General features: G+C 61.3%; 45 protein-coding genes (2 of these 45 cut by a window edge). 28 read left to right on the top strand and 17 right to left on the bottom strand.

The features are described 5' to 3' along the window. Nucleotides 1–947, bottom strand: the 5' portion of a protein-coding gene (locus Q2M23_RS07475; RefSeq protein ID WP_316395157.1) for a hypothetical protein. Its footprint begins 223 nt before the window's first position; only the first 947 of its 1,170 coding nucleotides appear in the window; its start codon is at nucleotides 945–947; the stop codon falls past the left edge of the window. A 298-nt stretch (nucleotides 948–1,245) separates the two neighbouring features. Between Q2M23_RS07475 and Q2M23_RS07480 the strand changes: the two genes are divergently transcribed. Continuing rightward, on the top strand, nucleotides 1,246–2,604 hold the full coding sequence (locus tag Q2M23_RS07480) for an MFS transporter (protein ID WP_316395159.1): 1,359 nt from the start codon (nucleotides 1,246–1,248) through the stop codon (nucleotides 2,602–2,604). A 47-nt stretch (nucleotides 2,605–2,651) separates the two neighbouring features. On the opposite strand, the gene Q2M23_RS07485 is transcribed toward Q2M23_RS07480, so the two are convergent. After that, complete coding sequence (locus Q2M23_RS07485; RefSeq protein WP_316395161.1) at nucleotides 2,652–3,554, bottom strand: LysR family transcriptional regulator; 903 nt, start codon at nucleotides 3,552–3,554, stop codon at nucleotides 2,652–2,654. Nucleotides 3,555–3,648: 94 nt separating this feature from the next. Between Q2M23_RS07485 and Q2M23_RS07490 the strand changes: the two genes are divergently transcribed. The 7 genes from Q2M23_RS07490 to Q2M23_RS07520 all read left to right on the top strand — a co-directional run bounded on the left by Q2M23_RS07490 (nucleotide 3,649) and on the right by Q2M23_RS07520 (nucleotide 10,701). Beyond that, nucleotides 3,649–4,350: a haloacid dehalogenase type II gene (locus Q2M23_RS07490; protein ID WP_076824592.1), complete on the top strand. Its 702-nt coding sequence runs from the start codon at nucleotides 3,649–3,651 to the stop codon at nucleotides 4,348–4,350. Beyond that, nucleotides 4,337–5,575: a CaiB/BaiF CoA transferase family protein gene (locus tag Q2M23_RS07495; RefSeq protein ID WP_168856598.1), complete on the top strand. Its 1,239-nt coding sequence runs from the start codon at nucleotides 4,337–4,339 to the stop codon at nucleotides 5,573–5,575. Before Q2M23_RS07490 ends, Q2M23_RS07495 begins: the two co-directional genes overlap by 14 nt. Nucleotides 5,576–5,765: 190 nt before the next feature. After that, a complete protein-coding gene (locus Q2M23_RS07500) occupies nucleotides 5,766–7,601 on the top strand; it encodes a DUF1963 domain-containing protein (protein WP_316395163.1) in 1,836 nt (611 codons plus the stop codon). 189 nt (nucleotides 7,602–7,790) lie between these two features. Beyond that, complete coding sequence (locus Q2M23_RS07505; RefSeq protein WP_316395165.1) at nucleotides 7,791–8,348, top strand: hypothetical protein; 558 nt, start codon at nucleotides 7,791–7,793, stop codon at nucleotides 8,346–8,348. 279 nt (nucleotides 8,349–8,627) lie between these two features. Next, the gene (locus Q2M23_RS07510; RefSeq protein WP_316395167.1) at nucleotides 8,628–9,440 is read left to right on the top strand and encodes a pentapeptide repeat-containing protein; all 813 of its coding nucleotides are present in this window, start codon (nucleotides 8,628–8,630) and stop codon (nucleotides 9,438–9,440) included. Nucleotides 9,441–9,560: 120 nt separating this feature from the next. Further along, nucleotides 9,561–10,031 carry an aminoacyl-tRNA deacylase gene (locus Q2M23_RS07515; RefSeq protein WP_176937234.1) on the top strand — a complete coding sequence of 157 codons (471 nt, stop codon included), beginning with the start codon at nucleotides 9,561–9,563 and terminating at the stop codon, nucleotides 10,029–10,031. A 250-nt stretch (nucleotides 10,032–10,281) separates the two neighbouring features. Then, the gene (locus Q2M23_RS07520) at nucleotides 10,282–10,701 is read left to right on the top strand and encodes a CBS domain-containing protein (RefSeq protein ID WP_057015376.1); all 420 of its coding nucleotides are present in this window, start codon (nucleotides 10,282–10,284) and stop codon (nucleotides 10,699–10,701) included. A 191-nt stretch (nucleotides 10,702–10,892) separates the two neighbouring features. Here Q2M23_RS07520 and Q2M23_RS07525 read toward each other — a convergent pair whose 3' ends face one another. Continuing rightward, on the bottom strand, nucleotides 10,893–12,701 hold the full coding sequence (locus tag Q2M23_RS07525) for an NAD(P)/FAD-dependent oxidoreductase (protein ID WP_316395171.1): 1,809 nt from the start codon (nucleotides 12,699–12,701) through the stop codon (nucleotides 10,893–10,895). Nucleotides 12,702–12,985: 284 nt separating this feature from the next. Between Q2M23_RS07525 and Q2M23_RS07530 the strand changes: the two genes are divergently transcribed. The 4 genes from Q2M23_RS07530 (at nucleotide 12,986) to Q2M23_RS07545 (ending at nucleotide 22,110) form a co-directional block, all read left to right on the top strand. Then, nucleotides 12,986–14,929 carry a sigma-54-dependent Fis family transcriptional regulator gene (locus Q2M23_RS07530; RefSeq protein ID WP_316395172.1) on the top strand — a complete coding sequence of 648 codons (1,944 nt, stop codon included), beginning with the start codon at nucleotides 12,986–12,988 and terminating at the stop codon, nucleotides 14,927–14,929. Nucleotides 14,930–15,256: 327 nt separating this feature from the next. Continuing rightward, entirely contained in the window at nucleotides 15,257–20,080 is a 4,824-nt protein-coding gene (locus Q2M23_RS07535; RefSeq protein WP_316395173.1) for an NAD-glutamate dehydrogenase, read from the top strand. Between the two features lie 71 nt (nucleotides 20,081–20,151). After that, a complete protein-coding gene (locus tag Q2M23_RS07540) occupies nucleotides 20,152–20,472 on the top strand; it encodes a hypothetical protein (protein WP_168856591.1) in 321 nt (106 codons plus the stop codon). A gap of 279 nt (nucleotides 20,473–20,751) precedes the next feature. Continuing rightward, on the top strand, nucleotides 20,752–22,110 hold the full coding sequence (locus Q2M23_RS07545; RefSeq protein ID WP_316395174.1) for a tyrosine-type recombinase/integrase: 1,359 nt from the start codon (nucleotides 20,752–20,754) through the stop codon (nucleotides 22,108–22,110). A 106-nt stretch (nucleotides 22,111–22,216) separates the two neighbouring features. On the opposite strand, the gene Q2M23_RS07550 is transcribed toward Q2M23_RS07545, so the two are convergent. The 5 genes from Q2M23_RS07550 to Q2M23_RS07570 all read right to left on the bottom strand — a co-directional run bounded on the left by Q2M23_RS07550 (nucleotide 22,217) and on the right by Q2M23_RS07570 (nucleotide 25,315). Then, nucleotides 22,217–22,534: an antibiotic biosynthesis monooxygenase gene (locus Q2M23_RS07550; protein WP_316395175.1), complete on the bottom strand. Its 318-nt coding sequence runs from the start codon at nucleotides 22,532–22,534 to the stop codon at nucleotides 22,217–22,219. A 245-nt stretch (nucleotides 22,535–22,779) separates the two neighbouring features. Then, nucleotides 22,780–23,286, bottom strand: coding sequence for a DoxX family protein (locus Q2M23_RS07555; protein ID WP_316395177.1), 507 nt, complete (start codon nucleotides 23,284–23,286; stop codon nucleotides 22,780–22,782). Next, on the bottom strand, nucleotides 23,286–24,068 hold the full coding sequence (locus tag Q2M23_RS07560; RefSeq protein WP_316395179.1) for a DNA-binding domain-containing protein: 783 nt from the start codon (nucleotides 24,066–24,068) through the stop codon (nucleotides 23,286–23,288). Before Q2M23_RS07560 ends, Q2M23_RS07555 begins: the two co-directional genes overlap by 1 nt. After that, nucleotides 24,044–24,967: a DUF692 domain-containing protein gene (locus Q2M23_RS07565; protein ID WP_316395181.1), complete on the bottom strand. Its 924-nt coding sequence runs from the start codon at nucleotides 24,965–24,967 to the stop codon at nucleotides 24,044–24,046. Before Q2M23_RS07565 ends, Q2M23_RS07560 begins: the two co-directional genes overlap by 25 nt. Before the next feature lie 48 nt (nucleotides 24,968–25,015). Further along, nucleotides 25,016–25,315: a DUF2282 domain-containing protein gene (locus Q2M23_RS07570; protein ID WP_316395183.1), complete on the bottom strand. Its 300-nt coding sequence runs from the start codon at nucleotides 25,313–25,315 to the stop codon at nucleotides 25,016–25,018. A gap of 337 nt (nucleotides 25,316–25,652) precedes the next feature. Here Q2M23_RS07570 and Q2M23_RS07575 point away from each other — a divergent pair, with 337 nt between their 5' ends. After that, the gene (locus tag Q2M23_RS07575; protein WP_316395185.1) at nucleotides 25,653–27,764 is read left to right on the top strand and encodes an adenylate/guanylate cyclase domain-containing protein; all 2,112 of its coding nucleotides are present in this window, start codon (nucleotides 25,653–25,655) and stop codon (nucleotides 27,762–27,764) included. 280 nt (nucleotides 27,765–28,044) lie between these two features. On the opposite strand, the gene Q2M23_RS07580 is transcribed toward Q2M23_RS07575, so the two are convergent. Next, nucleotides 28,045–29,193 carry a patatin-like phospholipase family protein gene (locus Q2M23_RS07580; protein ID WP_316395186.1) on the bottom strand — a complete coding sequence of 383 codons (1,149 nt, stop codon included), beginning with the start codon at nucleotides 29,191–29,193 and terminating at the stop codon, nucleotides 28,045–28,047. Between the two features lie 72 nt (nucleotides 29,194–29,265). After that, entirely contained in the window at nucleotides 29,266–30,090 is an 825-nt protein-coding gene (locus Q2M23_RS07585) for a 3-hydroxybutyrate dehydrogenase (RefSeq protein WP_316395187.1), read from the bottom strand. A gap of 169 nt (nucleotides 30,091–30,259) precedes the next feature. On the opposite strand from Q2M23_RS07585, the gene Q2M23_RS07590 reads away from it, so the two are divergent. Continuing rightward, nucleotides 30,260–31,159, top strand: coding sequence for a LysR family transcriptional regulator (locus Q2M23_RS07590; protein ID WP_316395189.1), 900 nt, complete (start codon nucleotides 30,260–30,262; stop codon nucleotides 31,157–31,159). Nucleotides 31,160–31,192: 33 nt separating this feature from the next. Here Q2M23_RS07590 and Q2M23_RS07595 read toward each other — a convergent pair whose 3' ends face one another. Next, nucleotides 31,193–31,900: a peroxiredoxin-like family protein gene (locus tag Q2M23_RS07595; protein WP_316395264.1), complete on the bottom strand. Its 708-nt coding sequence runs from the start codon at nucleotides 31,898–31,900 to the stop codon at nucleotides 31,193–31,195. 198 nt (nucleotides 31,901–32,098) lie between these two features. Between Q2M23_RS07595 and Q2M23_RS07600 the strand changes: the two genes are divergently transcribed. The 6 genes from Q2M23_RS07600 (at nucleotide 32,099) to Q2M23_RS07625 (ending at nucleotide 38,042) form a co-directional block, all read left to right on the top strand. Continuing rightward, the gene (locus Q2M23_RS07600) at nucleotides 32,099–32,593 is read left to right on the top strand and encodes a DUF302 domain-containing protein (protein ID WP_316395190.1); all 495 of its coding nucleotides are present in this window, start codon (nucleotides 32,099–32,101) and stop codon (nucleotides 32,591–32,593) included. A 32-nt stretch (nucleotides 32,594–32,625) separates the two neighbouring features. Further along, the gene (locus tag Q2M23_RS07605; RefSeq protein ID WP_316395192.1) at nucleotides 32,626–33,987 is read left to right on the top strand and encodes an NAD(P)/FAD-dependent oxidoreductase; all 1,362 of its coding nucleotides are present in this window, start codon (nucleotides 32,626–32,628) and stop codon (nucleotides 33,985–33,987) included. A 126-nt stretch (nucleotides 33,988–34,113) separates the two neighbouring features. After that, nucleotides 34,114–34,605, top strand: coding sequence for a cupin domain-containing protein (locus Q2M23_RS07610; protein ID WP_316395193.1), 492 nt, complete (start codon nucleotides 34,114–34,116; stop codon nucleotides 34,603–34,605). 113 nt (nucleotides 34,606–34,718) lie between these two features. Next, nucleotides 34,719–35,930 (top strand): MFS transporter, encoded by a 1,212-nt coding sequence (locus tag Q2M23_RS07615; RefSeq protein ID WP_316395195.1) that lies wholly within the window; start codon nucleotides 34,719–34,721, stop codon nucleotides 35,928–35,930. 58 nt (nucleotides 35,931–35,988) lie between these two features. Then, nucleotides 35,989–36,228, top strand: a complete 240-nt coding sequence (locus Q2M23_RS07620) for a DUF2798 domain-containing protein (protein ID WP_316395197.1) — start codon at nucleotides 35,989–35,991, stop codon at nucleotides 36,226–36,228. A gap of 455 nt (nucleotides 36,229–36,683) precedes the next feature. Continuing rightward, nucleotides 36,684–38,042, top strand: a complete 1,359-nt coding sequence (locus tag Q2M23_RS07625; protein ID WP_316395198.1) for a tyrosine-type recombinase/integrase — start codon at nucleotides 36,684–36,686, stop codon at nucleotides 38,040–38,042. Nucleotides 38,043–38,374: 332 nt separating this feature from the next. Here Q2M23_RS07625 and Q2M23_RS07630 read toward each other — a convergent pair whose 3' ends face one another. From Q2M23_RS07630 to Q2M23_RS07650, 5 genes are all read right to left on the bottom strand, one after another. Beyond that, entirely contained in the window at nucleotides 38,375–38,848 is a 474-nt protein-coding gene (locus Q2M23_RS07630) for a dCMP deaminase family protein (protein ID WP_316395200.1), read from the bottom strand. 2 nt (nucleotides 38,849–38,850) lie between these two features. Further along, the gene (locus tag Q2M23_RS07635) at nucleotides 38,851–40,824 is read right to left on the bottom strand and encodes a HEAT repeat domain-containing protein (protein WP_316395201.1); all 1,974 of its coding nucleotides are present in this window, start codon (nucleotides 40,822–40,824) and stop codon (nucleotides 38,851–38,853) included. Beyond that, nucleotides 40,821–41,765 (bottom strand): hypothetical protein, encoded by a 945-nt coding sequence (locus tag Q2M23_RS07640; RefSeq protein ID WP_316395202.1) that lies wholly within the window; start codon nucleotides 41,763–41,765, stop codon nucleotides 40,821–40,823. Before Q2M23_RS07640 ends, Q2M23_RS07635 begins: the two co-directional genes overlap by 4 nt. Nucleotides 41,766–41,913: 148 nt before the next feature. Continuing rightward, nucleotides 41,914–45,465 (bottom strand): ATP-binding protein, encoded by a 3,552-nt coding sequence (locus tag Q2M23_RS07645; protein WP_316395204.1) that lies wholly within the window; start codon nucleotides 45,463–45,465, stop codon nucleotides 41,914–41,916. Between the two features lie 2 nt (nucleotides 45,466–45,467). After that, the gene (locus Q2M23_RS07650) at nucleotides 45,468–46,733 is read right to left on the bottom strand and encodes a DNA repair exonuclease (RefSeq protein ID WP_316395206.1); all 1,266 of its coding nucleotides are present in this window, start codon (nucleotides 46,731–46,733) and stop codon (nucleotides 45,468–45,470) included. 481 nt (nucleotides 46,734–47,214) lie between these two features. Between Q2M23_RS07650 and Q2M23_RS07655 the strand changes: the two genes are divergently transcribed. The 8 genes from Q2M23_RS07655 to Q2M23_RS07690 all read left to right on the top strand — a co-directional run bounded on the left by Q2M23_RS07655 (nucleotide 47,215) and on the right by Q2M23_RS07690 (nucleotide 56,765). Further along, nucleotides 47,215–48,492: a sigma 54-interacting transcriptional regulator gene (locus Q2M23_RS07655; protein ID WP_316395207.1), complete on the top strand. Its 1,278-nt coding sequence runs from the start codon at nucleotides 47,215–47,217 to the stop codon at nucleotides 48,490–48,492. Between the two features lie 460 nt (nucleotides 48,493–48,952). Further along, entirely contained in the window at nucleotides 48,953–50,155 is a 1,203-nt protein-coding gene (locus tag Q2M23_RS07660; protein ID WP_316395209.1) for a hypothetical protein, read from the top strand. Nucleotides 50,156–50,158: 3 nt separating this feature from the next. After that, the gene (locus Q2M23_RS07665; RefSeq protein WP_316395211.1) at nucleotides 50,159–51,544 is read left to right on the top strand and encodes a hypothetical protein; all 1,386 of its coding nucleotides are present in this window, start codon (nucleotides 50,159–50,161) and stop codon (nucleotides 51,542–51,544) included. Further along, a complete protein-coding gene (locus tag Q2M23_RS07670) occupies nucleotides 51,545–52,954 on the top strand; it encodes a hypothetical protein (protein ID WP_316395212.1) in 1,410 nt (469 codons plus the stop codon). Beyond that, a complete protein-coding gene (locus tag Q2M23_RS07675; RefSeq protein ID WP_316395214.1) occupies nucleotides 52,951–53,793 on the top strand; it encodes a hypothetical protein in 843 nt (280 codons plus the stop codon). Before Q2M23_RS07670 ends, Q2M23_RS07675 begins: the two co-directional genes overlap by 4 nt. A gap of 2 nt (nucleotides 53,794–53,795) precedes the next feature. After that, a complete protein-coding gene (locus Q2M23_RS07680; RefSeq protein WP_316395215.1) occupies nucleotides 53,796–55,151 on the top strand; it encodes a BREX system ATP-binding domain-containing protein in 1,356 nt (451 codons plus the stop codon). Then, complete coding sequence (locus Q2M23_RS07685) at nucleotides 55,148–56,239, top strand: BREX system ATP-binding domain-containing protein (RefSeq protein ID WP_316395216.1); 1,092 nt, start codon at nucleotides 55,148–55,150, stop codon at nucleotides 56,237–56,239. The genes Q2M23_RS07680 and Q2M23_RS07685 overlap by 4 nt, the downstream gene beginning before the upstream one ends. A 4-nt stretch (nucleotides 56,240–56,243) precedes the next feature. Continuing rightward, nucleotides 56,244–56,765 (top strand): DNA mismatch endonuclease Vsr, encoded by a 522-nt coding sequence (locus tag Q2M23_RS07690; protein ID WP_316395217.1) that lies wholly within the window; start codon nucleotides 56,244–56,246, stop codon nucleotides 56,763–56,765. Here Q2M23_RS07690 and Q2M23_RS07695 read toward each other — a convergent pair. Next, nucleotides 56,674–57,671 carry the 3' portion of a DNA cytosine methyltransferase gene (locus tag Q2M23_RS07695; protein ID WP_316395219.1) on the bottom strand. The gene runs 157 nt beyond the window's last position, so only the last 998 of its 1,155 coding nucleotides appear in the window; the start codon falls outside the window, past its right edge; the stop codon is at nucleotides 56,674–56,676. The two genes, Q2M23_RS07690 and Q2M23_RS07695, sit on opposite strands and share 92 nt — an antisense overlap.

Raw genomic sequence — 57,671 nt, forward strand, 5'->3', positions numbered from 1 at the left:
CCGGGGAGAGCATGCGCAGTCGGCAAGGCGTGTCCCGGCGGTAAGGCGTGTGCCGGCGGCAAAGCGTTCCCCGTCGGTAGAGCGTGTCCGGCCGGCGAAGCATTTGCTGTCGGCAGGGCATGTCCTGGCGGCGGAGCATTCCCCGTCGGGAGAGCATGTCCCGTTGGCAAGGCGTGTGCGGCCGTGGGTTGCGCATGTCGGGGCGGCGGCGCCGCGATCGGCTTGCCCGGGCGCGCGGCCACCACGCCGGCGCCGCTGAACCGTGCTGCGTGCGCGGTCGCGGCGACCGCCGGATGACCATGGTTGTTGGCGAGCGTCAGCGCCGGATTCTTCATCGCCGCCTCCGCGTGTCGCGTCTGCTCGCCGGTCGCGGCCATGTGGTGCCCGCTCTGGGCCGCGAGCTGCTGCGGCGTCGGCTTCACCGTGGTGCCGCCGGTGCCGCCGTTGTAGCTGACGTTGGTCGTGTTGTTGACGACGGTCTTGTTGTAGACGTTGGTGACCGAGACGTTCGAGATGTTGTTGACGGAGCTGTTGTAGAAGAAGCTGCCGCCGCGCCAGTAGCCGCCCTCATAGCCGACGCCGGTGTAGCCGAAGCCATAAGAGATGCCGCCGTAGAAGCCGACGGTCGCGCCCCAATATCCGGCGTGGAAGGCGTAGGCGCCGTCGCTCCAGCCCCAATAGCCGGGGGTCCACAGCAATTCGGGCGCAGGCGGAAGCACCCATGTGCCGGGCACCCAGTAGTAACCGGTGTCGTCGTTCCATGCCCAATAGCCCGGAGTCCAGATGTAGCCGGGCGCGGGGATCGGCGGCTGGACATAGACCGGCAATGGCGGCGGCGCCGCATTGACGGTGATGCCGATGGCAAGCTGCCCGCGTGCTGGCGCGAGCGGTGAGAGACAGCAGAGGCTGAGAGCCAAGGCGAAAGGCAGTCCGGCGATGCGGCGCATGGCACATACTCCAATCTTCTTCCCCCAGCGTTGGAGTCGAATAGTGGCGGCGAGATGAACCCGTTGTGAATGTTTGTGCTGACACCGTGATTTCGAGGTCGCGCGACGGCGGGATCGTTAACGACGGCGAATGCAAGTCAGCTCGGTGTCAGGATGGAACGCGACGGTGCGGTCGCGTCAGCTTCATCACTGCGCCAAATAGTCGAATTTTCGATTTGAATTGGACGACGACCCCCTGCGCGTCATCAATCGGTGCCCGGAGCATCCGGCTGCCAAAGGCCGGGCAGGGAGGTTTGGCATGGCGCGATCCGCCGACATCGACATCAACGCGGGCGCGCGCCTCGACAGGCTACCGATCTGCGGATTCCACTGGCGCATCCTGGCCCTGATCGGCGCCGGCATGTTCCTCGACGCGTTCGATATCTATCTGGCCGGCGGCGTGCTGGGCGCCGTGCTCAAGGAAGGCTGGTCGACGCTCGAGCTCAACGCCGCATTCGTCTCCGCGACCTTCGTCGGGATGACGATCGGCGCGTGGTGCTCCGGCATCCTCGGCGATCGGTTCGGCCGCCGCTTCTCCTATCAGATGAACCTCGCGATCTTTGGCCTCGCCTCGATCGCCGCGGCCTTCGCGCCGAACATGATGGTCCTGATCGGCCTGCGTTTCATCATCGGCATTGGCCTCGGCGCAGAGATCGTGGTCGGCTACGCGACGTTGACGGAATTCGTGCCGGCTTCGTCGCGTGGGCGGTGGATCGGGCTGCTGGCCGTGATCACCAATTTCTCGCTGTTCGTCTCGTCGATGGTCGGCCTGTGGGTGATCCCGACGCTTGGATGGCGCTACATGTTCGGCCTTGTCGGTTGCCTTGCGATGGTCGTCTGGATTCTGCGCAAGTCGATGCCGGAATCGCCGCGCTGGCTCGCCGCCAACGGACGCGCCGATGAAGCCGAGAAGATCCTGTCGGCGATCGAAGTCGAGGCCGCGCGCAAGGCGACACTGCCTGCCGTCGCTGCCCGCGCGCCGGTGCAGGAGTCTCCCGGCGCGGTCTGGCGTCTGTTCCAGCCGCCGTATCTCGCGCGCACGCTGCTCGGCAGCCTGTTGCACATCGTCGTCGGCTTCAGCCTCTACGGGTTCATCGGCTGGCTGCCGACCTTCATGGTCAAGGGCGGCCACAGCGTGGTTTCCTCGCTGGGCTACACCACGGTGATGGCGCTGGGCGGCCCGGTCGGATCGCTGATCGGGCTCGTGCTGGCGGACCGGCTCGGACGCAGGCTGTCGATCGTCTGTTCGTCGATTGCGGCAGCGGCGCTCGGTATCGCCTATCCATACATGCCGGATGGTGTTGCGCTCGCGGGTGTGGGCTTCCTGCTGATCACGGCGATCTACGTGATGCTGGCGACCGGGTTCGCGATGCACGTCCCCGAACTGTTTCCGACGCGGTATCGGCTTCGCGGCACGGCGATCTGCGCCACATCCGGACGCATCGCGACCGCGCTGGTTCAATACGTCGTGGTTGCGATCTTCGCCTGGCAGGGGCTGACCGGCGTGCTGACGACCCTGGCCGGCATCCTCGTCTTCCAGGCCGTGGTCTTCCTCGTGTTCGGTTTCGAGACCAAGGGGCGCTCTTTAGAGGACGCATCGGCCGTCACGGACGCCTAGGCAGCACGTCAATCGCCCATGGCGCGGAGGCCGGCGGACCTCGGCGCCTAGTTCAGGTCGGAGCACGCCGCCCTGATCCGGTCGCGGAGCCAGCCGTTCGCGTTGCTCTGATCGTATCTGCGGTGCCAGTACAACATCCAGTCAAACGGCGCGGATTCGAACGGCAGTTCCTCCATCCTCAGATCATCGTCCATCAGCACGGTCGCGAGGTGCCTCGGCATCACCGCGAGCAGATCGGTCTTCTTCAAGACATGGGGCACGACCAGCCAATGCGGCACGTTCAGGGCGATGCGTCTTCGATGGCCGCGTTCGGCGAGCACGTCGTCGACGAAGCGAAGATCGGTCGGGCTCATCGAGACCTTCATGTGCTCCCGCGCGATGAAGCGCTCAAAAGTCAGCCGTGCGCGCTTGATCTGGTGTCCGCGTCGCATCAGGCAGACCATGCGGTCGCGGAGCAGCGTCTCGGAACGGATCGATGCGGAATGCTCGAGCCCCATGCTCACCGCGACGTCGATCTCGTCCCGCTCGAGCGCATCGATCGTCAGGGCGGGCGGCAGATGGATCGTGTTGTAGGAGATACGCCCCTCCGGCGGCCGCGCTGCGGCGAGCCGCGGCAGCAGCAGGCACGCGAGAATGTCCGACATCCTGATCGTGAAGGTGCGTTCGGTCCGGTCTGGATCGAAGCCGGCGTCGCTCGCCATCACGCGCTCGACCTGACGCAGAACCTGGCGCAGCGGCTCCGCCAGTTCGGTGGCGCGGGGCGTCGGCTTCATCCCGGTTGTGGTCCGCACTAGGAGTTCGTCCTTGAACATCGCGCGCAGCCGGTTAAGCGCATTGCTCATCGCGGGTTGGCTGAGGCCGACCCGGTCTGCCGCCTTGGTGACGTGACGCTCGGTCAGCAATGCGTCCAGCGCGACGAGCAGATTGAGGTCGATGGATCGAAGGTTCATTCATCATTCATATCGTGAATGACGAGAGACAACAAATCCATTTCATCCATGATGGCGCAGCGCGTATCAATCGATCAGGACCAAGGAGGCACCAATGAGCTTTGAGACGATCAAGCGCGACGTGAAGATCTGCATGTTCGACCAGTACGGCACGGTCGTCGACATGCAGGGCGGCCTGACCAGGATCGCGGCGCCGTTCCTCGAGAAGAAGGGCTGGAAGGGCGATCCGAATTCCTTCGTCACGTGGTGGCGTCGCACGCATTTCGAGAACTCGATGATCGATGCGCTGCTGCATCGCGAGCACACGCCCTATCGCGAGATCGGGCACCGCGCGGTTGCCCACGTCATGGACCGCGCGAAGATCGACTATACGATGGACGATGTGCGCTACCTCGTGGGCGAGATCGAGAAGCTGTTGCCGTTTCCAGAGGTGCCGGACGCACTCGCGCGGCTGCAACGCAAGTACAAGCTCGTCGTGCTCTCGAACGGCGATCCGGACATGCTCGAGACCGCGAAGCAGTACCACAAGGTCCCGTTCGATCGCGTGATCTCGGTGGCCGAAGCCAATTCGTTCAAGCCGCATGTCGCGACCTATACGAAAGCGGCCGAGATCATGGGCGTGAAGCCGGCGCAGGTGCTGTTCGTGGCCAATCATGCCTTCGACTGCATCGGCGCCAAGTCCGCCGGCATGCGGACGGCCTTCATCGATCGGCGCAGCCGCCCGTTCGGCATCACGCCGCATCAGCCCGATATCCTGGTGCCGTCGATGAAGGACCTCGCCGATGCGATCGTCTGATCGCGAGCCGCTGTCGGGCATCAGGGTCCTCGACCTCTGCCGGGTGGTCTCTGGCCCGTTTGCCACGATGCAGCTCGGCGATCTCGGCGCCGACATCGTCAAGATCGAGGATCCGCGACAGGGCGACGAGAGCCGCCGCTACGGGCCGCCGTTCATCGGCGGCGAGAGTGCGTATTTCCTGTCGGTGAACCGCAACAAGCGAAGTTGCGCCATCGATCTGAAGTCGCCGGCCGGGCGCGACGCGGTGCTCGATCTTGCATCCGTCGCCGATGTCGTCATCGAGAACTTCCGCCCCGGTACCCTGGACAAATGGGGGCTCGGCTTCGACGCGCTGCGCGGCCGCAAGGCCGACATCATCCTGTGCAGCATCTCGGGATTCGGTCGCACCGGCGCCGACGCCGCGCGCCCCGGCTACGATCTGATCCTACAGGGCGAATCCGGCGTGATGGACATCACCGGCGATCCGGACGGACCGCCGACCAAGGTCGGCACGTCGATCGCGGACCTCGTCACGGGCCTTTATGCGTCGCATTCGGTGTTGGCCGCGCTGATGCGCAAGAGCCGCACCGGCGAGGGCGGCCGGGTCGACGTCTCCATGCTCGACGCCATGGCATCGCTGCTGACGTTCAACGCCGGCATGTACTTCGCCTCGGGACAAAGCCCGAAGCGCCGCGGCAATGTCCATCCGACCATCAGCCCGTATGAACCGTTCGAGGCGAGTGACGGCTGGATTAATGTCGGGGTCGCGAACGACAAGTTCTGGGCGGCGTTTTGCGGCGTCGTCGGCCGTCCGGAGCTGCGCGAGGACATCCGCTTCGCAACCGCTCCGAAGCGTGCGGCGAGCCGCAACGAGCTCGTCGCGATCCTTTCGCCGATTTTTGCCCGGCGAAGTCGCGCCGACTGGCTGCAGGCGCTCGGCGCGGCGGGCATTCCGTGCGGCGCGATCAAGTCGGTCGGCGAGGTCTGCGAAACGCCGCAGCTCACGCAGCGGGGAATGGTCCAGACCATCAGCCATCCGGCGGCGGGAGATGTTAAGTTCATCGCGAGGCCGACGCGGTTCGGCGACGAACCGCCGCCACCTTCCACGCCGCCGCCGATGCTCGGCGAACACACAGGCGAGGTATTTGCGGAATGGCTCGGCTGGAGCGACGATCGGCTCGAGAGGTCAGCGGTCGATGGCGCGTTCGGCGACTTTGGACGGACGTTCGTGCGATCGTCGATGTGAGCGGCGCCGCTGCGGTCGCGCCGCGCCGCCCAACGTGCGGCGAAATGGCGCGTAGCACAGTCCTGGCCTTTACCTGATCAAGCGCGCCCGTCCGCGGGAATTAAGAACTCGCTTTCCAAGATACAGAATTTGGATGGCGCAATCCTGAATCGACGCCAATATTCTGGCCCAGGTTGAGGAGCGGCGCGCGATGAAGGACTTTATTGCCAAGTTCCTAACGTACAATCTGGAGATGCTTGCCAAGGCCTCGGATGAGGACCCGGCCGCGCATGACCAGAATGCAGTCTGGCTGCGCGCTGCGATTCCGGCTTGTCCGGCGGCAGCCGAGATCGGTTGGATCGGCGGCAATCCAGAACTTCCTGATCCCTTCCAATGGCCCAGCAGGGACGGCCAGCCGTATCAGTTTCTTTGCCAGATCAATTGCGCGTCCTTGCCGCCCAGCCTGTGGGGCGGCGTCGGTCAGAGGACGGGATGGCTGGCATTTTTCGCAGCCGTTTCCGGCCGTATCGACGTGAAGGTCATCCATCAACCGACGCTCGGACCGCAACGTCGCAACGAACGCGCCTGGCAGAAGAGCGCCACGGGTCTGTATTGGGTCGATGACAAGTATGACGGGCTGCTGGCACCGCCGCCCAGATGGCCGCTCGACTTCGTGCATCCCGTCGACGGCGAAAGCTGCGTTCCAAACCGGCTGCGGCGCAATCCTTCTGCCGATGCAGTTTTCGCCATCGCATCGTGGGAGCTTCAGCCGATCGATTGGAGAACGCTCGAACTGCTCGTGCAGGAGGCGCTTGCCCAATCGAGGGCGTGGGCGGCGCGTCTGACCGACGCGGCGCGGCAGCAGGAAGCGCGGCTCAAGCCGCCGCGCAAGGAGCTGGTGACTGCGTTCGAGCAACTCGCTGAAACAGCGGAACGGCTGCGCGAGGCGTTGGCACGTTCCGAAGCGGAGCAGCCATTCTCGTTGCAAAGCTGGCTGTCCCACGCCGAACTGGTCCTGCGCATCAGGGAGCTGCACGACGAGATCACCTTGCAGCGTGGCGGCAGCTTCGTTGCGGCGCTCGACAAGTCGGAAATCGAGCTCGCCAATGGCGAGGGTTTTCTGGCGCCGATCTGGGTGAAATCGAAAGCGCCTCTGTTTCCGCCCGATACCGAGCAAGGGCGCAGATATGCCGGGCTGGTTCGGCTCATTCAGGACCTTGAACGAGATATTCAGGCCGACGTACGGATGCCGTCGCCCGACAGGGGCGTTTCAGCCGATCTCGCCGGCTGGCTGGAATACAGGGAGAAGTTTCCGCAGGACTGGGAAGCCTATGCGGCGCGGGTTCGCGGGATTCGCAAACTGTACTACGCGTTCTGGATCGACAACGCCGCGGCGCTCGAGACGACGATGGCGCATGGTCGCGGGCTGCCGCCGCCCGAAAGCTGGGCAGACGCCCGCGGGCGCGCGGAGAGCGAGCGCGACTGGGCGCATGAGCAATTGCGCAGGTTCGGAACGGCCGAGGCAAGCGAGGGCCAGAGGCCCGCCATCGCACGGAGCAGGCAGCAGAAGGCCGAGGCGCTCGTCGCAGAGCTGGAAGCGGTCATGCGCAGGATCCGCAATCGCCAGAGCGAGGCCGCGTTCGTGCCCGACGAGTGGACCGCGCTCTATCGGCTGCTCGATGAGCGTGCGGCCGATCAGGCGCTGCCGGAGTTTTGGTCGACGGGGTACAGGGTGTTGCGCTCCGAAATCGCCAAGCAGCTTTACGCCGACGATCCCGATGCAGTGATCCCGGCGGCCCGGCATCCGCTTGAGACCGACTGGGCGTTCGACGCCGAGCAAGCCACGCTCCAGATCGGCGGCGCCCCGCGCGGCTGGTGCGCGGACTTTATCGAAAACAAGCCGAACTCGGTCATGCTGCTGCAATTTCAGAGCAACAATCTCACGCATTTCAGATGCGGCGACGTCAGCGACCTCGTCGTCTCGATCTCCCGCTCCGATCTTGAACGGTACGACTTCAGACATGTGCGGGTGGATGTATCGAATTGACAGATCCGCCGCAAAGGCGGTTGCCGGTGGCAGCCGAATGATCAGCGAAGCGAAAGACGGCCAATATCCAATTGCTGGCTGCGCAAAGGTGTCCTTTTGAAACGGCCTGTCATTCTTGCCGTCATGGCCATTGCATTGGCGTGGCTGTTGGTCCGATGCAGTACGCCGTAGGCATCTTTGCGCTACCGGATGACCATCGAGGTCGAAACCCCCGGCGGGTTGAAGTCCGGCTCTTCAGTGATGGAACTGCGCCTTGAGCGGGAATTCCTGATCCCGATGCCGGGCGCCGGTGGTTCCGACTGGGGTGGTGGCTTCACCATGCACGGCGAAGCCCCATTTGTGGATCTTGGCGACGGAAAGGTTCTGTTCGCGACGAACTACGATCGAAATTACAGCTATCTGAGCAGCATGACGCATATCGTCGTCCAGGTTCTCGGTTATCGCGAGCTGGCGCCGCCACTTCCGTCCGGCGACAACGCGAGAACCATGAGCGCGGCTGTCAAAGCCAAGCCATCCGGCGTCCTGCGCCCGAAGGACTATCCGACGCTGGTGACGTTCACCGACACGAGCAAGCCTAAATCCGTTGTCGTGGTCTCGTCCGACAATCTCGCCGCCGCCTTCGGGGCGGGCTACCGGCTCGGCCGAATGACGGTTCAAGTTGTCGAGCAGAATGCGCCGCTCACCGCTACTCTCGCGGCCCGTTTTCCGGCGCTTGTTGACGAGCGCGGCCGGCTGATCCTGCGTTAACTGGCTCGGTGGTGCATCGCGAGGTGTTGGCGGCGTCCCGTCAATCGGGATCAGGCCTCGGGTTGAGCCGGCGGCATGAAGGTACCCGACCATATATATTCCGCGCCTGGCTTGGTCCGCCTCGTCCTGCTCCGGCTGAGACGGTCACTGGCATTGCCAGGATCGATATCCGGTTTCATACTCTGGCACAGGCCGGAGCCGGCCAGCTAACCTGACGGCGCGGCCAACCCGGAGAATACAAGAGACAATACCGGGTTTCTGAGCGGCGGAGAGACGGCGATGTCGTTTCGTCTCGCATTTGCCTTTGTGTCGATAGCGGCGCTGCTGGTTGATTCGACTGACGCCGTGTCGCAGGACATGCTGCGGAGTGTCGACCTCAACAGTCCGGAAATGACGGCGTCGGAGATGACGCGCGCCGAGGTCGATGCGCTCCTCAAGTCGATCCCTCAAGGGGACGGACGCACTGCAGATTTGGATGGAAAGCGACTGTCGCACCTCGATCTCTCGGGCCTCGACTTCTCCGGCGGCAACCTTCATCTCGTAAAGCTCAACCAGACCAATCTGAAAGGCGCCCGCTTCGATCGGGCTATCTTGAACCAGGCCTGGCTGATCGACGCAGACTTGACGGGGGCGTCCCTCGTCAAGGCATCGCTGCTCGGCACGCAGATGCAACGCGCCAAGCTTGGCGGCGCCGACTTGAGCGGCGCTCGGATAACCGCCGATCTTTCCGGTGCCAGCCTGATCGGGGCCAGGCTTGCGGGCGCCGATCTGAGCGCTGATATGCGCAACCAATCGATGGGCCTGATGCGTGGCGTGCTCAAATCCGCCGATCTGCGGAACGCGGATTTAAGCGGCGCCAATCTCTCGCGCGCCGATCTCGAATTTGCGCAACTGCAGAATGCCAATTTCGCGAACTGCAGCCTCCATAGAGCTGACCTTGCGGGAGCCGACCTATCCGACGCCAATGTCGCCGGCGCAGATTTCACCGAGGCCGACCTTGCGTCGGCCCTGTTGCCGAGCGCGGCGGCGCTGGCCGAGGCCCGCAATCTGGACAAGGCCCGGAACTTGAACTTGGCGCGGCGCCCCCGTTAGGGATCGAATTGCAGTGTCCTGCGACAAGACCTATGTTCTGTCTTGAGAACCACGCAGCCGCTCATCGTGCGGCGGGCAGGACCACGGTGGATGGTTGCATGTCGCACCGGAGGTGACGTCATGACCATTTCTCCCAAACTGCACAATTATCTCGCTGCAGAAAACATCGAGTACGACGAAATCCCGCACGTACTGACGATGTCGTCAGCCCTTACCGCCCAGGCTTGTCACGTCTCGGGCGATCGCTTGGCCAAGGCCATTGTGCTGCGCCGCAACGACGGGTACCTGCTCGCCGTGCTGCCGGCATCGCATCACCTCAGGCTGGCGGATCTCAGGGCGAGATTCGGTGACGATATCGCCATGGCCGCTGAAGGCGAGATCGATCGGCTGTTCACGGACTGTGCGCACGGGGCGGTTCCCGCCGCCGGTAGCTGCTACGGGCTCGACGTTATCGTTGATGACAGCATCCGGATGCAGCCCGAGATCTATATCGAAGCCGGCGATCATGAGACGTTGCTTCATCTCGGTCGTGCGCAATTCGCACGCCTGACCGCCGGTTCCCTGCATGGCAGCTTCAGTGCGCACGACTGAGGCGGCGTGACAGCGGGACCATCTATCTGTGCGCCCGGACTGGAGCATGATCCGGAAGGGTGCGAAGCGGCTCTCCCCGAGACAAGGGAGGAACGCGCTTGCGCGGAGATCATGCTCAAGCAAGGGGCTCGAGCGCGATGACGCTTCGACCCGGTTTCATCGTGCCTTAAGGCGCAGCACGCATGCAGTCGCGCCAGCTCTGTTGTATAATTGCGAGCGAGGGGGTGCTGCCTTGGACGGGAGGTCCTCCATGAAAGTCAAGGACGTGATGCACAAGGGCGTCGATTGGGTGAGCCCCGACACGCCAATCACCGAAATCGCGAAATTGATGCAAGGGCACGATATCGGCTGCATTCCGATCGGGCAAGACGATCGTCTGATCGGGATGGTGACGGATCGCGACCTCGTCTGCAAAGGTCTCGCGAGCAAGGACTTCAACTCTGCGCGCACCACAGCGCGGGATGTGATGACCGAAGGCATCCACTGCTGCCGGGAAGACGACGATCTGACGAAAGCTATACATCACATGGAAACGCTGAAGATTCGCAGACTGCCTGTGATCAACAAGAGCAAGCGGATGGTTGGCATGATCAGCCTGGGCGATGTAGGCCACTTTGCCGGTGCCGATCTCTTGTCCCAATGCATGAAGAGCGTGTCGGCTCATCATTGAGGCGAGGCCGGTCTGCGGGAAGCTGGCAGACCGGCCAGTATCGTGGTCAACCGGGAAGGCAACCGGTGCCGGCTGTCTCGCAGGCATCGGCCCGAAGCTGGACGGCGATCGGCACAGTTCGATCTCCATCCGATCTGTCGAGGGGCGGATCGCACGACGATCCGCCCGACACCTCGTTATCGCCCGGTCGATCAACCGAGGTGATGAACCTTTTGCAAGCCGTAGACCGGGGTTGGGATGCCTTCCATCCGCGCCTTCAGTTGCAGCGCCAGATACTGGGAGTAATGCCGCGACTGGTGCAGATTGCCGCCGTGGAACCAAAGTGCCTCCTGCTGGGTCGGCTTCCACATGTTGCGCTGCTCGCCCTCCCACGGGCCGGGGTCCTTGGTGGTATCGGAACCAAGACCCCAGACCTTGCCGACCTTGTCGGCGACGTTCTTCGAGATCAGGTCGGCGGCCCAACCGTTCATCGAGCCATAGCCGGTGGCATAGACGACGAGATCGGCGGTGAGTTCGCTGCCGTCCACGAACCTGACGCCGGTTTCGGTCAGTTCCCGCACCGCAGCGCCCTTGCCGCTCTTGAGCTTGATCGAACCGTCGATCACGAGATCGCAGGCGCCGACGTCGATGTAATAGCCCGAACCGCGGCGCAGGTACTTCATGAACAGGCCGGAGCCGTCGTCGCCCCAATCATGCATGAAGCCGACTTTCTCCAGCGCGGCGTAGAAATCCTTGTCGCGCTCGCGCATCTGCTCGTAGAGCGGGATCTGGAATTCGTGCATGATCTTGTAGGGCAACGAGGCGAAGATCAAATCGGCCTTGCGCGTGGTCATCCCGCTCGCCACCGCCTGCTCCGAATAGAGCGCGCCGAGCCCGATATCCATCAGCGTGTCGGATTTCACGATATGCGTGGACGAGCGCTGCACCATGGTGACGTCGGCGCCACCTTCCCATAGCGCCGCGCAAATATCGTGGGCGGAGTTGTTGGAGCCGATCACCACCACCTTCTTGCCGCGATATTTCTCCGGCCCCGGGTGGGTCGAGGAATGCTGCTGCTCACCCTTGAAGATGTCCTGCCCCTTGTAGGTGGGCCAATTCGCCTTGCCCGACATGCCGGTCGCCAGCACGAGCTGCGTCGGCTTGAGCGTGATCTCCTTGCCGTCGCGCTCGACCACGACGGTCCATTCCCCGGCCTTCTCGTCATACTTGGCCGACTTCGCCGTGGTCGAGCTCCAGTAGTTGAGCTCCATCACCTTCGTGTACATCTCCAGCCAGTCGCCGATCTTGTCCTTCGGCGCGAACACCGGCCAGTTTTTCGGGAAGTCGATATAGGGCAGATGGTCGTACCAGACCGGATCGTGCAGGCAGAGCGACTTGTATCGCTTGCGCCAGGAATCGCCGGCGCGTTCGTTCTTCTCGATGATGATGGTTGGCACGTTCAATTGCCGCAGCCGCGCGCCAAGCGCGATGCCGCCCTGGCCACCGCCGATGATCAGCGCATAGGGTTGTTTTGCATGACCCAGCTCGGTGATTTCCTGGTCACGTTCCTCGCGCCAGCTCTTACGGTCCTTGCCATGGCCGTGCTTGGCGCCGAGCGGACGGGTGGAGCCGGACTTTTCCTCATGTCCCTTGAGCTCGGCCATGGTGGTGAGCAAGGTCCAGATGCGTCCATCCTTCATGCGCAGGTGACCATAGCCGCGCGCGACATCGGTCTCGAATTCGATCCAGCTCTCGATGATGCCGCCGGCCTCGCTCGCGGCTTCGCCATCGGCAATGCGCCATCCCGACGGTTTGCTATCCGCAAGCCGCGCTTGAAGCATGTCGCGGATCTGATCCTTGCCTTCCATGGTTTTGATGTTCCAGGTGAAGGTGACCAGATCGCGCCAGTAGCAATCGGTCTGGAACAGCGCGATCGCGCGTTCGATGTCACCCGACGACAATGCGACGTTGAACTCGTCGAGCAGCGCGGTGATCTTTCCGTCCGGGGCCTTCGTGAGCATGGTTTCATTCTCCCATATGCCGGCGTCGATCGCCTTTGCGTCGTGGGTCCGGCGCGTTTGTTAGCGAGGTCGAATCTTGCCTCGACCACCATGTCAGCAAGCCTCATGCCATTGCGGCGCATCTCGAAAAACGCTCGGCATTTCCTCGCGTTAGCTGTCGGCGCCAGGCCGCCTCACTTGTTGCGTCATGCAACAGGTGTTGCACGCAACAAACTTGATCGGCGGCACAATCCGAGTGACACTCGACGCAACAACGTGCGGGGAAACATCCAGGAGCATCAGCCGTGACGACGGAGCGGGCTGCGCACATCGACGAGCTGGTTCGCGTTGCGGACGGCCAGACCAGCGCGCGTGACGCAATCATCCATCAGTCGTGGGTGCGATGCGTCTCCGAACACAAGCTCGATCCGTTGGTGCTGCGCGACGCTCATATCGTAACGTCCGGGCGGCTGCGCGAGCATCGCGACGCCATGGACGAGTTCCTGCACACGGCGCGCTTCGGCGTCGAGATGCTGTATCGTCAGATCGCCGGACTCGGCTATGTGCTGCTGCTCACCGATGCCAGGGGCATCACGGTGGATTTCATCGGCGACCCGACATTCAACAACACGCTTCGCAGGGCCGGCCTCTATCTCGGCGCCGACTGGAACGAGCCGCATGCCGGCACTTGCGCAGTCGGCACCTGCATCGCGACCGAAGAAGCCCTGACGGTGCATCAGTCCGACCATTTCGACGCCACCCATATTCCGCTGACCTGCACGGCCGCGCCGGTCTTCGATCCCAGCGGCAAGCTCGCTGCGGTCTTAGATATCTCCGCGCTGCGCTCGCCGGAACCGAAGGCCAGCCAGTTCCTGGCGCTGCAACTGGTCAAGTCGTTCGCCCACAAGATCGAGAATGCGAATCTGCTGAACCGTTTCCGGCAGGAATGGATCATCAAGCTGTCCGGCTCCGCGGAATTCGCCGATGTCGATCCGGACTGTGTAATGGCCGTCGATAGCAGCGGCCACATCATCGGTTTCAACAATCGCGCAAGGCAGCTGCTCGCCCGCGAACTGGCCAAGCGTCCGGACCTTCGCCTGCGGGCCGACGGCTTCGGCGTGTCCGACATCTTCGAATGCACCATCGACGATCTGCCGCGCTTCGCCCATTCGCGCCCCACCGGCCAACGCACGCTGCGACTAGCCAACAGCGGCACGACGCTGTTCGCGCAGACCTTGCCGCCCCCGAACAAGCTGGCGGCGCCGGCGTCCTCCCGCAGTGAGTCGGCGCTTCCGGCGCCACTACGGAACCTGTTCCGCGGCGATCCCGCCATGCATCACGTGGTGACGCGCGCCGCCAAGCTCATCAACACCCAGATGGGCTTGCTCATCACCGGCGAAACCGGCACCGGCAAGGAGCACCTGACGAAGGCGCTGCATTCGGTCAGTGCGCGGGCAGGCAGGCCCTTCGTCGCGGTCAACTGCGCCGCGCTGCCGGAAAGCCTGATCGAGAGCGAGCTGTTCGGCCACGAGGCAGGCGCCTTCACCGGAGCGGCGGCCAAGGGCAAGAAGGGTCTCGTGCTCGAAGCCGACGGCGGCACCCTGTTCCTTGACGAGATCGGCGACATGCCGATCTCGTCGCAGACGCGCCTGTTGCGCGTGCTCGCCGAGCGCGAGGTGACACCGGTCGGCCGCACCCGGCCGGTCCCGCTCAATGTCCGCGTCATCGCTGCCACCCATCGCGACCTCGTCACGCTGGTGAAGGCGGGGCAGTTCCGCGAGGATCTCTATTTCCGCCTCAACGGCGCGGTGCTTGCGCTGCCTCCGCTGCGTCAGCGCACCGATATCGAGTGGCTGATCGATCAATCCCTGCATCGGCTTTCGACGGAGCACAAGGCCAACTATGCGCTGACGGCAAGCGCGCGCAGCGCGCTGCTCAAGTACCAATGGCCTGGCAACATCCGCGAGCTGATCAATGCGCTCGATCATGGCTGCGCGCTGTCGAACGACGGCACGATCGATCTTGCCGATCTGCCGGACCGGATCGCTCATCCCCTGGGTCAGGACAGCTCCGGAAAGCCGGCACGTGGCAGAGCGGCGACGTCGTGGCAAGCCGATGCGCTACTTGCGGCGTTGCGCAACAATCGCTGGAACGTCTCGCAGGTGGCGCGCGAACGCGGCGTCGATCGCTCGACCATCCATCGCCAGATTGTCCGCTTCGGCATCACGATGCCGAAAGACCTGACCTGAGTGCGGTCGTTGCCCGCCGTCGCTGACCGCCACCGTCAGATACGACATCCCTGCCGAACAGCGGCGCGAACCCATACATAATTGAAATTGCATGTGATTTTTCCTGCCCCAGGCGTTCGGCCGCCGTCGGCCGACTTCGGCCCACCCGCTGTCGCAAGCGAAATTCAGCACGCCTCACGACAGCGTGCGCCGTTCGCTGCGGGATCGTAGTATTGTCGTCGGCAGCCGTCGAAGCTAGGATTTCGCGTAGCATTCGATCGCAACGCACGAAGAGATGCACTCCAGAATCAAGCGGATGGTCGCGGCTGCGATCGGACGGCACGGCAAATGGAGGACATTATGGCGTGGCGTGACGACAAGGCCCGGGCAGCCCTGATCCGCGATGCAGCGGGCAGCGTGCCAGCGGGCAAGAGCCCCCGGGCCTTTGCCGAGCCCTTGTTCGGCTACACCAATATCGAGGATCTCGCCAATTACGATGCCGCCTCGCTTGCCCTGCTGGCGGAGCAGGCCTGGGAGCACGTGCAGCGGCGCACGGCCGGCAGCGCCGATATCCGCGTCGTCAATCCGACGTTGCCGAACGGACGCGAGATTTCCGTGCTCGAAATTCTCAACGACAACATGCCTTTCCTGTTCGATTCCACCATGGCGGAGCTCGCCGAGCAGGGCCTCGAGGTCACCCTGGTCGCTCACCCGATCATCGCGGTGGAGCGCGACGATGGAGGCAAGCTGCTGCGATTCTACGGGGAAGCACTGCCGGACGGAGCAAAGGGCGCGCGCGAAAGCCTGATTCATCTCCACATCACCCGCCTGGATGCGGATTCCGATCGCCAGAAGCTGATCGACGGCCTGACCAGGACGTTGAACAATGTCCGCGCCTGCGTTGCCGACTGGCGCGTCATGCGTGACAGTGTCGAGGAAGCGATCAAGACGTTCTCTTCCAATCCGCCGCCGCTGCCGATCGACGAACTCGCCGAAGCCAATCAGTTCCTGCAATGGCTCTGCGCGGACAATTTCACTTTCCTCGGCGTGCGCAAATATCGCTTCTCGCCCGACAGCGACGCGTCCGACGACATTACAACCGGCGAAGGCCTCGGCATTCTGCGCGATCCGGACGTGAAGGTCCTGCGTCGCGGCAGCGAAATGGTGGTGATGACACCGGAAATCCGCGAGTTCATGCACGAGCCGACCCTGCTGATCGTCATCAAGGCCAATGTCTCCAGCCGCGTCCATCGCCGCACCCGGATGGATTATGTGGGCATCAAACTCTACTCGCCCGACGGCCGGCTGGAAGGCGAGCTGCGCGTCGTCGGCCTTTTCACCTCGGGCGCCTATACTCGCTCGGTACGGCAGATCCCTTATGTTCGCCACAAGGTTTCGCGGGTGCTGCAGCGCGCGGGCTTCGACCCAAACGGTCATTCCGGCAAGGCGCTGATGCATATTCTCGAAGATTATCCGCGCGACGAGCTGTTCCAGATCGACGTCGACACGCTCTACAACTTCGTCATCGAGATCCTGATCCTCTACGAGCGTCCGCGCGTCCGGGCGCTGCCGCGGGTCGACAAGTTCGATCGCTTTGTCTCCATCCTCACCTTCATTCCGCGCGACAAATACGACACCGACGTCCGCACGCGCGTCGGAGCCTTTTTGGCGCAAGCCTACAAAGGGAAGCTGTCCGCCTCCTACGTGTCATTCCCTGAAGGGGCGCTTGCGCGCGTCCACTTCATCATCGGGCGCTATGAAGGCAAAACGCCCGCAGTCGACCGCGCCCTGCTCGAAGCCGGGATCAGCGCCATTGCCGCGACCTGGGCCGACAAGCTGAAGGCCGCGCTAACCGCGTCGACCGATGGCATGCGGGCGCGCATGCTCACCAACCGATATGCCCAGGCCTTCAGCGGCGGCTATACCGAGGTGTTCGGCGCGGAACAGGCGATCGCCGATATCACGACCGTCGAAAAGCTGACGCCGGCGCGCCCGGTGACGATTTCGGTTTACCGCATCGAAGGCGACGATCCGAGGCGCTTCGGCCTGAAGGTGTTTTCGGACGCCGTACCGCTGTCGTTGTCCTACCGCGTGCCGGTGATCGAAAATCACGGCCTGCGTGTGGTCAACGAACGCACCTATCAGGTCGTGCCCGGTACCAGGCCTGCGCCGGTATGGCTGCACGACATGACGATCGAGACCAGTGACGGCCAGCCCATCGAGATCAACCCGGAATTCAGCCATCGCCTGGAAGCCTCGATCATGGCGGTGGTGACCGATCGCGCCGAATCCGACGGATATAACGGCCTGATCCTGCGCACCGCCCTAAGTTGGCGGGAAGTCTCGACCATTCGGGCGCTGTCGCGCTATTTGCACCAGATCCGCGCTCCGTTCACCCAGGATTATATGTGGGAGACCTTGCGCAAGAACGCCGCGATCACGGCCAACCTGGTCGCGATGTTCCAGACCCGCCTCGATCCGCGCCTCGCCTTGACGGACGCCGAGCGCGCGGCGCGCGAGACGGCTTTGCTTGCCGAGATCGAGGAACAGCTCAAATCCGTCGCCTCGCTCGATGAAGACCGCATCCTGCGCCGCTTCACCAATCTGGTGCAGGCTACCGTCCGCACCAATTTGTGGCAGATCGGAGAGGGTGGACACCCGCGTCCGGTGATCTCCTTCAAGTTCGAGGCGCGCCGGATCGACGACTTGCCCGCTCCACGACCGCTCTACGAGATCTTCGTCTATTCCCCTCGTGTCGAAGGTATCCACCTGCGCTTCGGCAAGGTTGCGCGCGGTGGCTTGCGCTGGTCCGACCGGCCGCAGGATTTCCGCACCGAGATCCTCGGCCTGGTGAAGGCGCAGCAGGTCAAGAACGCCGTGATCGTGCCGGTCGGTGCCAAGGGCGGCTTCGTGCCCAAGCGCCTGCCGCCGCCTTCCAAGCGCGACGCCTGGCTCGCGGAGGGCACCGAAAGCTATCGCATCTTCGTTCGCTCGCTGCTCGAACTCACCGATAATCTCGACGGCGACATCGTCGTGCCGCCCGAATCCACCGTGCGCCACGACGGCGACGACCCCTACCTCGTCGTGGCCGCCGACAAGGGCACCGCCACCTTCTCCGATGTTGCCAACGCGATCTCGGCCGAGAAGAACCATTGGCTCGGCGATGCCTTCGCATCTGGCGGCAGCCAGGGTTACGATCACAAGAAGATGGGGATCACGGCGCGCGGCGCCTGGACGGCGGTCAAGCGCCACTTCCGCGAGCTCGGCACCGACATTCAGACCATGCCGTTCACCGCGGTCGGCGTCGGCGACATGTCGGGCGACGTTTTCGGCAATGGCATGCTGCTCTCGCCGGCGACAAGGCTAGTGGCGGCTTTCGATCATCGCGACATCTTCATCGATCCTTCACCCGATCCATCGACCAGCTTCGCCGAGCGCAAGCGCCTGTTCGATCTGCCGCGATCGAGCTGGCAGGACTACAACAAGTCGCTGATCTCGCAGGGCGGCGGCGTGTTCTCGCGCTCGCTCAAGGCGATCCCGCTTGCGCCGGAAGTGCGCACGTTGCTCGATCTCGACAAGCCGCAAGCCACGCCTTTCGAGGTGATGACGGCGATCCTGAAGGCTCGCGCGGACCTGTTGTGGTTTGGCGGCATCGGCACCTATGTCCGCTCCTCCGGGGAAAGCGACGACCAGGTCGGGGATCGCGCCAACGATCCGATCCGCATCGCGGGCGGCGACGTGCGTGCCCGGGTGATCGGCGAAGGGGCCAACCTCGGCGTTACCCAGCGCGGCCGCATCGAAGCGGCGCAGAAGGGCGTCAAGCTCAACACCGACGCCATCGACAATTCGGCCGGCGTGAACACGTCCGACGTCGAGGTCAACATCAAGATCGCGCTGGCGCGCCCCGAGCGCGAGGGACGCCTCAGTCCCACTGACCGCAACAGCCTGCTTGCCGCGATGACCGACGAGGTCGGCGTGCTGGTGCTGCGCAACAACTATCTGCAGACGCTGGCGCTGTCGCTGGCCGAGCGCAAGGGTGTGGCCGAGACCGGTTTCCTCACTCGCCTGATGCAGTCGCTCGAACAGCGCGGCTTGCTCAGTCGGGCTGTGGAGTTCTTGCCCGACGACGCCGCGCTCACCGAGCGCACACGGCGCGGCCAGTCCCTCGCGCGGCCGGAGCTTGCCGTGCTGCTCGCCTACGCCAAGCTGACCCTCTACGATGACCTGCTCGTCACCAGCGTGCCCGATGACCCCTATCTCGCCCGCGAACTCTCCCAGTATTTTCCGCGCGAGGTTCAGGACAAATTCCCGACCGCCGCCGGATTGCATCGGCTGCGGCGGGAGATCATCGCGACCAGTCTCGCCAATGCGGTGATCAATCGCGGCGGCCCGGCCTGCGTCGTGCGCTTGATCGACGAGACCGACGCCGATATCCCGACCATCGTCATGGCCTATGTGGCGGTCGATGAATGCTACGGCCTGAAGTGGCTCAATGATGCGATCGACGCGCTCGACGCCTGCATCGACGGGCAGCTGCAGCTATCTCTCTACGCTTCAGTGCAGGATCTCCTGCTCTCCCGCATGGTCTGGTACGTGCGCAATGCCGATTTCAAGGACGGGTTGGAGGCCGTCGTCGCGCGCTTCGGCCCGGCGATCCGCCAGATCGTCGCCGGGCTCGACACTGCCTTGCCGCCGGACTTGCAAGCCGCGCGCGTCAAGCGGCGGCAGGAACTCGCCGACGCCGGTGTCCCGGCCGGCCTCGCCGGAGAGCTCGCCGATCTTGACGCTTTGGTCTCGGCTCCCGACATCGTGACGGTTGCCGAGCGCACCACGCGCCCCATCGGCGATGCCGCCGCGACCTTCTACGCCGCCGAGGCGAATTTCCGTCTCGACCGCATCATCGCCGCCGCACGCAGTGTGCCGGCCAACGATTATTTCGAACGCATGGCCATCGATCGCGCCGTCGAGCAGATCGCCGGCGCCGAAAGGAGACTGGCCGCCGATATGCTGGCAACCGGCCAGTCTGGCCAGCAGGCCGTCGAGACCTGGCTCGCGGCTCACCCCGAGGCGACGCGTATCCGCCGCTCGGTGGAGGAGATCGCTGCCAGCGGCCTGACCCTCGCCAAGCTGACGGTGGCGGCGAACCTGCTGGGGGACTTGGTCAAGGCCTGAGGGCGTGCGAGGCAGCGATGTGAGAAGCGCGATGCTGGTGCAGGTAGCTAGCCGGTAAACGGAGGAATCCAATGATCCACGCCACTTGTCATACCGCCGACAATGTTCGCTGCATCGAGTTCGATGCCACACCGTGGTTCAGCGAGGCTGACGCTCCGAGCATTATCGATTTGGCTCAACGAGGATGGACCAGCACTGCGATTGCAGATTCCCTCGAGCACAGACGAGGATACGAACGCCTCCACGACCTCATTGAGTATGCGGCGAAGCGACTGCAATTGGAGTCTTTGGAAGACCCAACCTGGGAAACCTTCGAGTGTGTCGTCGATGGACCCGAGGCCGTCGCCTGGCTCGAGAAAAACCGGCCCAACGTTGTGGAAAGAATCCCCTAAGCTGGGGGAATCGCAGCAAAGGCTACAATTGAACGGCGGCGAACGAAGCGGAAATGGCGCACCCGACACGATTCGAACGTGTGACCTTTGCCTTCGGAGCAAGATAACGTGCCCATCCGAAAAATACGATAGGGCACGCAATTCTACGCTATCCACCTGAAGCGGCTGGATATTCTCAGAAACAACAGCGACGTTCCTATCCGAAAACCCGCGCCGATTTTCTCCCGCCTGCTTACGTCCTGCTTACGCGAGGGATCGTGTCCGGAATGAAGGAACGTCATGGTCAAGATCACGAAGAGGGTTGTCGAGGCGGCGGAAGCCCAAGAAAAGGACTACCTGATCTGGGACGATGAGTTGCCGGGCTTCGGACTCCGGGTCTTTAGCTCAGGCAAGCGCAGCTACGTCATCCAGTATCGAATAGGTGGTCGCTCACGTCGATACACAATTGGGCTTCACGGAGCCTGGGCGCCAGAGACGGCACGCCGGGAGGCAAAGGTGCAATTGGGGCGCGTCGCTGGGGGCGATGATCCCGTCGAGGATCGACAGCTCGATCACAAGGCGATCACTGTGAAAGAGTTGTGCGCCCGATATTTCGCTGATCTCCAGGCCGGGCTGATCCTTGGAAAGGGAGGACGACCGAAGAAGGCCTCAACGATCGTCACCGACACCGGCCGTATCGAGCGTCACATCGTTCCGCTCGTAGGGACCCGTCGGGTCAAGGACCTCACCAAAACCGACATCAACAAGGTCCTCAAGGACATTATGGCTGGAAAGACGCGGGCTTCGGTGAAGACCAAGAAGCTGCGCGGAAAAGCCATCGTTCGCGGCGGCGCTGGAACGGCCACCCGCACCGTTGGCCTTCTCGGGGGGATCCTCACCTACGCCGTCGAAGTGGGCATTATCGAAAGCAACCCGGCCCATGGCATCCGCAAGCCAAAGGACAACGTGCGAAAGCGCCGGTTATCGGAGGCGGAGTATAGGATACTCGGTCGGATGCTTCGCGATGCTGCCAAGCAGGAAAAGTGCGGCACGATCGTGGACATCGTTCGCCAGCTTGCGCTGACCGGCTGCCGCCGCAGCGAGATGATCGGCTTGAAGTGGACGGAAGCTGACACCGAGTCGAGTTGCTTGCGTTTGGAGGAGAGTAAGGAGGGTGAATCCATCCGTCCCATCGGGTTGCCTGTCGTCGAATATCTCGAGCGGCGGCGCTCTGACAACGCCGGGACATACGTCTTCCCAGGACAAGGCGAAGACAACGCGTTTGGTAGTTTCCCGAACCAGTGGAAGCATCTCTTTGATGACTCCCCGCTATCCGATATTACTCCTCACGTCTTGCGCCACAGCTTCGCGAGCATCGCCAACGATCTCGGCTTTACCGAGGTGACCATCGCCGCGCTCGTGGGTCACGCAAAGGGTTCGGTGACAAGCAAGTACATCCATACGCTCGACACAGCGCTCATCATGGCTGCGGACACGATCTCGGGCTACATTCAAGGGCTCCTTGACGGCGTGGAGTTCAGGCAAACCGCCTACGCGTTGGACCGCGATTCGCGAAAAGCTGCCCTGGCCCGCTTCCTGAAGCGGGCTTCCGCCGATGGCCCGGAGGAAATCGAGGAACACAACCGGCTTGCTGCTTAGCGTCTTCTTGTAAGCAAACGCCATCTAACATTACGCCGATTTGATACTTCCGACCGTGGGTGAGGAAAACAGCCGACACACCGTACACGAGACGAATTGACCACTATCAGGAGTGCTCAAAGGGACCGACCTCCCGAATCACCTTGCAAATTTGCAAGAAGCCACTGGCGTAGAATTCAGCATGTCCTCGCTTCATGGTCTCCACATGTTCGGGGTGAGTGCGCCAGGCTTCGAGCGCTTCCTCCGAAGCAAAGCGAAACACGGTCAACTCCTCGCCATCGGTCGCCTTGAACGACTTGACCGACAGAAATCCTGGAAGACGGCTGACAATATTGTACATTCGTTCAGCTAGGCGATCATACTCATTGAGAGGGGCATCATCCCTTCGCTTTAGATCGCCAATCACAATTACGTCGCCAATCATGTTCCTATCCATTCGTTGAGCGAATTCCCGATGGCCCGAGAGCAAGCGGGCCCGAACGATATTACGATTTGACGCAGGTTTTTTGTTACATCTGCATCCGATGTCATAGACGTCTGGGCGAGCTCATCGCCTTACCGTAGTTGTAACTCGGCGGCCCTGCCGCGAACGGAGTCCGAGGCAGCTCGCCGCGCAATCGCCATGTCGAGCGCGGCTTCAAGAGCGCGTCGACTACATCTTCGAAGTCCTCATCTCTCGGGGAGCAGGATTCCGTGCGCCAGATGGTCCACCGAGATGCGCCCCGGACCCCAAGCCATGATCCCGAGCGCCATGGCCGCCCAAGTGAGATGAATTGGCCAGCCGTCGGGAACGGTCAGTTCGACGATAGCGGTCATGAACAACAGACCGAGGGCCGCAAAGCGGGTGCCGAGGCCAAGGACCAGCAGAACCGGGAAAAGGATCTCTCCCGTTCCGGACAAGAACGCCATCACGCTCGGCGCAGGAAAATGGTAGGGACCCCCGGGAAGGTGCAGCATAAACTCGTCGGTGAAGAGGGTAACCGCCGTATCATTGAGCCTCGCAAAGCCGGCCCATTTGAGGATGCCGGACTTCCAGAATGGCACGGCCAGTGCCAGGCGCATGACGAGTTGAACCAGCGACGGCTGCGCTATGGTCTGGACTATGTGGGTGGCCTTGCCGATGATGACGCCGAGCCGAAGTTGCTCACTCGCGCCGTAGTGTTGATCAATGACCATCATGCTGCTCCTGCGCTCACGGTCGTGAAGGCGCCGGCCTCAAGCATTCCGGCGATGTTGGTGGCGATGTCGAAAGACGGCGATGCTTCCAGCGCGAAAGCCGTGGCCTCGCCGAGCGATTGTCCGGACATCAGCCCTTGCAGAAACACTGCGCCACCCTTGGGCAGATGCCGGACAATGACATCAGCATTGGGGCGCGTGATCAGGGCATCTTCAGGTGTTTCCGCATCGATTGGATCGACAGCAGCCTCGCTGCGATTGGAAGCAAAGATGGTGACCGCCGAAAATGCCGATCGCACGATCCGCGTCGCCGGATGTGCGGTGAACACCGCATCTACCAGCCGTTCGGGCGGAAATGACGCCAGCGCATCGGCGGACAGCGGCTCGGCGTCGGCCGCGTGGTAGGCATCGAGCCAGGCTCGCTCGATCCTTGCGACGTCCGCAAGCCAAGGCAAGCCTCGCGCGTATTCATACGTCTCGATGAACGCAGGAAAGTCGCGGCCGTATTCGAATAGCAGCGGTGAGCTCGGTGGCGTGGCGCGAACGTGGAAGCGCGCCATGGCGCGAAAGAATTCGGCCCCGGTGATGCGTTGGACTGCCGGATAGACGGCAGCGAGCGCGTTGATGAGACTGACCGTAACGTTGTTGCGATAGACATTATAGCGTTTGATGCCGCCCTTGCCCGCGGGACCGGTTACGACCGCAGGCGCCGTGCCCGCCGGATCCAGCAGCGCCCAGGCAAATGTTGCGTATGATGCTAATTCCGGCTCATGCGGCAGCATGGCGCACGCCCTCTCTGGCAACGATCCAGGATCGCTTGCGCGGCTACCGCCTCGGCCTTCAGGACAGACCAGTCGGGAATGTTGCTGTCCCATTCGATCAGCGTCGGGACAGGTCCGCACCGTCCGATAATGATCTCGTACAGCTTCCACACGGCATCAGCGACCGGCCTATCATGGCTGTCGATCAGGAGCAGGTCACCTTCGTCATCAGTTTGCTCGGCGTGGCCTGCAAGATGGATCTCTCCAACGCGCGCGAGCGGAAAGTCGGCGAGATATTTAAGCGCCGAGAATCCATGATTGGTCGCGGAGACGAACACGTTGTTGATGTCTAGCAACAGGCCGCATCCGGTGCGTTCCGCGACGCGTCGCATGAACTCCGCTTCTCCCATCGTCGATTCGCTGAATGCCAAATAGGTAGATGGGTTCTCAAGCAGAAGTGGCCGCCAGATCGCGTCTTGTACCTGGTCGATATGGTTGCAGACACGACTGAGCGTCGCCTCGTTGTAGGGCAGCGGCAGCAGATCGTTGAAGTATGTGGATTGGTGGGTCGACCAGGCCAAATGCTCTGATACCAGTGCAGGCTCATAACGCTCGACCAAAGTGCGGAAGCGCGCAAGATGCGCCTTATCGAGCGGCTCCGAGCCTCCGATCGACATACAGACACCGTGCAGCGATATCGGATGATCGCGGCGCAGGGCCTCAAGCGCGCGATGCGGCGGTCCACCGGCTCCCATGTAATTCTCGGCGTGGACCTCGAAGAAACCGCGCTGCCCTCCTTCGTCGAGGATCGCCGCGAAGTGCTCGTGCTTGAAGCTGCTTCCGGCCAGGCCGCCTACGCGAAACCCAGGAAAGCGGGGAGGCTCGCTTGCAAGCAATCCGGATAAGACCGCTGCATTCATGTCGTCTCTCCGCTTTCCCGCTGTCGTGGTGGTCCTTCGCCCAGCCGATCAAACCGGCTTGAGCGAACCGGTCTTGCCGTTCGGAAGCTGGATGCTCGTGCACGTGCCACCCTGCACGAACTTCCAAGCGTTGCCCTGGAAGTCGGTGGTCGAAGTACCCTGGCAGGTCGTGCCGGGACCGGCGGCGCAATCGTTCTGCCCCTTCAGGGCGACGCCAAAGCACTTCTCCTTGTGCGCGGCGACCGCGGCATCGGCTTCCGCCTTGGTAAGAGGACCGGCGGCGGCAACGGTCGCGAGCGCGGTCGTCACAGCGCCGGCAAGGACGAGCGAACTGACAATAGTCTTCATTGATTTCTCCACTTCGGTTTGCATCGCCTCCTCGGCGAAAGGGGGCGCATCATCTCGTTCGTTCCGCTCACAGCCGTCATTACGGATTTGGCCGCTCACGAATCCGTGAGACCGCTTCAGGTTTCGCGCTGATCGCCCCGGCGGGGCCGCGCGGGGTCCAGATAGGCGAAGATGTGTGTCGCCCTCCAATGCCTTGTCGCTATCGAAACCGAACCTGACGAGCATTGGTGAGGGCTCATATCCGCGGGCAGGATCGAGACAAGCCGGCGCCATGTAACAACCTGCCATGGCCCGACGTATCGCCCTCAACGTCCTGCGAAGATCGGCGGAAGCCAGCATGAACGCCGTTCCACCACCAAGCGCATTCGAACGCCTGCGGCTTTCCTCCGCCAAAACGCTGACCGTCAGCATTCGGCTGGCGGTTTCCGCGCTGGTGTTGACGGCGATCCTGCTTACCGCAGCCGCCTCGAGCCTGTTGTGGTGGCGTACCGCCGAATCGATCAGCCGGCAGCTCGCCTCGACGATCAACGAGCAGATCGTCGCCGCCGTCCGCAAGGAGGTCTCGGCGATCGTCGACGAAGCCCGCGCCGCCCATACCGCGATCCGGACGCTCTTCCTGCAGAACGTGCTCGATACCCGCGAGGCCGACAAGCGCGAATTCGTCTTCCTGTCACAACTGCAGTCGCAAGCGACGATCTCCTGGGTCGCTTTCGGTTGGCCCGACGGTTCCTTTTTCGCCGCCCACAAGCTCGGCGACGGTCACCTCGAGATGATGGAAATTTCAAAGACCGATCGTCCCGGCCAACGTCGAATCGACGAATATCAGGTGATCCCCGGCGACATCGAGTTCGAGACCCGCCGCTTCGAGCCGACCGATTTCCGCGTCACCGACCAGAGCTGGTTCAAGACCAGCATGGCCGCCGACGGTCCGCAATGGTCTCGCGTGCTCGACCATCCGATCGGGCCGCGTCCGTCGATCGCGTTTGCGGGGCCAATTGATGTGTACCAGGAGCGGCAGGGCGTCCTTGCAGTCATCATCGAATACACGCGGCTGTCCCGCTTCCTCTCACAGCTCGAGGTCGGACGCACGGGCACGGCATTCATCCTCGATGGCACCGGCGAGTTGATCGCGGCACCCGACAAGGATGCCGATGAGTTGCATCCCGCCCACAGCCGTATCGATATGCTGCCGCTGGCGCGCATGGCAATGAATGAAGCAGGCGACGAAGGTCGCTATGCGGCGTCGCGGCACAGGCTCTCTCTCGACAACGCGGCCTATGAGGTCGCGCTAGCGCCGTTGCCGTTTCCTGGCTGGTCGCTTGTGACCGTCATCCCCGAGGCCGAATTCCTCGGAGCCGTCGAGACCACCTTGCGGCGGCTCATCATCGGGCTGGCCGTCGGCGCATTGCTCGCTGCCCTGTTGTCGGCGATGCTGGCGCGGTCGGTGATTGCAGCTCCACTCGCCCGCGTTGTCGGCGAAATCCGACATGTGGAAAGCTTTGCGCTTGATCAGGTCCGCCGCCATCCGTCGCGGCTTGCCGAGATCGCGAGCCTTTCGGGCGCGATTGCCGAAATGGCGGCTGGCCTATCCGCCTTTCGCAAATTCATCCCGGCCGATCTGGTCCGCTCGCTGCTGCGCCAGGGCGTCGAGGCAAAGCCCGGCGGCTCGATCCAGGAGCTGACGGTGATGTTCATCGATGTCGCCGGTTTCACCGGGCTTTCCGAGCGCATGGGCGATCGCGTCGTGCCGTTGTTGTCGCGGTATCTCGACGTCGCCTCCGAGGTCATCGTCGCCCACGGCGGCACCATCGACAAATTCATCGGCGACGCCGTGATGGCGTTCTGGGGCGCACCGACCGCGCAGCCCCAGCATGCCGTCCTCTGCTGCCGAGCGGCGCTCGCCTGCCGCCAGGCCATCGAGGCCGCCGGCGTCAGCGACGACCACGGCCATCCCCTGCAGATCCGTATCGGCGTAAATTCTGGCCGAATGCTGGTCGGCAATATCGGCTCGGAGCTGCGGCTGAACTACACCGTCATCGGCGATGCGGTGAACGTCGCAAGCCGATTGGAAGGCGCCAACAAGCACTATGAGACACAGATCCTGATCGGAGCTGAAACCAAGCGTCTCATCGAGGGGGCAATGGTTACACGCGAGATCGATCGGATAGCCGTCTACGGCAAGACTGAGGGCCTTGCCGTGTACGAATTGATCGGTTCAGCTCAGGACATAACCGGCGGATCTAGCCCGGCATGGATCGTCGACTACGAAGAGGGTTTGCAGGAATATCGCGCGCGCAACTTCCGGGGCGCTATTTGCTGCTTCGAGGCTGTCTTGCGCCAACGTCCTCACGACAAGCCGACGGAGCTGATGCTTGATCGGTGCAGGCTCCTCGATCAATCCGGTGTTGACGACGGCTGGTCGCCCGTCGTGGCCCTCCAGTCGAAATAATAGCTCCGAAATTCGACGGTAAAGCGCATGCAAGATGCACCAGGTCCGGCATTTTCTTGCGGGTATGCGAGCATTTGAACTTCACCCAAGCCGCACGAGGTGTCACGTTACGCAACCGTGACCGGGCCACCCAGCTTTTGAAAAAAGGGAGTCGAAGGGCGGCTCTTTCATCGCGAGCGATCGCGAATTCATCTCAGCGAGCTCGGCCTGATCCTGAGGCCTTCTCTGACGGATCCTGGGAAACACGGGGGTCCCTAGGCAGCAGGCCTAGGGGCGCTTCTCACTCCGCCGCCAAGGGCATGAGCTCCATTTGCTCGTGCAGGATCACGCCTGAGAGCGGATCGAACTCGCCGACCCACGGCGCGTGTTCGAGGGCCGCCTTGGTGTGAGAGTAACCCGCGTCCCAGCGCTGCATGATGCCGCGCGGGCTGAAGTCGATGTCCTTTGTATGGGTTTCGCGATCGAGCTGTGGCGCCAGCAGACGCACGACGTGCATGCGTGTTTGGCAGCCGTAGCCGGCCATTTCGCGCACCTCCGGACTGTTGCGTTCACTCTCCGGCAGCCGTCTGGCGAGCTCGTTGATGATGTGGCGCAACCGATGCGCCTGTTGCTGACGTGCGATGTGACTCATGATCCGACTGGAATATTGCACGTCCTTGTGTCGGTTCAGCACTTCGGCCATCGTTGTCGGCTCGAGGCCCGCCGGATTCCACAAATGGATGGCGAAGATCAGCGAGTTTTTGCGCGGATTATCGTCGAACACGACTTCGGTCGGCGTGTTGGAGAGAATGCCGCCATCCCAATAGAGCTCGCCGTCGATGCGAACGGCGGGAAAGGCCGGCGGCAGCGCACCGGACGCCATAATGTGCCTGATGGTGAGCTCGCCATCCCGGCTATCGAAATAGCGCATCTGGCTGGTGCGCACATGAGCGGCGCCAACCGTCAGGCGTGGCGTACAGCTATTGAGCAAGTCGACATCAACGAGTTCGGACAGCGTTTGCTCGAGTGGAGCGGTCAGGTAATAGCCGGCCCTTTCGGCGCCAAGCGGATAGGTGTCACCGGCATGTGCCAAGGCGTTTGGTCGGAAAAAGCCAGCTATTCCGTGCGTAATGGTTGCCCAATATGACAGTCGGTCATTGAAGCCCGGAAAAGCCGTGCGAATACTCCAGACCGGATCTTGCTCCATCCGTTTCCAGAACTCCTTGAGGCGCGACAGCCTGTTCTCGACGCGATTCCCGGCAATGATGCTTGCATTGATGGCACCGATCGATGTGCCGATGATCCAGTCAGGCTCGATCCCTGCCTCGTGCAGTGCCTGATAGACGCCGGCCTGGTACGAGCCAAGCGCGCCGCCGCCCTGAAGCACAAGCACCACCTGGCCGGGGAGATCTTTTGCCCGCGATTTCAGCGATGACGTCTTGTCGTGCATGTCATGCTCCCACTCGTTCCCGCCTGTGCTTAAGGTTCGCAATGCGTTTGGCCTTGTTACACGGGCTCTGTTTCAATGTGCCGTCCAGCCTCCATCGACCGACAAGGCAATTCCGGTGATCGACGCTGCGGCCTCGCTCGCCAGGAACACTGCCAGCGCGCCGACCTCCTCAACTGTCGCGAATCGCTTGTTCGGCTGCTGGGCCAGCAGCACGTCACGAATCACCTGGTCGCGGGAGATCCCGTGGGCTTTCGCCTGGCCATCAATCTGGGCTTCGACAAGGGGCGTATAGACATAGCCCGGACAGATGGCGTTGCACGTAATCCCTTCTTCGGCGGTCTCGAGCGCGGCCACCTTCGTCAGCCCGACGAGGCCGTGCTTGGCGGCGACATAGGCCGCCTTAAAGGGCGAAGCGACCAAGGCGTGCGCGGAAGCGACGTTGATGATGCGACCGATCTTCTGCTTGCGCATCGCGGGCAGTGCAAGCCGCGTGGTGTGGAATGCGGCTGACAGATTGATTGCCAGAATCTGGTCCCACTTTGTGACAGGAAACTGCTCGAGCGGTGCAACATGCTGAATGCCGGCATTGTTGACGAGGACGTCGAGCCGGCCGAGGTCTCGCAGGGTTGCAGCGATCATCTCGGCAATCGCGTCGGACGAGGTCATATCGGCCGCTGAATAAATGACCTTGACGCCGTAGTCGGTCTCGGTCGCGTCCCTTGTCCTGGCGATTTCGTCCGCGGCTCCAAAGCCGTTCAGAACCACACTCGCGCCTGCTCCGGCAAGTGCGCGGGCGATGCCGAGACCAATGCCGCTGGTTGAGCCGGTCACCAGCGCCACCTTGTCGGCGAGAGAGGCTGTGTCGCCAGCGGCATGCGATTTGATCTGGATATTCATTTTCCGAACCCTCTTGGCTGTAGCCGACGGCCCGGAATCTGCGTCACCAGTTGGATTGACGGAAATACCCTTTGGCTTCCAAAACCATAGGTGCGCGCTATGGCGGTCCTGATATGATCCAGCTCCCGATCGGCTGGATTGTCAGCCGGATCAGGGGGAGAGTTCGATCATGGAAATGCATCAGGTCAGGTATTTCCTCGCGGTTGCACGGACGCTCAACTTCACGCGCGCTGCTGACGAATGCAATGTGACGCAGCCCTCACTGACACGGGCGATCAAGCAATTGGAGGCTGAGCTGGGTGGGGACCTCTTCAGACGGGAGCGGCCGGCCGGGCTTACCGAGCTCGGACAGCGCATGCACCCCCTCCTGAAGCAATGCTACGAGGCCGCGGTCGGCGCTCGCTCCTTGGCCTCCTCCTTCAAGAGCGGCGAAATCGGCGCGCTGAGGATTGCGCTCACCCACTCGATCGATCTATCGCTGCTGATCCCCTTCCTCGACCAGATCAAGCGGCAGTTCAATCGGCTGGAGTTTCGCTTTCTCCGCGGCAACAGCCGCGAAGTCGGCGAAATGCTCAAAAGTGGCGAGGCTGAACTTGGGATTGCGGCGGAGCTGGACCCGAACTGGGAGCGGCTCGACACCTGGCCGCTGTTTACGGAAGACTTTCAACTCGTCGTCAACGCCCACCACAGGCTCGCCGGACATCATGGCATTGAAGTCGATGATCTGCGCACGGAACAGCTATTGTCTCGCGGCTATTGCGAAGGCGCTTCGCGGCTAAGCGCAGCCTTGCGCGAACACGGCATGGACGTGGATCATTGCCACGAGATCTCGAGCGAGCGCGATCTGATTGAGCTGCTGGAGGCCGATCTCGGTGTCGCCGTCATTCCGGACACCTCGCGGATCCCACAGACGCTCAAACGCGCCTCGGTCGAGGGACTCGATGCACGACGCACGGTTAATCTCTACGGCGTTGCTGGCCGTGAACGCACCGCAGTCGCATCTGCCGTGATGCGCATGCTCCGCGGTGCCGATTGGCATCAATTCCTGGAGAAAAGCCGGGCGGCGTGAGGGCTCGGAGAAGCACAGAGGTTCAGGCGCAGCCTATCTCGCGTCCTTCAGCGCAGCGAGCAGATCCTCGATCGCCATGCGGTGCCGGAAGTCGGGATCGACGAAACGCGCTTTGACCATGCCATCGCGACCTACGACGAAAGTCGCGGGAATCGGCAATATCCAACCGTCGTTGCCGTGAAAGCTCGCCATGTCGAGGTAGGACAGCAACCGCTCAATTTCCACGCCAAGCCAGATCGCGAGATTAAGTGACAGCGCATACCCGTTGTCGAGGTCAGTCAGCACTGGAAACGGTGCGTCAGCCTCGGTCTTAAATCGTGCCGCATATTCCTGCGTCTCAGGCATGATGGCGACGACGTCTGCGCCCAAAGCCTTGATGCGGTCATACGCCTTGATCACAGCCCTGACATTGAGCCCGCAGTAGGGGCACCAGTGGCCGCGGAAAAACATAACCGCTACCGGACCCCGCTCAACCAGAGCCGGCAGCGCGACCAGCCGGCCGCTCTCGTCGGGTAGTACGAAAGGCGGCATCGGTTCGCCGGGACGTGGGGCGTTCTCACCGTCGCCATTTTCGTTGATCCTGACAACGAGGCGGTCGACGGCTTCGCCATAGGCCGGAAAGATCTCACGGCCCGCTGCCGCATAGGCTTTGAGCTGCTCGCTCAGCGTGCCGTCCATCTCCCGGCAGCGCTGGAAGGCGAGCTTGAGCCGCTCGGCGTCAGCGGGCGAAAGCGATGTCATCCGTTGCTCCGGCATTTTAGGCCTTCAGATTGTAGTTCCCTGCGTGGGCTGCCCACAAGAGGCGTCTTGTCTCGGCCAGGAGCATTGCACGGAACATGATAGCATGGGGCTATCGATATCAGAGCAAGCCCGCATTTCATTTTGGAAGCTCGGGCGGCGATTCTGTCGCGGAAAACTGGTCACCGACAGGAGCTTTCGATGTCCCGCTACAACGTACCGCGACTTGGCAAATGTGCGACGCTTCTCATCCTCGTGCTTCTATGGGCGTCAGCGGCGCCGATCGATGCCAGGATCGACCGCGACAACGGCATTGTCCGAGTCAAGAGCGCCGTTCCGATGTCCGAGGCAATCAGCCGTATCAAAGCCGATATTGCTGCAAAGGGCATCAAATTCTTCGATGAGATCGATCAATCGAAGCTTGCGGCGGGCGCCGGTATCAAGCTGCGGCCGTCTACCCTGCTCGTGTTCGGCAATCCGCCGCTCGGCACGCAATTTATCACGTCGAACCCCAATGCGGGGTTGGATTGGCCAGTCCGCCTGCTGCTGACGCAGGACGACAACGGCGATGTCTGGGCAGTGTGGACGGACTTCGATTGGATCGCACGGCGTCATAACATCCATGATCGCAATGCGCAATTCAGCATGGCCACGACGGTCGTCAAATCGATCACCTCGACCATCACCACCAAATGATCGTCCGCGATCGCTGACTGGAGGTTAGCCCGATGGCCGCAGAGAAATTCGACGTTGTGATCATCGGCGGTGGCAATGCCGGTATCGGCGTGACCGGTCCGGTCAGGCGCGCCGGCCTATCGGTCGCGATGATCGAAGCGCGCGATCTCGGCGGCACGTGTCCTAACCGCGGCTGCACCCCAAAGAAGGTGCTGGTCGCTGCCGGACAGGCGCTTCACGACATCAATCTGGCTGCGCAGCACCAGGTTGACGTCGGCAAGGCAAAACTGGATTGGGCTGCGCTGATCGCCCGCGAAAAGGACATGATCAAGAACATCCCGGAAAACCTCGCGCGCGCCATGGCACGCCGCAAGGTCGAGGTCATCAAGGGACACGGCGCTTTTGCGGGGCCAGACACGGTTCGGGTGGGTGATCGTACGCTTCACGCCGGCCATGTCGTGATCGCCGCAGGATCAAAGCCGCGGCCGCTGCCCATCCCTGGTGCCGAGCACATGGTCACCTCGGACGACATGCTGAGCGAAAGCAGGCGACCAGAATCCGTGATCTTTATCGGAGGGGGCGTGATCTCGCTAGAGTTCGGCTATGTCTACGCGCGCGCCGGCAGTTCGGTCACAATTTTAGAGGCGCTGCCGCAGCTGTTGCCCGCGATGGACACCGATGCGGTCGTAGCGCTGCAGGCCGAGAGCGAGCGGATCGGGCTACAGATCAGGACAGGTGTAAAGATCGAGCGAATCGAGACAGCCGGCGGACGGTTCCGCGTTGTCTTTACTCACGAGGGTATCGAAAAGGCGACCGAAGCGGACTGGGTGGTCAATGGCGCCGGTCGGATCGCCGATGTCAATGCACTTGGCCTCGCCGTCGGCCAAGTGGATCACGACAATGGCCGAATCGCCGCCGACAGCTATTTGCGCTCGACCTCCAATTCGCGCGTCTATATCTGCGGTGATGCCGTTCCAACGTCGCCCCAGCTCTCGCCTATTGCGACTTATGAAGGTGATCTCGTCGGCCGCAATATCGTCGATGGAGCGAAGCACAGTCCCGACTATGCCAGTATCGCAACCGCGGTCTATACCGTTCCCGCTCTTGCCGCTGTCGGCCTGACCGAGGCCGCCGCGAAAGCGAAGGGCCTCTCGATAGCCACACATGTCAACGACATGCGCGACTGGTTTTCGGCGCGGACCTACGCCGAAACGGTCGCCTGGTCGAAGGTCATTGTCGATCGTGATAGCGATCGCATTCTCGGCGCCCACTTTGTTGGCCATGCCGGTCACGAACTTGTAAATATCTTCAGCTTGGCAATGAAGTTCAGCATCCGCGCGAGCGAGCTTCGCGAGCACATCTACGCCTATCCGACGTTCGCTTCCGACATCAAGCACATGCTCGGACATTCCTGAGTTCACATAGCCCGCCGCTATCGACTCAACAGCCAACCGGCATTTCCCGAGGCCAAGAGTTTGCGCGATGCTGATGACACAGCCGGCCAGTTTCCGGGCCGCGACATCCAACAAGGAGACAACGACATGTTCAATGACATCGGAACCTCGCGCAAGATCTGGCAAGCTCTTGGAGTGGTCAGCGCGATTGCCATCTCGCTCGCAACAGCATCTGCCGCTTTCGCCGGCGAATGTCCCGCGGACAAGATGAAATCCAATGCCCGCCAGATGGTGGACTACAAGCCGGTCGGCGTCACCGACGTCACGCTCGGCTCGATCGATCTCGGCAAGCAGCCCGCGCATATCGAGGGCCGCGAGCTTCGCTTCCGCAAGCTGACCATCGAGCCCGGCGGCATCGTGCCCTGGCACAGCCACGATGATAGGCCGGCGCTGATTTTTGTTCAGCAGGGCGAGATCGTGGAATACGCCAGCAACTGCGTCGATCCGATCGTGCACAAGGCGGGAGATCTGCGACCAGAGATCTATGGCACCTCGCATTGGTGGAAGAATCTCGGCAAGGAGACCGTCATTCTCTATGTCGGCGACGTCCGCAAGGATCCAACCGACCACAACATGTAACGAGCGCTCCCCCAAATGCCTCGTTACCGGATGTGACGACCTGGGAGTCCCGTGTCTAGCCCCGCACGCCCGGGTGTCACATCCCCCCTTTTGCGATCATAGGACTTGCGGTCATGACCGATATGCCGGCGGAAGCTGCGATGGAAGCCATACAAACGCACGGTCATTCGCCCGGCGTGGTGCTGCGATCAGTGGTGATCGGCCTCACCGCATTCCTGACTGTCGTCGATCTCTTCGCAACTCAAGCCATCCTGCCATCCTTGGCGCGGCACTATGGCGTGGCGCCGGGAGCGATGGGCTTTGCGGTCAACGCCAGCACGATCGGCATGGCCGTGGCAGGACTGGTGGTCGGATCCTTCAGCCCGCACATCGACCGCAGGATGGGCATTCTGGCAAGCCTCCTTCTGCTCGCTATACCGACAAGCCTGCTTGCGATCGCGCCCAACCTCACCGTCTTCACGATTCTTCGCATCATCCAGGGCCTCTGCATGGCTTCAGCCTTTACGCTCACACTCGCCTATCTGGGTGAGCAGTGCAGCGCGATGGATGCCGGAGGTGCCTTCGCCGCCTACATCACAGGGAATGTCGCCAGCAACCTGATCGGGCGTCTCATCTCGGCGACCGTAGCCGACAATCTCGGTCTGGCGACGAATTTCTATTTCTTTGCCTTGCTCAATGTCGCAGGGGCCTTGCTGGTCTATTTCACCATCAAGCGTGTCCAGCCCATGCATTCAACCGACCCGGCGCAATCACCGCTTTCGGCCATGATAGAACATTGGCGCGATCCACCTCTGCGAGCCGCTTTTGGCGTCGGCTTCTGTATCCTCTTTGCTTTCATCGGCACCTTCACCTACGTGAACTTCGTTCTCGTCCGTGCACCGCTGTCGCTCGGTATGATGGGGGTGGGCTTTGTCTATTTCGTATTCCTTCCCTCGATCGTCACCACGCTGCTGGCCGGCAAGGTCGTCGACATGTTGGGGATGCGACTGTCGCTTTGGGGCGGGCTTGCGATCGCGCTATTGGGGCTGCCGCTGATGCTCTCATCGCATCTTGCGGGCGTCCTCGCCGGGATGGTGCTGGTCGGGATAGGCACCTTCTTTGCACAAGCCTGCGCCACCGGCTTCGTCGGGCAGGCGGCGCGAACAAACCGCGGGATTGCAAGCGGCACCTACCTTGCTTGTTACTTCTTTGGTGGCCTCGTCGGCAGCGCTGTGCTTGGCCAATTGTTCGACCATTTCGGATGGCTCGCCTGCGTTGTGGGGGTCGGCGCGGCTCTGGCTCTCGCGTCGGCCCTTGTTGTGAGGCTGCGGCTCGCCATCGATTGAGCCCCTCTCGTCTGCTCTCAGGCATGGCCTTTGCATGTATTCCGGTGGAGGTCATGTCATGCTCGGCATTCCGCGGCGCTTCAGCCATTTCGTTTTTGCGTTCATCCAGTCCGGGCTGACATGCTTGATCGCTGCCGGTATCGCGAGCCTTCCGTCTCTCGCGACCGGCAATTTCTTCTGGAATTGGCTGACGTCCTGGGTGATTGCTTGGGTCACGATGTTGCCGATCGTCCTGCTGGCCGCTCCGGCGATAAGCTCGTTTGCCATCGCTCTAACGTGCGATGAACGGACCAACTAGAGTGCGGCAGCCGTGCGCCTTGTGGGCGGCTAACCGATTGACCTCCTCAGTCTGTACGCGCGTGCATTAGCGTTGGGCGAACGATCTTGGCTTGCGAAGTTCGCACCGAGACCGTTATGCGAGCCGATCTGAGATCGACGGTGATTTGTTCGGATTGCTTACTCGTTCGAAATGAGCCAGAGCGGAATATCAGCTCGAACGCGCACATCGTGCTGAAAATAAAGGAAATCTGGCGCACCCGACACGATTCGAACGTGTGACCTTTGCCTTCGGAGCAAGATAACGTGCCCATCCGAAAAATGCGATAGGGCGCGCTATTCTACGCTATCCACCTGAAGCGGCTGGATATTCTCAACGACAGAAGCGACGTTCCTATCCGAAAACCCGCACCGATTTTCTCCCGCCTGCTTACGTCCTGCTTACGCGAGAGATCGAGCTCGGAACGAAGGAACGTCATGGTCAAGATCACGAAGAGGGTCGTCGAGGCGGCGGAAGCCCAAGAGAAGGACTACCTGATCTGGGACGACGAACTGCCGGGCTTCGGTCTGAGGGTCTTTAGTTCCGGCAAGCGCAGCTATGTCATCCAGTATCGAATAGGTGGACGCTCACGTCGATACACAATTGGGCTTCACGGAGCCTGGGCGCCTGAGACGGCCCGCCGAGAGGCAAAGGTGCAGCTCGGTCGGGTCGCCGGGGGTGATGATCCGGTGGAAGGTCGTCAACTCGATCACAAGGCGATCACCGTGAAGGAGCTCTGCGCTCGCTATTTCGCTGATCTCCAGGCCGGGCTCATCCTGGGGAAGGGTGGACGACCGAAAAAGGCCTCAACGATCGTCACCGACACTGGCCGTATCGAGCGTCACATCGTTCCGCTCATAGGTCCCCGGCGGGTCAAGGACCTCACCAAGGCCGACATCAACAAGGTCCTCAAAGACATCATGGCCGGAAAGACGCGGGCTTCGCTGAAGACCAAGAAGCTGCGCGGAAAGGCTATCGTTCGCGGCGGCGCTGGAACGGCCACTCGTACCGTTGGTCTTCTCGGCGGTATCCTCACCTATGCGGTCGAAGCGGGCATCATTGAGCGCAACCCGGCCCATGGCGTCCGCAAGCCCAAGGACAACGTGCGAAAGCGTCGGCTGTCCGAGGCGGAGTACCGAATACTCGGTCGGATACTTCGCGACGCTGCCAAACAGGAGAGGTACGCTACGATTGTGGACATCGTTCGCCAGCTTGCCCTGACCGGCTGCCGGCGTAGCGAGATGATCGGCTTGAAATGGACGGAAGCGGACACGGAATCGAGCTGCCTGCGGTTGGAGGACAGCAAGGAGGGTGAATCGATCCGTCCCATTGGGTTGCCGGTCGTCGAATATTTCGAGCGACGCCGAACCCACGATATCGGGACATACGTCTTCCCAGGGCAGGGCGAGGACAACGCGTTCGGCAGCTTCCCGAACCATTGGAAGCATCTCTTCGAGGACTCCCCGATATCCGACATCACTCCCCATGTGCTGCGCCACAGCTTCGCAAGCATCGCCAACGACCTCGGTTTTACCGAGGTAACCATCGCGGCGCTCGTGGGCCATGCCAAAGGTTCGGTGACCAGCAAATATATCCATACGCTCGACACGGCGCTCATCATGGCCGCGGACACGATCTCCGGCTACATTCAAGGGCTCCTTGACGGGATTGAGTTCAAGCAAACCGCCTACGCGTTGGACCGTGACTCACGAAGAGCCGCCTTGGCTCGCTTTCTGAGAAGAGCTTCGTGTGGTGACCTCGATGAGGCAGACGAGAGACCCCGTCTAGCAGCGTAGGTCCGAGCAACGCCGCGGGGCCTCAATAGTGAGGAGAAACACCTGAAGGCTATTACGACTTGGCGATCCAGATGGGCTTTCTGGGCGTCAATCGGCTACGCGCCATCGCGTTATTCGTCGAGTTGCCAGCACGTCCCAACAGCCTGCGGCGTCCGCTCATCTTGAGCTGGCGTGCTACCCAGGCGGCAGGCAGACTAACATCGCAGGTTGGAAGATTGTCCATATGCCGAATACCTCACCGCCATTAGCGACCCCGGCCATCCCGAGCACGAACACATGCGCCTCGCTATGGGCGTCGGGCGCAGCTGGTCCTCTCGAAGTTCAACAACCAGCTAGCTCTTGGCGCTTGGGGGAATCAGACCTTGAAGGTCGAACCAACGTATCCCCACGTTCGCCTCATTCAAGAGTTCGAGAGCAGCAGTAAATGCTTCTCCCCACTGCGGATCTCCTTCGTCGGGACGAACGGCGATCAATTGTTTGATCCCGACCTGGACGATTGCTCGCGCACAATCCATGCACGGAAACCAGGGAACATAGATCCGGCATCCCTCGAGTGGCGTTCCAGATCGAGCGGCGTTGTAAATCGCATTGCGCTCCGCGTGTTCAGTCCAGAGATATTTCTGAGGGCGCGCTTGCCTTTCGATTTTGTCATCGTCCGCTCCGCGCGGAAAGCCGTTATAGCCAGTGGCTCGGACTTCATTGTGAGGTCCTACGATCACGCAGCCGACCTTGCGGCTTGAATCCTTGCTCCAGCCTCCAACATGAACGGCGAGTTCCATGAACCGCTTGTCCCAATCTGCCGTCATTCTTACTCGCCAAAGTTCGTTCTATCTTGATCGTAGAGCATTTCTGCTCCGCTTGAAACGGAGCGCCAGACATCTCGGTTTGCAGGATCTTCTGTCGATTGAAACATCGCGCGTGATATCGTCTTCACTATCCGCAGCCAGTCTTTCGGTGCCCTTTTGAGATCGATTAGTAGAGCGCGGGACAACTCGGTGGCGACTCTGATATCGGCTGAAATTTTGGCTGCTCTTCTTTCGATCTCTGTCGCAATTGCACTCCTCAACTCACGGTCACTGTAGCTCGCCATTTCAACAAGGGACCGAATCGCTCCGTAGCGCACATCCCCTTCCGAGTCCTGATCAAGAGCGCGGATCAGAGCGTCAAAATTTGAATGAACGGGGAAGCTGCCGAGAGCGTGAGCAACCCTCCAGCGAACGACCGTCTCACCCTGAGTGAGCAAGCCGCGAAGCCTTGACTGTTGGTCAGAAGATAGATGCGTGCGTTTTGCAACATTTGCGATGGTCCAGCCCCTGACGGAGTCGGTGTCCAATATCAGGTCCAGCGACTCGTCATCCAAGGGGGATCCCAGCGGCTTTAGAAAGAGTCCACGCCACTCGTTGAACCAATCCTCTGTTGAATCGACCATTCCGATTGCGTCAAATACTCGCTGCAAATCGGTTGCCGCCTTGTACGGAATCGCATCAGGCGATTGATAGATCAGCAAGGCGTCGTTGGCCCGCTGTCTCGTCGCCATCACCACGTCGAACCGTTTCTCCGCCAGCATAGCGAAAATCAAGGCGCGCATTTCTTTGGCCGGGCCATCTCCTTGCGCGTCTGCCTCCGTCATTGCGTAGCCCGCTGCGTAGAGATCCCAGTCGTAGAGAGTTCGCAAGAAAAGACTCGCTTGCTGTCCCTTCAGTAGTCCCAGAACGAGAGCGGTCACGTCGAACGAGCTTCGATCAAAGCTGACCGCATTCAGCGTATCCCGAGTCCAAGCGGTAGCTGCCTGTCCCGCTAGATGTCTGGCGACCAAGTAGTCGTGAACCAGGTGATGAGAGAAATAGGCCAGCCCGTCATCCAGTTTCTCGACTATTCTGGCCGCCAGGATCTTGTTGGCAATCTCCGGCCCCGTTGATTGCAGCAGCTGATCAAACGTGAATGTGCGCGCCTTGTTTATCAGGTAGGCGTCAAGCGCGAATTTCGCAAGCTGATCGAGTTGATCCTCTGTTAGTCCGGAATGCTTTCGTAAGAAGGCACCGCTGGTGGTTGCCCGGCCGCCGGATACCAAGTCTCCTTTGATCGCAGCGTTGAGGAAGAACGGAATCTCCAACATGCGAGAGTCGCTCGGGATCCGGACCTTTCCTGCGGAATAGGACCTGATCTGCTCTTCGGAGAGAGGCAGAATGGTGGATAGAGCCCAGCTTCTTTCCGACGGCAGTTGCCGCCGAACCAAGCGATCGGCCACGATCACGTATGTCTGAACCTGATCAGTGGAAATTTCGTTCAGGGCATGGAGAATCTGTTGACCGACGTTCGCGGACAGCTCGTTCAAGCCGTCCACGACAAGCAGCTTCTTTGCCGTGGGCGGAATCCAGTCCAGCTCGAGAGACGATACCTTTGGGCTGCTAAAACGTTCTATCAAGAAGCTGGCGCCCTCGGTCCAATCCTTCCACCGTTCATAGTCGGCCCCAGACCATTTCTTCAAATCAATGAAAATAGGAATGAGGTCGATGGCGGCTGCGCGCTTCATCGTTCTATACAGCAGGTGCGTTTTGCCTCCACCGCCGCGGCCGGCAATTAGGACCTTTCCCTTCTGCAATAGCTTGTTCAGCAGTCCGTTCTCATCGGTCTCCGAATGGGCGCCGGCGAACAAATCGTCATAGTTGTGAGACCATCCCAGGCGGAGCGCGAACGTCGGCTTTTCGTCGGGAAGATCGGCCAGCTCGAGACGCGCGGCTTTGGACAGAAACTGCAGCTGCTGCTCTGGAGACATCTTCATAGATCTGCTCCAGGAGCGGGATCTCGCGGCAGCCGACGAACGAATTCATGGGCGACGATTGCCGCGGCGTGAGCTGCGAAGGGCTTCCACGCTGCGCGAACTTCGGCGTTCTCCGGTGGCCCTACCAAATCCGATATCCCACGAATTACGGCGTAACGTGGATTATACCAAAACGAACTTCTCCTCTCGCACACTTGGCGCGCAATCCCGATTGATTCCATGTCAACTGCAAGCGAATTGTCGAACGGCTTCAAGAGATTGATCTGTACCGGATCGTGAATGTCCCCCATGACCTTCTCGCCCGACACGATAGGTCCAATATGTATGCGAGGGACAATCTGTCTCGGCGGCGTGACCTTGTCGGGCTGCTGAAGCTTCAGCGCCCCCCTCAGATCAAACTCCTTTGAAAGCGGTAGCGCGACGCTGCGCCTCAAGGGTAGCGAAGGGTGGTCGATTGCGTAGTGACGATGGAAGGTTCCTTTGTCTGTAATCTTCAGGAACTCGACGTACCCGACATACTCCGCGATCAGCACGTGGCCCAAGTCGATACCATCGCGTCCCTTGCCATTGTCGTCGCAGAGACCGCCGGCGACGCCCAGCAAAATCAAGACTTGGGGACGGAGATCTTGAACCATGGCAGCGATATCACCGCTGAGCGGAACGTTTGTTCGATCGGTGGCCTGTGTGAGAACCGTGTCCCAATCTCCTGGCGTCGAATTGGTCTGGACGAAATACGGAGTCTCCGGAATGTTCCGACGCAAATCAAACACTTCCTGAGCCGCCGCAAACTCCTCCGGGATTACGGTTATCACGCCGACGCGCGCTCGACCCTTCAAGCCCATCGGCGCTGCGTAAAAGGTCTTGTTTGTACTAAGAGCGGAGCTGACAGCTGCTGCCACAGCCCGGTAAGCCGAGCCAATGAATGAAAAATTGTTCTGCACGTTCTACTAAACTCATGGTCGCGACCGCGTCATCTAGACAACTACCACATGCCGGGCATAGGTCATTCTTTCAGCTGTACACAGGAGTAAAGTCTATACCTTGAGATTTGGAACAAATCAAGAACATTCGATGCCGGATCCGGACGAGTCATGCGGCCTGCGAACGCTGCGGCGGGCTCACCGCCTCCGTCAACGTAGCTCCGGTAATCGCGGCGCCCAAAACTGTTCGGGCCACCTCGAGAAGGTGCTCGTGGTGCGTGAAGAACAGGACCTGCGTCTTTTTGGCGAGCTCGCCCAAGACGCGGAAGCCTGCAGCCGCGCGTTTGTCGTCGAAGTTGATGAACAGATCGTCCGCGATGAACGGCATGGGCTCGGCATGGTCGAGATAGTCCTCGATCGCAGCGATCCGGAGCGCGAGGTAGAGCTGGTCCGCAGTGCCGGTGCTCATCCCGCCGACCGACACGCGCCGGCCGTCCTGGCGGATGCCGGCGAGCTGCGCTTTGTCGTGCTCGTCGAATTCGAGCTGCAGCGTTTGGAAGGATCCGCAGGTGAGCATCGCGAACAGCTCGCCCGCGCGCTTTAGCATGGGTGCCTGCTTCTCTCGCCGGTAGCGGTCGATCGCCCATTGAAGCAATACGATCGAGGAGCGAAGACGCACATACTGCTCGGCGATCTCGGTCATCTCGGCAAGCGCCGATTGCCGATCCGCAGCGTCCCTCGCCGCCCGGTCGTCACCACCGATGGCCTCGAAGGCTCGGCGGACGGTGTTGCGGGCCTCACGTGCTTCCATCAGGCGATCGTGCAATTCCTGCACTTCTTCGGTAATCGTCTGATCCTTCGCCGTGATGGCGTCCAAGTCGATGCCCGAGCACTCGACGTTCAGTTCCGTTACTGAAAGACCATCGCCGTCCTGCATCAGCACATCCGTGAGCCGGTCAAGCTCGGCGCTGAGCTTCCGCATCTCGTCGGCGCGTTGAATTGCGATCCGCAATTCGTCGATCGATGCGACCTCTGCCTTCTGCTGAAGCTGTGCGATGGTGCCGCGCGCTTCGCGGCTCGACTCGCGCCACTGATCAATCTTCTCTTGCAACCTGGCGACATCGGTATCTTTCGCGGCCTTGAGGTCCCGCACGCGCGCTGCGTCTGCGGCGTGGCGGTCGAGCTCCAAGACGGCTTCTTCTGGATCGGTGCCAATCAGGCGCGGCGCGATGGCTTGCACCAAGGCCGCGATATCGGCCTCGAACGCTTTAACGTCGCGTTCGATCTTTTCGATCCGTTCATGCCGCAGATCGTTGATGCGGACTGCCGCCTCGCGCATGTCGTCGAGGGCGTTGATCTGCGCCTCGATCGTCTCGGGCGCCGCCGTGACGGCGAGTTGCAGCACCGTCAGGGCGGCTTGCCATGCGCCCGTCCACTCCGCCCAGTCCGCCTCCGCCTTTTCCAGATCCTTGCGCTTGCGTGCAACCACGCCCTTCGCCTTGCGGTGGGCTTCGTTGAGATCGTGCGCCGTCTTGGCGGCGGTTTCGTGCCAGCGCTCCTGTGCCGCCCCCGCCTCGATGACGAGGCGGAGCGGCTGGGTAGCAAGAGAGGCAGTGGGCACTCCCAGCGCATCAAGTTCGGCCATGAGGAGATATTTGCCCTCATCCTCACGCTGCTGCGATGCGCTCGTATGCCGCTCAGCCGCCGAAAGCCGCGCCTTCAGATCGAGGATCTCGGATCGTGTTCGCAGCCACTCGATCATTACGTCCGGATCGTGCGGTGTGACGGAGCTGTCCAACCACAGCACGACCCAGGCGGCATCCAGCGTTGCGCGCTCTTGCGCCAACGCCTGTTCTTCCAGGCCCAAGGATTCCAGCAGGTCGTCCTGCTCGCGGATCTGGCGGCCAATGACAGCAAGCTGCGCAGCAGCGTCGGCGTGCACGAAGCGCCGATCCGCAGCCGCGTCCGCGCCGAGCATTGCGGCCTCGAACTCCCGCGCCAGCGCGTCGGGCGGACCGAAGGCCGCCATCTCGCCTTCGGGAACCGCAACACCCTCTACATGGCGGCGCCGGATGATCGACCAGCCGGTGTCACGCCGGCGGCGCAAGCGTTCAAGCTCGTCGGCCGTAACGACCTGCTCGCCGGCGAGGACGCGTTCATAGGCTTTCTGGCGCCGGCCGCGCTCCTGCTCGGCGTTGCGGATCTGTTCGCAGCAGATCCGCCGTCGCTGCTCTAGATTTCGGCAAGCGTCTCGGTGCCCCTCGACCGAAGCCAGCGGGGGAACCGGCACCGATTCCAGGACGGCAGCATCGACGGCTGCTGGCCGCAGGGCTTTCAGCAAGCGTGCAATTGCGGCCCGGGTCTCCTGCTCCTCGCGTGTCGAATTGGCGATCTGGCCGGCGATGTCGCCGCGTTCGCGGAGGGCCTTGAGGACCACTGCGAGCCTTGAGACATCAGTCACCGGCCCCTGCGCTTCGATTGCCACTGCGATCTCGGCGAGCTCTTCCTCGGCTTCGGCCACGGCGCCTTTCGCATTTTCTACCGTGCCGAATTGCGCGCCGCGACGGTTGAGCAAACCGCGAAGGACCGCAACCTTCGCCTTTGCGGGAATGCGAGCGATCAATTGATCGGTGTCTCCGCTCCATTCAAGCTCGGCCGCAAGGCGATCGAGGGTGGTTTTCGCGGCAACCAATTCCGCTTGCCGCTTGGGGAGATCAGCTTTCCCGGCGCGAACCTGAATGCGGCGATCACGGAGCTGCGCGATGTCTTCGGCACGTGCCAGCAAGGCTTCGTCGAAGATCAAGGCCGCGCGTTCCAACTCGAGCGCGGCGATCTGCTCGCTCAGGGTCGCGATGCGCGCCGTAGCGGCCGCTTCGTCCTTCGCGGCCTTCTCCAGAACCTCGGAAGCGTCGGCATCAAACGGGACAGCCTCTCGTAACGCGGTGATGGCGCTTTGGGTCTCCGCGCGCTTGCGCACGTCGCGGCAGACCCGGCGGATGCGGCCGAGCTTGCGCAACTCTGCCGATTTCAGCTCGATTTTGCTCTCAATGACACCGTAAGCATCGTTGGCCGCCTCGAACGCGCTCTTGAGGGCCTGCCACTTGGCCGTCGTCACGACGTCGTCGCGCATCGAGGCTTCGGCAGACTTCAAACGTTCTTCTGCCTGGAAATACCTTCGATGTGCCGCGCGGCGTGAGGCCCAAAGCGCGTCGGCTTCGGACTCCATCGCCTTGAGCGTTTCGCGCAGGCCTGTGATCCCGGCGCTCGCCGAAAAGAGCATCTGGCCGACATCGTCTTGCGCCTGCAGGATATCCTTGCCGCCTTGGCGCAGGCGCTCGTGATCGAGACTGAACATGCGCGTGTAGAACCGGCGATCGGCGCCGGCAAGAAACGGGGCGAGGGCTCCCTCGCCTGAAGGGATGGGCGTCTCGTCGTCGCTCAGCAACGTATCCTTGTTGCCCTTGCGCCGGCGTATTTTGAGCCTATCGCTCCCCTTTTCCAGCAGGGCTCCCACGCGCATTGCGTTGTAGTCGTGCAGGAAGTTGCGGGGCGAGTTGGCCGGAATACCGAAGAGCAGATCTTCGACACCATTCATCGCCGTGGACTTGCCAGCTTCATTCTCGCCAACCAGCATCTCAAGGTCCGGCTTGCCGGCCGGCAGGGCGATGATGGTGTCCGTGAAATGACCGTATCGAAGCAAGTCGAGCTGCCGGATGCGCATGATTACACCTTCTCCGCTGCAAGGCGCGCGCTGAGATACGCACCGCCGTGGGCGATCAAATTTGCGATGTTGCCGTCGACGGCCGCTTTGAGCACGGCATCGTCCGTATCCGTGCGGATGTCGTGAGGAAGCTTGCGGACGAGATCGCCAAGCTCGCTCGCGAGCCGCGCCTGCAGCTCGGCATCGCTGCCTGCGCTCTCGATGATGCGCTGAAGATCGCCCAACGCGTCCTTGGATGAGGTTGCGGTCTCGGAGCTGGTGGTCGCAACGACGAGACGCTCGATCCAAGCGGCCTCCTCCCCCAGGCCGAGAGCCGCGGCCTTTGCCTCCGCAAGGAGGTGATCCGCCGACACGAGCAATTCGCCGTGCAATCCGGTCTGCCCTGTCAGCTCGATTCTGCACGCGAGCAGGCGCCCCTGCGCGTCGCGCTCGATGGCCCCTTCGAGAGCCTGCCGAACGCGATCGACGGCATCAGCAACAGCGCTGCACTGTTCCACCGGAACAAGCAGACGAATCCAGCGCACGCAATCGACATGGAGCGGCGAAATCTCCGCGACCTGGCCGTCCTCGACAGTAACCAGCGTAGCGCTCTTCGCGCCGCTTTCCCGGATGTGGCGGGCCTGCAGATTGCCGCAGAATACGACATGCGGCCGCTCGTGGAGGACGGCGGCTTGATGCACATGCGCGAGCGCCCAATAGTCGTAGCCCTTGTTGGTCAGGTCTTCGATGGCGCATGGCGCATAGTTCGCGTGTCCTGACATGCCGCCCAAGCAGGTATGCAAGACGCCGATGTTGAAGCAACCGGCAACGGGCGGCGGATAGGCGGGAACCAGATTGTCTGTGATGTCGCGCCGACCGAAGCTGTGGCCGTGCAGGGCGACATCGAGATGCTGCAGGCGGAAGGTCTCCGCCTTGCGCGCTGAGAATACGGTGACATTGGCGGGCAGCGTGAGCTTGCGGGTGATCTGGCTTTCGGCGTCGTGGTTGCCATGAAGGAGAAAGACGGGGATCTTGGCCTGCGCCAACCGGCCCATCTGCTTCACGAAGAAGAGCCCGGTCTGGTAATCGCGCCAATCGCCGTCGTAGAGGTCACCGGCGATGACGACGAAGTCGATCTCGTGCTCGATCGCCTGACCGATCAGGTTCTCGAACGCGGTGCGCGTCGCGGTGCGAATTCGTTCGGCTGCCGCGCCTTGCTGTCGGCAAAGTCCTTTCAAAGGGCTGTCGAGATGGATGTCGCCGGTGTGAATGAAACGGAACGACTTCAAGGATAGGGCTCCTCCAAATCAATGCGAACAGTGACACCGGCCGGCGGAATTCGATCCGCTTGTTCAGCTCGGGGTGATCGGAAATCAGGGGCACCTGGAAAGCAGAACATGACAACGTAACATTCGCAGAACATAATAAGAACTTTGTTGTGGTGGCAAAGGGCGATATTCACAACATCCAGTGGGTCATCACCCGTCGCAGCCAACAACGCTTGGCCTTCAGCAAGGACCGGGCCAGTCGATCTTCCCGTCGTGTGGTGGCGCTGGAATGATTAGTAAAGTCAACGGCTTATCGCGATAGCGCTGCCGAAAGTGATTTTTGTTGAAGTCGGTGCGCGCTGATGGCAATTGGCACAGAAATGGCGTCAAATGGCTCGAATTCGCTTTACCTGTAGAAAAAATATCACGTAATTTCAATTACTTATTTCTTGGCACGCCGATTGCTGAGTAGCCAATGTCCCAATCGTGAGCGCAAATACTCGTGTCCAATCCACCCGAACTCGTCCATCTTTCGACGTTGCCATCGCTTCCCGCAATGAGCGCGTTCCTCGACCGGGCGCTCCCGGGACAGAGTGCAAGCGCCCGGCGGGTGCGCCGGCAGATATTGGAGTTCGCGGCCAACCCGACGGCCAAGGCGGTACTGCTTCGCGGTCCCATCGGAGCCGGAAAATCCACGGTCGCCCGTCTGATCGCTCTCCTGAAGCGTGTCGCCCCGCTTTCCCTCGATGGTGCGAGGGCCATTCTCGATCTCGCTCCCTTCAATGGGCCGAACCAGGTCGACTTGCGTTACATCAGCAGTTGGTACGTCGAGCTCGCCCTGACCGGATTGGTCGATACCCTGGCCGAAAGCCAACTGTTCGGAAGTGTCAAAGGTGCCTACAGCGACGCACTGGACCGGCCCGGTGTGTTCGAGGCCGCATCCCGAGGTCACGTTGCAAAAGGAAGGGAAGAACCGGTTGGCGCGCGAGTAACCAAGGGCGTCGTCTTTCTGGATGAGATCGGTGATCTCCCCGCAAGACTTCAAGCCAAGCTGCTGCCGGTCTTGTCCGGAGGCGCGTTCTATCGGGTGGGCGCCGAAGGCAAGGAGAATGCTGAACTGGAGTTTCGTGGTGTCACAATCACGGCATCATGGAAAGAGCTCGGGGGTGGCAGGCTGCGACCGGACCTTCTTTCGCGGATCGCTCCGTACGCAATCGACGTTCCCGGCGTCGAGGATAGAATCGACGACTTCAACACCCTCTTGGATGCCGTCCAGGACGCGGTCATTCGAATGATGCGAAGCGCGATCGAGGAGTTGTCGACTACAGACACGGAGATCGATCGCGGCTACTGGCGTGGCCGCATGGAGACGCTGGAGCCGATGAAACCGGCGTATCGCGAAGCGCTGCGACGCGTTGCGTGGAGCTCCCATGCCAATCTCCGCGGCCTGACTGCCGCAGTCGAGCAGATCCTCGGAACGGGCTCCGATCCGGAAACGGTCGTCGCCAATCTACCCAGGTACCTGTCTCCGGAGGCCGAATCGAATGAGCAAGACGATCTCTTGGCTCGTCTCCTCTCTCGCAGTTCGACGGGCGAGCGCTTGGGTGTGCATGTCAAGGCAATCGAACGGGAGAACCGTCGCCTCCTTCGTGCGAAACTGCAGCTAGATCGAAGTGCTTTGATCCACTTATCGGACGCGCTCGGCATAGAGCCCGAGAAGCTGCGATTGCAACTGAAGGATATCGATAGAGATCGCCGTAACGTCGAGGATGACCGATGATCGAGTGCGCAAGTGCTTCTGATGTCGCTCGCCTCCTGAGTCGTGTGCGCTCTCGCGCGGACATGTATTCGGATCTGTTGCTGTGCTCGCCGTTCATGGATGACGAGACGATCTCTCTTGTGGGACTAGTGGCCGAGGCGGCATCCGGCGCACGATGCCGGTTGGAAATCATAACGGCGCAGCAAGCGGTCGACCGCGTGAAGGTTCTTCTCGCTCCGCTCGCGGATCAGCAACTCCGACTCATCGGCTGTCCTCGACTTCATGCCAAATTCTACGTGGCCGTCGGGCGTAGTCGGGAGCACACGGAAGCGATCATAACCTCGGCGAACCTTACCGTCGCTGGTCTTACGAGCAACATCGAGTTGGGCGTCCGGATCGCGGCAACGACTCCCCACGGACGTGCCATGCTGCATCATTTGGACCGTTTCGCGCGCCGGCTGGCGCATAACAGGAGATCTACATGGAGAAATCACTAGCATCGTGGTTCTTTCTGAGACCGACGATCACGACCTTTCAGCTCGAGCCCGAGCAGCATCCCGAGTTCATCTTCGGGACTCGCGAGCGCGCACAACGCGATCATCTGCTCGGAGAGATCGAAGGGGCGAGCTACGGCGATGCCGGCTTCAAGGCGGTCGTGTTCGGTGATTACGGTCGTGGAAAGACGCGCATGTGTCAGAACCTGCGATTCGAGATTCAGCGCCATCAGCTTCGGATCTTTCCGATCTACGTCAAATGCTCTTCATTCACGTCCAAGGCGCCGTTCCATTCTCTGTTCAGGGAAATGATCATGCGGCATTCCACGGCCGACATGACGCGCATCGCGACGGAGTACGGCAGATTGGTCGCGGCTGGGACCGCGCGGCCACTTATCGAGATCGTCCAGTCGGAGGATATTGCTCTGGTTATGGGGCAAGGCCTTGCGCTGCTGAATGCCGAGATGGTGCGCAGGTGTATGCGGTGGCTGAGTGGTGAGGGCAAGGTGCCGATGGAAGGTATTGGGCCGGCCATCAAGCCGCAGCTGTCCGATAGCAGTGAATTCGGGGCTGTGATGAGGGGGTTGAGCCACATGATCGCGGCGGTGGACCGCAAAGTCGTCGTCTACTTCATCGATGAAGCCGAGCGTTTCAACAACATCACGAATGCCGACGCCTTCACGGTCTGGCTGGTGAGCCTGCGCGAGTTGACGGAGATTGCCGGCATCGGTCTCATCTTCTTCGTGGGCGCCATAAGCCGGAACGAGCTGCCCGTCCTCCTCTTGCAGGAGGAAATCATGCGACGCATCGGAGTTGTGAACTACATCGAGTTCTTGAATCCGAGCCGCGACGAGTTGCGTGCTTTCGTCAAAGAGCTCTTTTCGACCTGCATTCGAAAGGGTGAGGTACCAGAGCCTCATAAATTGATCGCCCCGCAGGAGGTTCTCGATCCGAACATTCCAGACGAGCTCGCAACCATCACGCAAAACGACGAGGCTCGTCTCGACGCGTTTCCATTCGAACCGGACGCACTCGACGAGTTCATCGAGGACGTTGCCGCTGGAGGTTCAGCCAACAAGCCAAGCGAAGTATTGAAGCGCCTGCTCAAAGCGACGCAGCGCGCCATCCGCAAGGATCGGCGAACGATCGACCGGAGCATAGTCGCGGAAATCAATGCGGAAGGGATGTGATCGATGAAGACGTTCGACGTGGAGCCGCGGGTTGTCGGCGCAGTTCATCTGGGCGGGACCAAGCGTCAATCGGTCATCCTGGCCGGGCGAATGGCAGAGAAAGGCAATATGGAATCCATACAGTTCGATGGATCCGACAATTTCGTCGTGTTCGAGGTGGGAAAGCGCGGATCCGGCAAGTCCTACGGGATGGGGTCGTTGCTTGAAGGATTTGCAACGGCGGCCGCGTCACGGATCGGCCGGCACCAGGAAAGAAGAGCTGTTGTTCTGCTCGATCCTCTCGATATCCATTGGCCGGCCGTAACGCCGCTGCGTGCCGATGGGCCTGAAGGTATTCGCAGGCAGTATCAAGCTCTCGCCGGCTGGGAAGGTCTGGAGGTGGAACCCATCAGCGTGCGTGTCTTCGTGCCGGCCGGTCATGCATGGCCGATCGATCCGCCCGAGTTCCGCGAGTTTCGGCTCCCAGTCAGCTTCCTCAATGCTGGCGATTGGGCGCTGCTGCTCAATGCAGACCTGATCACCGAGCCGCGAGGACGCCTCATCGACGAAGCATACCGCAAAGTTACCGAGACGGGCTGGACCTGGGATGATCCTTCATCGCCTCAGGCGGCCAAACCCGATTATGCAATCGCCGACCTCGTGAATTGCATCGAACATGATCCGGACATCGCAGGATTCTACGCAGCCGAAACCGTTCGGAGTGTGATCCAGCCCCTTCGGTCGATGGGCCGCATGCCGCTGTTCGACTCGGCCCAAGGAACCCCGTTGACGGAGCTGGCAGAAGCCGGCGTATTGTCGATCTTGTGCTTGGCGCGCCTCACCGATGACCTTCGGACGGTTCTGACTACGGTACTCGTCCGGAAGCTCAAAGCCGACAGAATGTTCGCCAGTCAGATCAGGCGCCGGCTGGCGCTTCACACGGAGAACGAGAACGATCGCCGCGAGCTGGAAGCTGAGTTGCAGCGCCATATTCCGAGAACCGTCCTTGCTCTTGACGAAGCGCAGATACTCATGCCCGCTCGCGGAAGCAGCTTGGCACGACAAGCTCTGGATTCATTCGTCCTCGAGGGTAGAAATTTCGGCTTATCATTGTGGCTGGCGACGCAGCGGCCGAAAGGCGCAATATCTGAAGCGGCCGCAAGCCAGATCGACACGTTCATCGTTCATCGTTTGAGCGTGGCGGATGATATAAACGCCGTTTGCGGACTGCTCCAGAATGCTCGTCCAAAGATCATTCGTCACGCCGGCCGGGAGCTCGATCTACCTGACCTCATCCGAGCTCTCGATGTCGGACAAGCGATATTTTCAAGCGCGACCAGCGATGCCTCTCGCTTCGTCATCGGCAACGTCCGGCCCCGCAACGTGGCGCATGGAGGAGAAGCATTCTAGATGAAGCGAGTTGCATGGACGAAGTTTCAGGATTTCTATCTTCGGCCCGGCTTTCTGAAGGCTCTCTCCGTCGTCTTGAGCGCCGAGCGCCGCAGCGTGGCCAATGAAGCCGTAGTCCAGCGTCTACGCAGTCCGCTGTTCGATCTCGCTGCAAACCATCCAAGTCTCTGGACGAACGTCGAGCATCTGATGCCCGAGTCGAAATCCGGAAGAAAAGCCACGCTTTCGAGAAAGCAGGAAGGACCGAGTGTCGCTGAAGCGCTTCTTCTCGATGGCGAGTGCCCATCCGTTCTCTTCGCGATAACGGGCCCGACGGCCTACAAGATCCTCGATTGGGGCCGAGACGTGGAACTGATCGGTCGTGGCAATCAAATCACGGAGCGAGGGCTTATCCTCCGCTATCTGCTGGACGAGCGTGCAACCAGTGCGTTCATCTCCGGCGACGTCATGGCGTGGAATCCCTTCGTGCTCACGTTGAAGGAGAAACTCTTCTTTCTATACCATCTTGCCGAGATCGACGGAGTGATCGTCGAGTTGCTCAGCCAACTGGGTGAACTCGACCTCCCTCCGGGGACCGTACTGGAGTCGAGCGATGCCGCCCGCATGACCTGCACAGCCTTGCTGAAGGTCTTGAAAGGCACGCAGGGGAAAGTACCGCCCAGCGAGGTCCTGAGATTCCGTACTGCCTGCGCTCTCGCTGCAACCATCGCGGACGAGCTCGATATGGCGGACGAAGCCGTCGATCTCGTCGGGTCCGCACGCCGGAAAGTGCCAAAGATCATCAAGCCGAAAGCCCGCCGGGCTGCGGCCGCCGGTGGCCGGGCTCGACCGAGAAAGACGACCAAGAATGCGGATCATCAGACCATCCCTCGGTTCGAACAGCTTGTGGACCTTGGATTTCTGGCGAAGCCCGTGGCTGATGGTAGCGAGGCCGACAAGTTCGGTGCGCGAAGGCGCTGGCAATACGTTCCAACCGAGAAATGCCGCCGTTGGGCTTCTGCCGTTAGAGGAAAGCGGCACGAAGGTGTGCCGTTCTTGTGGCACTCCTTTGCGGCCGCCTGCATCGACGCGTATCAGATATCTTCCACCGTCGAACCCGAGCCGGCAAGAAACAAGCTTATCGCAAGCTACATATGGAAGGCTTACGAACACATTCACAGGCGCGTTGGGGCCAATCCTCTCGACAGCGTAGCCCTGTTCGCAACGCTCAGCGCTGCGTCGGATGGCGTGGCGATCGAGATGTCCGAGATCCATCGATTGATGTTGTCCATCAAGCAACACAATCTGCTCCCCCGGCACGCGTTCTTCGCGTCAGGCAACGATCTCGACCAGATGTTCATTCAACTGAAGCACGGATTCGTCGAGGAGGTCGCCTCGCAGCCGTCATTGAAGCAAGCAGGAATTCAATGAAGGGATCTCGTCCGGACATTTCTGATGGAGGTCGATCACAGCCACCCTCGGAAGAGCGAGAGCTGTTTGTCGGCTGCGTTCAGCGAGCCGCGGCGGTCAGCGCTGCGGCGAAGAAGATCATTGTGGAAATCGACAAACGCGCGAGTGCCGCGAGACTCGAGAAGCGGCTGGTCTCTCTGCGCCAGGAACTTCAAGCGTTGACCTCTCTTGCAGGGGAGTTGGAAGCCATGGAGACATCCTGGTCGAACCGGGTGGAGCGCGAATTCCTCGAGATCGAAGCCTCGATGCGCGACGCTCTGACTTCCATGGGCTGGCATGTCGATGGGCAATGGCCGAGATTTTACGTGGCCAGAGGTGTTGCCGTGGAGTTCGACGGCCAAAGCCGCTCTTTCAGGGTCGCGGGACGAAAGATATCCGATGCGAGCATCTCGGATGTCATCCGGGCGCTCGAGCCCTTGGTAGCGGATCTGATTCCATCCGATTTTTCCGAGCCGAAGTTCATTCAATTGCTCGCCGACGCCTACGACGACGTGGCTGCGGAGTCGTCGCAAGTGCCGATCCTGGACGTGTATCGGCAGTTCGTCCTTCGTCAGCAGAAACAGACCTTCTGGAGGGACGCGCGATCCGGCGCGTTCGTCGAATTGACTATGGACCAATTTCGGGCCCGCCTGTCCAAAGCTCTGGAGAAGGGGGTGATCACGGACGTTCGAGGACGTGAGATCCGGCTACTGCCACCGATCGATCCCAAGAATGCGATTTTCATCTATCAGCCCGCAGAGCGTCGTTTCGGATTCGTGGGCCGCATCGAATTCATTTCGAGTCAGCAATTGGATCCCTGATTATGGTTGGCATCGCAGCTGTCGATACCGATACCGGACTTACCCCTTCATTGGCGAGAGCCTTGATTCGCGGCTTGGTCCGCGGGACGGCGATTTCCTCGGGCGTACGGTACATTCACGTGGGCCACACGAACTGGCTTGCAGCCCAACGAGAACTGCTCGACGAAATTGCCGCGGATGGCCACGCCGACACCAAGTTTGTTCGTGGGACCTACGGTGCCGGAAAGAGCCACTTTCTGTCGATGGTCCAGGACTTGGCAGGGGTTCGAAACTGGGCAACGTCCCACATCGAATGCAAGGTCGACGGGGTTCAGATCGATCGATTCGAGACGTTGTATCCGCAGATCGTCGGCAAGTTGAGGCTGGCTGATATGCCGAGCGGCGAGCCGGATGCGCCCAACGATCCCATACGCTGGATGCTGGAGAAATGGGCCCGTGAGGAGCTCAGGCGAGCCGGCGTGCGGGAGGATGCTCTCACTCGACCCTTCGACGCGGAGTTGCGCCTCTACGGTCAATTGGAGAAGAGGCTGCTCCGCAGTAGCCTACCCCAAGACTTCATTAGAGCGGCTGCCGGGTTCGCGCGAGCCAGTCTCGCTCGCGATGCGGAAACCATGGCGGCCGTTTGTGGCTGGATCAGTGGCACGAAGGAGTGGATCAGCATCCCCGGCCGGTATCTCCGGCAGCCGTCCGCGATCGAGCCCGCCGGCAAGCCCATCAATCTCAGGCCTATCGGCAAGGGCTCGGCCAGGGACGCGATGCGCGGAGTGCTTTGGCTGGTACGCTCGGCCGGATATGCCGGACTTGTCCTCTGCATCGACGAGATCGAGGAGCTTGCGAAGCTTGGATCTAAAAAGCGCCAGGACCAGGCACTGCAGACCCTTCGCGAGTACGTGGATCATGCTGGAGGAGAGGGGGGCTTCAGGAACCTCTGCATGTATCTGGCGGCAACACCCGAGATGTTCGAGAGCGAGGAATATTTCCCGCGCTACGATGCGCTTGCCACGCGCATCCAGGCGGTGAGCACGGAGGTGAATTGGCGCGGACCCGTGATCGACCTGGATCGAACGCCTCTCGATGGATCGCTCATGCGTGAAATGGCCGCCCGGATCTGCAAGGTTTACGCGGTGGCTTATGGGGCGCAGATCGCTCAACAAGCTCTCTCGAAGGAGACAATCTCCCAGTTGGTCGACCGTGTGAACGAAGCACGTTTCCGGATAGCCAAACCGAGATTGCTTGCAAGAGTCGTGGTCGACTCGCTGGAGCGAATTCGCCAAGGCAAGTCGGCAAAGCAGACGCCTGATGCCCGCGAACTCGTGACAGCGGCAGCCTCGATCATCGCGAAGGAATTGGGCGCATGAGCGAGCTGGCCCGCGCCGCGATTCGAAAGTTGCGGACCGGCGTGGTTCCTACGTGGGAGTTGGCGCGGCTGTCCGTGGGATATGATCGGATACGGCTCGATTTGGAGCGGTCACTAGACGAGCTTGGAGAGCAGGAGCACTGCGGGCCGATGTTCGTTCGAGGCGAGTGGGGCACCGGCAAGACCCACTTTCTCGCGTATGTCCGGACAGCGGCCGCTCGGCATTGGCATGCGAGCGCTCGAATCGATCTCAATGCTCGGGGCATGTCTCTAAGTCACCCGCAGCGCTTCCTATCGCTCATTGCCGACAGTGTTCAGGCAGGCGATCAGGTCGGTATCCAAGATGTCCTTCATAGGCTCATAACGATAACGGAGGTGCGGCAGCGCGTACACGAATTCTCTGAAACGATCCAAGCAGGCGACCTCGGACCCGCTATGCGTGCTCTGTGCAGCGAGTTCGAAAGTTGCGGCGCGCTCGGTCTGGCCAATCACGCCGCTTGGTCGGTGATTCGAGGTGCCGACCTCAGTTGGTCCGATGATCCATCGAAACGAGCCAAGGCGCTATCGCGCATTGCCGCGCTTGCCGGCCTGTGCCGCGCGATCGGCCTCAAGGGGCTCATCCTCATACTGGATGAAGCGGAGACCATTGATCAGCTGTGGAACGTACGCTCCCGATTGGCCGCGTACGCGGTCTTGGGACAATTGTTCGAAATGAAGTCGTTGTGGTGCGTTCTCGGTTCAACACTTCGCTTCGACCGCACGGTTCAATCGGATCTGTCGGGGGGCATTCTTGCGGATGCCTCCGTGAGTGCGGATGCGCGCCGCTTTCTGCACGGATGGAAGGAGCGAAGCTACCGGGTTGTGGAGCCGCCGATGATCGATCGGGGAAGCGCCGGAGAATTGGCCAAAGCGGTATCTTCGTTGTACCAGCTCGCATATGCCCTGCTGCCTGGAGATGTCGAGGCCGTAAGTGCGCGCTGCGTGGAAGACTGGATGCGAAATCCAGTCCGGAATCCGCGCAGACTTGTTCGACTCTTGGTCCATCGGCTCGATGCGATGCGCAAGCTGGACCCGTATGAGGCCACTTGAACGGATGATCGATATTTTGAGCAAAGCCGAACGCAGTGCCCTTATGGGACGTATCCGCGGAGCGGACACGACGCCCGAGCGGATCGTCCGTCGTTTCCTGCACAGAAGTGGCTTTCGATATCGCCTTCATCCACGCGATCTTCCTGGACGGCCCGACATCGTACTTCCGAAACTGCGAACGGTGATCTTCGTGCATGGATGCTTCTGGCATCGGCATCGAGGTTGCAGGAAAGCCACTACTCCTTCGACCCGGAGAGCGTTCTGGCAAGCGAAGTTCAAAACCAATGTTGAGCGCGATCTGCGCAAGGCCAATGAGCTCGAGGCTCAAGGCTGGAGGACGATTACCGTCTGGGAGTGCGAGGTGACTGACGCAAACCTCGCGCGCCTGGTCGCGAAACTCAGAAAGCGCGCGAAGATGAACGCAAAGTCCTCTTCTAGGCGGCAATCCGGGGCACGAGATCTCGCCTCCCCGAATATCGGCCGAGGTCCATCAGGAAAGCCTGCTCGACGGACAACGGGCTCTTGACTACCCTTGAAAGAAATCCCGAAGCTGCTCTTGTGGATAGCGGAGCCGCGTCTAGGAAGCGGAATTCGGCGAGTGATGCGCGCTTGGGCTTGGCGGGGCCTTCGCGATCAAGCAATGCGTACACTGCTTTCTGATTGGGCCCGCCCCACGCCATGTTGTGCCGCTTCGAACTCTCCTGTTTCGGAAGCCCGATCCCACGAAGAGTTCCCTCGTTCATTGCAAGCATGCGTTTACCCACCCATGCTGCGATCGGTACGCTCACCGCGTTACCAATCAAGCGCCAGCGAACACGATCACCAAACTCCTCCGCAACCGGTGCTGTCCAGCCGGATTTGAAGCCTTGGAGCCGCTCAGCATCGAGAATGCCAGGCGAAAAGAATTCGTGCGTTTGGCGATCCCATATGGCTGGCGGTGACGGGATCGATAACCCGGAACCCCCCTTGAGAGGAGGGATGCTATCGCGTGTCCATCCGATTCCTCTGTTGCCTTCGGTCCAATAGAAACCGGTATGCCTCGACGCCTCTTCCTCAAGGTCTGCGCTGGCGCCGTCGTATAGGATTGCCGCAGGATCGCAGTCGAGCGCAGCGACGATGAATATTCTCCGCCGCCGCTGGGCGAGACCGAACTCGCGTGTGTTCAGTATCCTGTAAGCCCATCGATAGCCCAAGGCCTCCAGCTCCTGCACCACCATTCGGATGGCTTTGCCGCCCTGTAGGTGCAAGGCGAATGCAACATTCTCCAACAAGACAAACTGCGGCTTTCGGCGTGTAGCTGTCAGTGCCGCGAAGACGTGCTTGATGAGGTTGGATCGCGATCCTGTGATACCCGCCGTCATCCCAGCCTGGCTGAGATCTTGGCACGGCCACCCGGCAGTGAGCACCTCGCAAATCGGCAGCGAGCCCAGCC

The sequence above is a fragment of the Bradyrhizobium sp. 33ap4 genome (assembly GCF_032654765.1).
GTDB lineage: Bacteria > Pseudomonadota > Alphaproteobacteria > Rhizobiales > Xanthobacteraceae > Bradyrhizobium > Bradyrhizobium australafricanum.

What these genes read in the sequence shown, in the direction of transcription:
- Q2M23_RS07480 (WP_316395159.1), top strand. Translation starts at nt 1,246, where the DNA reads ATGGCGCGATCCGCCGACATCGACATCAACGCGGGCGCGCGCCTCGAC.
- Q2M23_RS07485 (WP_316395161.1), bottom strand. Translation starts at nt 3,554, where the DNA reads ATGAACCTTCGATCCATCGACCTCAATCTGCTCGTCGCGCTGGACGCA.
- Q2M23_RS07490 (WP_076824592.1), top strand. Translation starts at nt 3,649, where the DNA reads ATGAGCTTTGAGACGATCAAGCGCGACGTGAAGATCTGCATGTTCGAC.
- Q2M23_RS07495 (WP_168856598.1), top strand. Translation starts at nt 4,337, where the DNA reads ATGCGATCGTCTGATCGCGAGCCGCTGTCGGGCATCAGGGTCCTCGAC.
- Q2M23_RS07500 (WP_316395163.1), top strand. Translation starts at nt 5,766, where the DNA reads ATGAAGGACTTTATTGCCAAGTTCCTAACGTACAATCTGGAGATGCTT.
- Q2M23_RS07505 (WP_316395165.1), top strand. Translation starts at nt 7,791, where the DNA reads ATGACCATCGAGGTCGAAACCCCCGGCGGGTTGAAGTCCGGCTCTTCA.
- Q2M23_RS07510 (WP_316395167.1), top strand. Translation starts at nt 8,628, where the DNA reads ATGTCGTTTCGTCTCGCATTTGCCTTTGTGTCGATAGCGGCGCTGCTG.
- Q2M23_RS07515 (WP_176937234.1), top strand. Translation starts at nt 9,561, where the DNA reads ATGACCATTTCTCCCAAACTGCACAATTATCTCGCTGCAGAAAACATC.
- Q2M23_RS07520 (WP_057015376.1), top strand. Translation starts at nt 10,282, where the DNA reads ATGAAAGTCAAGGACGTGATGCACAAGGGCGTCGATTGGGTGAGCCCC.
- Q2M23_RS07525 (WP_316395171.1), bottom strand. Translation starts at nt 12,701, where the DNA reads ATGCTCACGAAGGCCCCGGACGGAAAGATCACCGCGCTGCTCGACGAG.
- Q2M23_RS07535 (WP_316395173.1), top strand. Translation starts at nt 15,257, where the DNA reads ATGGAGGACATTATGGCGTGGCGTGACGACAAGGCCCGGGCAGCCCTG.
- Q2M23_RS07540 (WP_168856591.1), top strand. Translation starts at nt 20,152, where the DNA reads ATGATCCACGCCACTTGTCATACCGCCGACAATGTTCGCTGCATCGAG.
- Q2M23_RS07545 (WP_316395174.1), top strand. Translation starts at nt 20,752, where the DNA reads ATGGTCAAGATCACGAAGAGGGTTGTCGAGGCGGCGGAAGCCCAAGAA.
- Q2M23_RS07550 (WP_316395175.1), bottom strand. Translation starts at nt 22,534, where the DNA reads ATGATTGGCGACGTAATTGTGATTGGCGATCTAAAGCGAAGGGATGAT.
- Q2M23_RS07555 (WP_316395177.1), bottom strand. Translation starts at nt 23,286, where the DNA reads ATGGTCATTGATCAACACTACGGCGCGAGTGAGCAACTTCGGCTCGGC.
- Q2M23_RS07560 (WP_316395179.1), bottom strand. Translation starts at nt 24,068, where the DNA reads ATGCTGCCGCATGAGCCGGAATTAGCATCATACGCAACATTTGCCTGG.
- Q2M23_RS07565 (WP_316395181.1), bottom strand. Translation starts at nt 24,967, where the DNA reads ATGAATGCAGCGGTCTTATCCGGATTGCTTGCAAGCGAGCCTCCCCGC.
- Q2M23_RS07570 (WP_316395183.1), bottom strand. Translation starts at nt 25,315, where the DNA reads ATGAAGACTATTGTCAGTTCGCTCGTCCTTGCCGGCGCTGTGACGACC.
- Q2M23_RS07575 (WP_316395185.1), top strand. Translation starts at nt 25,653, where the DNA reads ATGAACGCCGTTCCACCACCAAGCGCATTCGAACGCCTGCGGCTTTCC.
- Q2M23_RS07580 (WP_316395186.1), bottom strand. Translation starts at nt 29,193, where the DNA reads ATGCACGACAAGACGTCATCGCTGAAATCGCGGGCAAAAGATCTCCCC.
- Q2M23_RS07585 (WP_316395187.1), bottom strand. Translation starts at nt 30,090, where the DNA reads ATGAATATCCAGATCAAATCGCATGCCGCTGGCGACACAGCCTCTCTC.
- Q2M23_RS07590 (WP_316395189.1), top strand. Translation starts at nt 30,260, where the DNA reads ATGGAAATGCATCAGGTCAGGTATTTCCTCGCGGTTGCACGGACGCTC.
- Q2M23_RS07595 (WP_316395264.1), bottom strand. Translation starts at nt 31,900, where the DNA reads ATGACATCGCTTTCGCCCGCTGACGCCGAGCGGCTCAAGCTCGCCTTC.
- Q2M23_RS07600 (WP_316395190.1), top strand. Translation starts at nt 32,099, where the DNA reads ATGTCCCGCTACAACGTACCGCGACTTGGCAAATGTGCGACGCTTCTC.
- Q2M23_RS07605 (WP_316395192.1), top strand. Translation starts at nt 32,626, where the DNA reads ATGGCCGCAGAGAAATTCGACGTTGTGATCATCGGCGGTGGCAATGCC.
- Q2M23_RS07610 (WP_316395193.1), top strand. Translation starts at nt 34,114, where the DNA reads ATGTTCAATGACATCGGAACCTCGCGCAAGATCTGGCAAGCTCTTGGA.
- Q2M23_RS07615 (WP_316395195.1), top strand. Translation starts at nt 34,719, where the DNA reads ATGACCGATATGCCGGCGGAAGCTGCGATGGAAGCCATACAAACGCAC.
- Q2M23_RS07620 (WP_316395197.1), top strand. Translation starts at nt 35,989, where the DNA reads ATGCTCGGCATTCCGCGGCGCTTCAGCCATTTCGTTTTTGCGTTCATC.
- Q2M23_RS07625 (WP_316395198.1), top strand. Translation starts at nt 36,684, where the DNA reads ATGGTCAAGATCACGAAGAGGGTCGTCGAGGCGGCGGAAGCCCAAGAG.
- Q2M23_RS07630 (WP_316395200.1), bottom strand. Translation starts at nt 38,848, where the DNA reads ATGACGGCAGATTGGGACAAGCGGTTCATGGAACTCGCCGTTCATGTT.
- Q2M23_RS07635 (WP_316395201.1), bottom strand. Translation starts at nt 40,824, where the DNA reads ATGAAGATGTCTCCAGAGCAGCAGCTGCAGTTTCTGTCCAAAGCCGCG.
- Q2M23_RS07645 (WP_316395204.1), bottom strand. Translation starts at nt 45,465, where the DNA reads ATGCGCATCCGGCAGCTCGACTTGCTTCGATACGGTCATTTCACGGAC.
- Q2M23_RS07660 (WP_316395209.1), top strand. Translation starts at nt 48,953, where the DNA reads ATGGAGAAATCACTAGCATCGTGGTTCTTTCTGAGACCGACGATCACG.
- Q2M23_RS07665 (WP_316395211.1), top strand. Translation starts at nt 50,159, where the DNA reads ATGAAGACGTTCGACGTGGAGCCGCGGGTTGTCGGCGCAGTTCATCTG.
- Q2M23_RS07670 (WP_316395212.1), top strand. Translation starts at nt 51,545, where the DNA reads ATGAAGCGAGTTGCATGGACGAAGTTTCAGGATTTCTATCTTCGGCCC.
- Q2M23_RS07675 (WP_316395214.1), top strand. Translation starts at nt 52,951, where the DNA reads ATGAAGGGATCTCGTCCGGACATTTCTGATGGAGGTCGATCACAGCCA.
- Q2M23_RS07680 (WP_316395215.1), top strand. Translation starts at nt 53,796, where the DNA reads ATGGTTGGCATCGCAGCTGTCGATACCGATACCGGACTTACCCCTTCA.
- Q2M23_RS07685 (WP_316395216.1), top strand. Translation starts at nt 55,148, where the DNA reads ATGAGCGAGCTGGCCCGCGCCGCGATTCGAAAGTTGCGGACCGGCGTG.
- Q2M23_RS07690 (WP_316395217.1), top strand. Translation starts at nt 56,244, where the DNA reads ATGATCGATATTTTGAGCAAAGCCGAACGCAGTGCCCTTATGGGACGT.